Genomic DNA, 57,671 nt, shown 5'->3' on the forward strand with positions numbered 1-57,671 from the left:
GTGTGTACTAAGCTGTTTTCTTTATTAGCCATCAAAATCACTTTTCCTTTCGTTAATTTAGTAGCTTGAACAACTCTATTTTAACGGAAAGGTGACTTTTTGTATAACTTTTTTGACACCACCCGCATAGCAGGTGGTTTATTGTTTTGCATGTTACTCGAGCCCAACAGGCTGAAGTCCATAAAAACAGACCAGGTTAATACCTGACCTGTTGATGACTTAAATTGAAACAGTATCGCATGATATGAAAAATTTTTTTATATGATAAGAAGGATTTTGTAAATAAATATAGAATACCTTATTAAGAAGTAAGTAAAAAGATATGATGAAGTTAATAGATTTGTTCCTTATTATATTCTAAAAGTTGTTTTTTGTGAGCACTTTTTACGAACTTATGAATAAGTGGTGAAAACAATGAAACAGAAAAACAGTTTAAAACAACTAAAAGAAAAAAATAAGCAGGCTATTATAAACGCTATATTTAATAGCAAAGGTATATCAAGAGCAGAATTGTCAGAACAAATAGGATTAAGTCCTACTGCTGTTTCAGACCTTGTTGAGGAATTATTAGATGAAGGCATATTAGAGGAATTTGATTTAGGCATATCCTCTGGTGGGAGAAAGCCAATTTTATTAAAGATAAAACCAGAATGTGGTTATATAATGGTAGTCCACGTAACAGGAGAAAGAATTAATACCAACCTGTATGACCTTGATTTTAAAGTGATAGAAAGTTATGAAAAAGAATTCAGCTATTTTGATGTCCCAAATTTACAGGAAATAATAGTAAAGTATTTTAGAGAGATTGAGTCGAAATATACTTCGAGTAATAAAAGGATATATGGTCTTGGAATATGTCTTGGTGAAGATATTGAGTCATTGAACCCACGCGGAATACTAGACACTTCAATTTCCAGTGAAAGAGTCCGATTATCTCAAGCTATTTCCTTTGAATTGGGCATAGATGTAATTGAAGAAAGTGAAAGAGATATGAAGGCTCTTATTGAAGCTACACAAATTGACGGGGTTCAAAACCTTGCTTATATAAATATCGGTGAGTATATCAATGCTTCAATTGTATTAAATTGTGATATTTTTAAATATCCAGTTAATATAGAGCATATGATTATTGATTTAAACGGACCTAAGTGTGAAGAGGGGCATAGGGGCTGTCTAAAGACCCTGGTCTCCACCAGAGCGGTTATAAAAAAAGCTTTAATAATTATGTTTGAGGAAAAAAATGATAATATCAATGTTAATAATGATTTTTCAAATATCAATATATTTAATATAGAAAAGTATCTGCATAAAGAATCAATGAAGAGACTCGTAGAAGAGATATCAAGCTATCTATGCGCATCAATTTCTAATATAAAAATGATGTTTAATATTGATAGTGTTGTATTGGATGGCGAAATTATAAGTTTACCAGGACTGATATCCAAGATACAGACCTCATTAAAGAATATTATCGTAAGGAGGTGTGATGTTGAACAAAGCGAAGTAATGAAACAGGTGGCCAGGAGGGTTATAAAGAGTATCATTTATGCTTAGGAGGTGCTTAGATTGTATTTATTAGATATGCTAACTAAAAACAAAATGACATTAATTGTTAGTTTGCCAGAAAGCAATATAGAGCTTGCACAGGCAGCTTTGAAGGGAGGGGCAGATGCTCTTAAGGTTCATGCAAACGTTTATCATAAGGCCAGTGGAAAGACCTTTGGGAATTTTGAAGAACAAAAAAATTTTTATAAGGAGCTGTTAAAATCAGGGTTGCCAGTAGGAATTGTACCAGGCACAGATATCACCTGTATGACGCAGGATGAAGTGGCAGAGGCTGAAGATATGGGATTTAGCTTTATATCTATGTTTGCCCATCATATGCCTATCTATATGCTGGAATCAAAAATGGATAAAATGATTGCGATAACTGAGGACTATGATATTGAACACATAAAGGCTTTAAATGATATAAATGCAGATATAATAGAAGCAGATGTCATTACTGATGAACCTGGGAAAAGGATACATGTGTCAGAGCTGATGAAGTACAAAAGAATTATTAATAATGTAAACAAGCCTGTTGTAGTACCAACTCAAAGGATTATTATTCCCGAGGAGGTGAAATACATGTATGACATAGGAGTAAAGGGAATAATGATAGGTGTTATTGTTACTGGAAATACAGTCGATAGTATGGAAAAAACAACTAGGGCATTTAAGGATGCTATAAATAGTTTATAGGAGGTAATGTAAATGCAGGCAATTTTAATATTAATATTATTCTTGATAATAGCTGCTTTGATGGTTACAAGAAAAATACCCACACTAATTGCACTTCCAGCTCTTGCAATAGGTATAGCTATCATAGCGGGCATTCCGTTAAAGCTAGTAAATCCAGAAACTAAAGCCGACACTGGTTTGTTAGCAGGCATAATTGAAGGAGGATCTTTAAGGTTAGCGTCGGCCTATGTGGCTGTAATGTTTGGTGCATGGCTAGGTCAAATAATGAATCAGACTGGGATTTCAAAATCAATAGTTAAGACCGCTGCAGAGCTGGGCGGCGATAGACCTTTCTTTATTACAATATGCATAACAGCAGCTATTGCTATATTATTTACCACTATTAGCGGACTAGGAGCAGTCATTATGATAGGAAGCATTGCTGTCCCGATACTTCTCTCGGTTGGTGTTCCACCTATTGTTGCAGTATCAATGTTTTTATTCGGTATGGGTATAGGTCTTGAAATTAACATGAGCAACTGGTCATTTTATATTACAGCAACAGGAGTTTCCCTGGACCAGGTGAGAAATTTTGCCCTTATATTGATGGCGCTCACGGCAATAGATGCTTTGTTATTTGCTATAATTGAGTTTAGAAAAGAAGGTATAAGATTTACATGGGCACAGAACAATCTGAAGCAAAGTCAAAAGGTTAATGAAAGTCAAAAGGTTAATGTATTTTCTTTACTGACACCTATAGTGCCTATACTTTTTGTCCTTATTTTAAAATGGCCTATAATACCTTCATTCATGATTGGGATTGTATACAGCCTAATTACTACACAGAAGTCGATAAAGAATGCAATAAGTACACTTACAAAGACGGCATATGACGGCATAGCTGATGCAGCTCCGGCAGTTTTATTGATGATAGGCATTGGTATGCTCTTAAATGCGGTTATGCACCCGATGGTCTCGAAGTCACTAGAACCCGTTTTAAAGAGCATAATACCCACTACGCCGGTTGCATATGTACTCTTTTTCGGCATATTAGCTCCATTGGCACTATATAGAGGACCTTTAAATCTCTGGGGTTTAGGTAGTGGTATAGCAGGGCTTTTGATAAGCCTCAATATTTTACCACCAACAGCAGTTATGGGAGCCCTTCTTTCAACAGAGAGAGTGCAGGCAATTGGAGATCCAACCAATACCCATAATGTATGGCTTGCTAATTATGCTGGTATAGATGTAAATAAGCTTTTAATGAAACTGCTTCCATATATTTGGGCTTTAGCTTTTGCAGGAATTATCACAGCTTCAATTTTGTTCTTTTAAAAACAGGAGGAATGTTAATGAAGGTAAGAATTGGCATAGACGTTGGAGGAACTTTTACTGATGCAGTTGCAATAGACAATGAAACCTATGAACTTATTGGTACTTTAAAGGTCCCAACAACCCACAGTGCAGAAGAAGGGGTTGCCAGGGGAATAGTAGAAGTACTGCTTGGCATTATACGGAAATATAACATTAACCCCGAAGATGTTCTATTCATAGCCCATGGAACTACCCAGGCTACCAATGCCCTTCTGGAAGGTGATGTTGTACCTGTAGGTATTATCACTGTCGGGACAGGACTTGAGGGATTAAAGAGCAGAGGGGACACAAATATAGGAGATATAGAACTGGCTCCGGGTAAGATACTGAAGACGTTTAACAGATATATAGATACTAAAGATTTATCTGAAGAAAGTATAGTGGAAAATGTAGAGGAACTACGGGGTGAAGGATGTGGGGCAATTGTGGCAGCCCAGGCCTTCAGTGTTGATGATCCTTCAATAGAAAAATTAATTATGGAGGTGGCTGATGACATGGGTATACCTGCCACAGCCACCCATGAAATAACAAAACTCTATGGATTGAAGATAAGGACAAGAACTGCAGCTATAAATGCATGCATCTTGCCCAAGATGATGGAAACAGCAAATATGACGGAAGAGAGCGTGAAAAAAGCAGGGATAAAAGCTCCATTAATGATTATGAGATGCGACGGCGGGGTAATGGATATAAATGAAGTGAGGAAAAGACCCATACTCACGTTGCTGTCCGGACCAGCTGCTGGTGTTGCAGGGGCACTGATGTATGAGAGGGTATCTGATGGTATATTTCTGGAGGTAGGCGGAACCAGCACCGATATCTCTGTGATAAAAAACGGAAGGGTTATGGTAGAATATGCGGAGATTGGTGGTAACAAGACATACCTTAATTCTCTTGACGTAAGGACAGTAGGTATAGCCGGAGGCAGCATGGTACGCATTGGAAACAATGATATAGAAGACGTAGGCCCAAGGAGTGCCCATATAGCAGGCCTACCCTATGCTGTATTTGCCAATCCAGATGATATCATTGACCCTGAGTTAAAATTTATACAGCCTATGCCAGGCGACCCGTCGGATTATATAGCAATAAAAAGTAAAAATGGAAAAATGTTTGCATTAACTACTACCTGTGCTGCCAACGTCCTTGGTTATGTTAAACCTGGTGACTACGCTTTTGGCAACAGGGAGGCTGCCATAAAGGCCATGGAGCCTGTAGCTAAAAAACTGAATATGACAGTAGAAGATGTGGCCAAACGTATAATGAATAAAGCCTGTGAAAAAGATAGAAAGGTAGTTGAACAGTTGATACAAGACTATAATCTGGATAAAGATAATACCACACTCATAGGGGGAGGTGGCGGCAGTACATCCATAGTTCCATACCTCGCTGAAGTTATGGGGATGTCGTGGAAAATAGCCAAAAATGCAGAGGTTATATCTACAATAGGTGTAGCCATGGCCATGGTAAGGGAAGTCGTTGAAAGAACCATTCCCAACCCTACAGATAAAGATATTATTAAAATAAGGAAAGAAGCAAAAGAAGTAATTATGAGGGCCGGAGCCCTCGAAGATACTATTGAGGTATTTGTTGAGATTGATGCCCAGAAAAATATTTTAAGAGCCATTGCTACAGGGGCAACTGAATTGCGTTCCAAGGATATGGGCAGCAGAATTTTAAAGAAGGATGAGCTTATAGAAATTGCCGCTCAATCAATGAAAATTGATAAAGCTAATATAAAGATTTTAGACAGTACCGAGTTTTTTTATGTTGCACAGGGTGTAATAAAACAAAGAGGGTTCCTGGGACTATTTTCAAAAGAATTGAAGCTTGTCCGGATAATAGATGCCGAAGGGGTTATAAGACTTCAAAGAAACAGCGGTATCATTTATAGCACAGTAAAAGCACAGTTTGACAATGAGCTGAATAGAGCCCTTGATGAAAATATATTTTTTGGCGACGGCGGTGCTGAGATACCGGATTGCTACCTTATATTGCCACACAGAATGGTAGACCTATCAGGGCTTATTGATAAGAATCAGATAGTTACTTTGGCAAATGCTGAAGTAAATGGTCTTGCGGAAAATGAAAAAATTATAATATTAATTAGCAAACGAGGGAATTAAATTGATACCTACAATATTTCTAAAGAAAAATGAGATTATAGAAAGTGAACTTCAAAATGATGTTTTATATGAACGGTTAAAGGATGTTAATATAGATAAATATACTAGCTTTGCCTGGGACAGAGGAGATAGGACGGCTTTAAGAATAAAGGAAATTAATCCAGATATAAATTATCATATAACGAAAAATAATCTATCTGTAATCATTGATGATACAATATTTAATAATGAATATCTTATTTTCAGTGAATATGCAGCAGTTAAAAATACCATCTATATCTATCGGCGCTGTATAAATGAAGAATTTATTCCCGCGATACCTGAAAAATATAAAGAATGGAGAGATTTTGAGAAACTTCGCAATGTTTTTATATGTCATGAGTATTACCATCATTTGGAAATAAATGATATAGGGCTTACTGCAGAACTCAAAAAGATAGAAGTTGCCTTTGGACTTTTTAAAGTAAAACGCAAAATAAAGGCATTGAATGAAATCGCTGCACATGCTTTTACAAAAAGATTTTTGGATATTAATTGAGGTGAGATTATGGAAAGATACGATGTTGTGGTTGTTGGAGGTGGAGTATCTGGAAGCATAGCAGCTATAGCAGCCGCTCTAAATGGGGCAAAAACCCTTCTGATCGAACAGTATGGATTTTTAGGTGGCTCTCTTACTAATATGGGTGTTGGGCCAATGATGACATTTCATGCAGGAAACAGACAGGTTATAAAGGGTCTTCCACAGAAGGTGGTAGATGAACTTGTAAAGCTGGGGGGAAGTCCAGGCCATGTCATTGATACTACGGGTTTTGTAAGAACAATAACACCATTTGACCAGGAGATAATGAAATATGTTTTGGTAAAAATGACTGTAGATAGTGGTGTTAATAATTTATTTCATAGTTTCCTGCAAGGAGTGAAAATGTATGGACCCCACATAGAAAGTATATTTGTCACCAACAAGTCAGGGACAATGGAAATATCGGGTAATATTTATGTCGATGCTACTGGAGACGCCGACTTGGCAGTGAGAAGTGGTGTAGATTTTCTTATGGGCCGTCCTTATGATAACCTGACACAGCCTATGACAATGATGTTTAAAGTGGGGAATGTCAATACTAGTGATATAAAAGAATATATGTTGAAAAATCCTGAAGAGTTTAGAATGATTGCACCAGAGGAGGTCTTGAAGGCAAAAAGGTTATCAGTAAACGGCTTCAAAACAATATTGGAAGAAGGTAAAAAGAGCGGCGACATTCAGTTTGAAAGAGATACAATACTTTTCTTTGAAACCAATAATCCAGGAGAATTTATTATCAATACAACAAGGGTTCAAAGATTAAAAGGTACTGACGTATTTGAACTTACAAAAGCCGAGATAGAAGGCAGACAGCAAGTAATGAAGTTGTTTAACTTTATGAAAATGAATTTACCTGGTTTTAAAGATACAGTGCTATTATCAACCGGTGTACAGATTGGCGTCAGGGAGACCAGGAAAATTATTGGAGAATACATTCTAACTGCAGAAGATTTAATTAACAACAGGCGTTTCGATGACTGTATCGCTAAAGGGAGTTATCCTATTGATATACATTCTCCAGTAGGCGGTGAAATGGTTTATATGTATCTTAAAGAGGGTACAGACTATGATATTCCATACCGTGCCTTATATAGCAAGAGAGTGGATAATCTCCTGATATGCGGCAGGTGTATATCGTCAACTCACGAGGCTAATGCAGCTATAAGGGTTTCACCCATAGCCATGGCCACAGGCCAGGCCGCAGGGACAGCAGCAGCGCTTTCTAAAAAAAGTAATAAACCTCCATACGACATAGATGTTAAATTATTAAGAAATGTATTAATAGAACAAGGGGCATATTTATAATATATACTCTCAGATTGACGACAAACCCCGCTTTTTATGTGCATAAGAAGTGGGGTTTGCTTTATGCTTGGATATAATTGTATATAGCTAAACATTGGATAAAAATCATTAAAAAATGGAGAAGGTAAGAATGTGAAAGTTTTTCTACCAACTTTGGCATTTACTTACTCAAAAGACCACTCTAAGGGTTTAGAAATCGCATGAAATCGAGACCAGCATCTTGAAGATTTTAAAATATAGAAACAGGGGTGGTGGCAAAATTGTTTTTTAAAATAAGAATGCCTATTTTATGAAGGTTTACAGATTCAAAGTGTCAATGTCTGGATAATATATTGCCATTGTAAAGCAATGCTGAACTAAAATAAATGGGCAGATTGGCATGTGCTGGTACCACCCCATAAGGAACAAAAACAGGCCGGAATTTATCCAGCCTGTTCCTCATATCCTATGAACTTTAGTTTATCCTCAAGGCTCGTCCTATTATGGAGTCTTCCAGCATGGACAAAGCATTGGACAGGACAATAACAATTCGAAAACTAACCTGCAAGATTTCCAGCGGCTTTTATTTTTATCCTGGTGGCATTGCCGGGTAGATACGCCAGCGGTATGTCCTCTCTTTCTACTATCTCTTTGAGCGCCTGCTTTTACACATTCCTCTATAGCCATCTCTTCAGCCTGCCTCAATGCCTCGGCCCTGCTCATGCCATCCAAAGAGAATATCCTATCTATCTCTGCACCGACCTGCGCTATGGTAACACCTATGGCGTTGGCAACCTCATAGTGCTGAGGCCTTATTACCTCGCTGCATCCTTTCAATGTCTCCGGCAGTAATACGCTGCCCCCACCTACCAGTATGAGAGGTATGTCACCGGCCGTCGTCTTTATTTTTATCTATGTTGTCTTCAACCATCTCTTTTATTTTACTTAAAGCTCTCTCAACCAGGTCTTTATCCAGTCCTTTTACTTTTTCAGGATTACCCATTGCGGCCAGGCCTCCTGCCACGGCCACATCGGAAGCGGTAAGTGTAGACCCGCCAAATACAAGCCCGCTTTCTTCGTTCATCAGCCATTACCTACCCAAAGGCAGGTCTTACACAGCCTCCACAGGCTATCCCCGTAGTTCTTACGGTTCATTTAAAACTTTTATGCTGCAAGTCTTCCAGGCAGATAATTTGGTTTTCTCTTATCAGTTTGGTTGACTCTTTGTGGAGAAAATCTTTACGTTGATTGGAGACTTTCTCATGAAGTCTGGCTACCTTGACTTTCTGTTTGATGTAGTTCTTGGAACCTTTCTTCATATGGGATAATTTTCGTTGAGCTTTCGCTAGTTGCCTTTCCGGTTTACGGAAGTATTGGGGGTTCTCAACAGGGTCTCCTTCCGAGGGAATCATAAATTGCTTCAATCCCATGTCGCAGCTAACATGTTTTTTACTTCCGGGAGTTCTTCTACTTCGGTCAGGCACAACGCAGAAACAAAGTATTTGCCGCTTGAGGCGTGTCTTATGGTGGCATTGACTATTTTAAATGGAAAAGCGGTCTGTTTTTTATCTTTTCAGAAACTTACCCAGCCAAGCTTCGGCAGTTTGAACCGACAGTTATCCATGTCTATTTCAATGTTGTTGTTGGTGAAGTTGGCCCCGGTAGGATTACTTTGAGCTATGTTTCTTCTTAAACTTCGGATATCCCTGCTTATTATTCCTTTTTCGCCGCTCACGGTAGAAGTTTACAAAAGCGGTGTCCAGGTCTCTCAGGGTATTCTGCAGGGTAAATTTGTCTACTTCATTCAATCAGAGATAATCCTTGCTCCGTTTGAGAATGGTTAATTCTTCAGAACATCTGGTATAACCTAAGGTTTGTCCGGTTTCCTTGTAGTATTGGATGCGCCTTGCCAGGAAGTAGTTATATAGGTCCTTCTTTTTGAGACTCGATATACTTTCTGACTGCATCCTCTGCGGCCAGCCACTCATCAAGATTGACATTGTATGAAAGGACATCACAGAACTGTTCAAGGCTGTCCCTCATCTTCTTTAATATACTCAATGCCTCACCAACTCTATAGCTTGTTTTATAATATTTTAATCATTGCGGCTTAGTGCATCAGGTTATAATTTTAATATATTTATTGAAAAATAGTAATAGACCATATTTAGCACGGCAAAGTAAGGGAATTTATAAAAAACAATTAAAAAGCGTGTTGATATTATTCTCATTAAATGCTAATGTGAAAATGGTGATGATTATGAGCAGAAACTATCAGAGGTTAAATTCTCTCTTTTACTACGTTTTCTATTCCTTAATCCTTTTGTTAATACTTGACACTGTAGAAAAGAGCCACATCGCAGTCTCAGTAGCACTTTTCCTTTTGCTCTTTATTAACCAGGATATAGCCCGATATAAAATATTTGTCCCTGCCATTGACTGAAAGGGAGATGGACATAGCAGGGCTTATAGCAGAGGGGCTTTCTAACAGGGACATCGCCAAAAGGCTGTACATATCTGAAGGTACAGTAAAAAACCATATTTCCAGCATCCTGTCAAAACTTGACCTCAAGGACAGGACCCAAATCGCAGTCTTTGCCATCAGGAATCATATCTGATAATATGACTAAAGTCATATTTATACCTGCACATGCAGGTCAAAATCATGACCTCTTTCACTTTCACTTTATCTACAGCCCTGGTATTATAGAAAAATGGAGGTGGCGTATCAATGGAACCCATAATAAATGTATTGAATGTGTCAAAGAGATACGGCAGTGTAAAAGCCTTAGACGGGGTATCACTTGCCATTGAAAGGGGAAGCATTTTCGGTCTTTTAGGGCCTAATGGTGCTGGCAAATCTACATTAATAAATATCATTTCTACTCTTATTGTCCAAGATGATGGAGATGTAGAGATAGCCGGCCTTTCAGTGCAAAAGGATGCCCAAAAAATAAGAGGAATGCTGGGATTGGTACCCCAGGATATAGCACTGTATCCTACACTCACAGCAAGGGAAAACCTCCTTTTCTGGGGCAGAATGTATGGACTTGGCGGCAAAAAACTTAAAGGACAGATAGATGATGTGCTTGAGTTGAGCGGCCTAAAGGACAGGGCAAATGAAAGGGTTGAGGGCTATTCTGGAGGTATGAAAAGACGGCTTAATATTGCTGTCGCACTCATGCATAGTCCTCAAATACTAATCATGGATGAACCAACTGTCGGGATTGACCCGCAGTCCAGAAATTTTATACTTGAAAGAATCAAATCTTTTAAAGGCAGCAATACAACGGTTATATATACCAGTCACTATATGGAGGAAATTGAAGAGATATGCGATAGTGTAGCTATAATGGACAGGGGAAAAGTTATTGCAAGCGGGACAGTGGAAGAACTACATGGCCTGGCCGGCAGTCTCGATACCATATACATCAAGACAGAAGAGCCTGTTTCTGACCTGAGTTTCTTAAAGCATCTGCAATCAATCGAAAATTCATATGCAGATGGTAACACGACAGTCATCTCCGTGGCACATAGCAAAGAGGCTTTGTCCAGCATTATACTGGCATTCACCAGGGCAGGCCATGATATAAGGTCTGTGGACATGCTAAAACCAAACTTGGAGACTGTATTCTTAAAACTCACAGGCCGGGCCTTAAGGGATTAGGGGGAATTAACATGCGCATCGTCTTTATAGCCGTAAAGGACACTATTGCCTTTTTGAGGGATCGCACCGCACTGCTCCTCACTATTGCCATGCCTCTCATACTCATATTAATCCTCGGCCTGTCCTTGAACCCAGTATTTGAAGGTAATGCTTCCATACCCAAATTTGAGGTGGCACTGGTAGATAAAGACCATGGCTTTTTCTCGGATATATTGGTAAGAGAGGTATTTCAATCCGAATCCATCAGGAATATGATAACCCTGGTACCGCTCGACGAGAGATCTGCAAGGGATAAAACAGAATCAGGCTCATATCCAGCTTCCATAGTTATACCTGAAAATTTCAGTAAAGATATTTATGAGGGCAGGAGCCCACAAATAGTTATGATAAGCGGCACATCGTCAAAACTTCGGGCTGGTATAGTAAAGGAAATCTTAGATCAGTTCCAGGAGTCTGTCTCTATTGTCATGACATCAGCACAAAATTCCCAGTTTAATGTCATCCCCTCAAGTGAACTGTATTACAAATCCCCAGAAATACCAATGAGGATTCTCTCTTCAGGTAAAATACAACTCTCTGCCACGGAATACTACAGCGTTGGTATGATAGTCATGTTTATCCTCTTTATCGGTATGAGAGGTTCCAAGGCAATACTGATAGAGAGGGAGGAGTCTACACTGGCGAGGATGATAAGCCTTAATATCACCCGTGCAGAATACATTCTGGGCAAGACCCTCGGTGTATTTTTCACCGGCACCGTACAGCTCTTTATACTGATGACGCTCAGCCGGATACTCTTTGGCATACGATGGGGTAACTCACCTGCAGGCATCTTTATACTTTCTCTTTCTGTAATATTTGCAACGTCAGGGCTGGCCATTTTGATATCCTCCATAGCTCGCACTGCCTCGGCAGCCGACAGGCTGGCCTCCATACTCGTACAGGTCATGTCTCTTGTTGGCGGCAGCATGTTTCCCATATTTACAATGAACAATTTTATGGACATATTAAGCCGCATCACCATAAACCGCTGGGCTATTGAAGGCTACACATCGCTCATGTCCGGTGGAAATCTGCACACCGTCTTTATGCCATCCATTGTACTCATCATTATGGGCGCAGCATATATGGCCACCGGCCTGAAATTCTTAAAACTGTGAGGTGAGCTGAGATGAAGATACTGGCTATGGTATGGAAACATTTGGTTATAAGTTACAAAGACCCTATGAACCTGTTCCTTACAATAGCTCTACCCATAATCCTGATATTCATCATCGGCTATGGATTTAGCGGGACAGGCACAACATCTAAGGTATTGATTGCCGATAGTGACAATAGTCCAACATCCCGGGCACTGATAGATTACCTGTCCAGCGACAGCAACTTTTCCTTTGAGATAAAGCCACCGCACCAAATAGAAGAGGAGATAAAGAATGGCAAAGCACTGTCCGGGATAAACATAAAAGCTGGTTTTAGCAACAGCATCATGGACGATAAGCCCGCCATAGAACTTATAGCCCAGAGCAAAAGCCCTGAAGTTTACCTGCTGGTTAACAGGATATCAAGTTTTTTAAGAAACGAGAGGCTAAAAAACTCATTCCATATATCGCAGTATGCTGAAATAGCCCCGGTATTTAACGTCTATGAGGAGAGACTTGACAAGGAAGCTGACAACTCCACCCTTACAAACTTTGAAATAATAATCATAGTTGCCATGTTCTCCACCACATATTCAGCCGGTGAGGTCCTTTTAGAAAAAAGAAGGGGAACATGGGGAAGGTTGATGTCCTCGCCCATCAAAAAATATGAAATAATATCAGGCTACCTCACAGGTATAATACTGGAGGGGTTTATTCAGATAGGCCTTCTTATCTCTTTAAGCATTATTCTGTTCAAAACCTCATGGGGGAATTCTTTTTTAGGGCTTGCTATCGTCGTCCTTGCCTTGATGTTCGCCATGACTGGTATAGGGCTCATGTTAACAGGGTCTGTCAAGACATACGGACAGCTCCAGGCTATAGGCCCTTTAGTCATATTCCCGACATCCATGCTCAGCGGCATTTTCTGGCCTGTTGAGATAATGCCAAGCTATCTGCAGAATATAGCAGCCATTATGCCGCAGTATTGGGCCATAGATGGCATGAAAAAACTGCTTCTAAGTAATTTCTCTTTTAATATGCTTATAAAGCCCGTCTCTATACTTGTCATTATCGGACTCATTACCATGGGTGCAGGGATGAGAGCCTTAAAATAGGTAGATTAAAAAGCATAAACAATTTTCCAGCTAATTGAATAAAATCTATAAATGGTATAAAATAAAGTACGTAATATCAAAATCTTAGCGGGTGCTAAATAATGAAGAAAAGACATACATATCTTTTCATGATCTTATTTATACTGTTAACCTATATCTTGGGAATAACAACCTATGCCTTTTCAGCAGTAGATTATTCTTTTATGAGGACAAACTCTGATAATATTTCAAAAGAGCCTGTAAAGCCAGGGAACAGGATTCTTATTGTAGTCCCTCACCCTGATGATGAAACTATAGGCATGGGAGGAGGAATATACAACTGGTTAAAACAGGGCAAAAAAATAAAAGTTGTTATAATGACCAATGGCGATGGATTTAGAAAGGCTGTAATAGAAAACCTTAAAGTCCAGAACCCAGTATCGTCTGATTATATAAAACTTGGTAAAATGAGGCAGAACGAATCCATAGAGGCATTAAAAGAGCTTGGATTATCTCCAAAAGATGTTATTTTTCTCGGGTATGGTGACGGCACTCTGTCCTATTTATGGTGGGCCAACTGGGAAAGTTCAAAACCTCGAAACGCTGCTAACGGCTATGCCTATTCACCTTACTCCAACAGTTATGTTAAACACACAGGATATGCAGGTGAAAATGTACTGGCAAATTTAACTCAGATAATAAAGGACTATGACCCTACAGACATATTTTACCCAGACCCTGATGATATGCACCCTGACCACTGGGCCACAAGCAACTTTGTCAGGCTTGCCGTAGAGAAATCTAACTGTAAAGCGACACTGTATTCTTTTTTGGTACATCACTACCAGTGGCCTGTCCCTTTGCTATATGTTCCTGAAACCGGACTTTATCCACCACTTTCCCTGGAAACAAGCGGCACAAAGTGGCATATAAATCCACTTGACAATGCAACAGTCAGGATAAAACATAAGGCTATGCTTAAATATAAATCCCAGTACAAGGTAATGGCCGGCTTTCTTGATAGCTTTATAAGAAAGAATGAACTCTTTGGGACATATGACGATAGATATTACTTGGTTGGTAAGGATATTAAACCCAATTTTACCCAGAGAGGCCCTCTTCCTTATGCCGTTATTCAGTCGGGGGTAAACGATAATCCTCTTTTAAGGATTGAAGGTAGCGATGACATAAGTGCAGTAGGCCTGGCCTCTGATGGAAATAACTACTATTTTGCTCTTCAGATGAGGGGCAATGCCAATAAGGATACTTCCTATTTCCTGAACGCACTCATACTTTATAAAGATGGTAAGATGGGAAGGTTGAGGATAAATATCAAGGACTTTAAGGCTGAGGAAATAATGGACTCAAAAGATAGCATAGACGTCGGAAACATAAGTGCAGGTCACTATAAAAACAGGATATGGTTTACAGTACCAGCAAATAAAATAGGCTCTCCCACAAAGATATTTTTAAATGCTGAAACATATTTTATAGAGAAGAGAATAGACAAAACAGCCTGGAGGATGGTCATGCCTCAATACGGTCCTTGATGGCCATCACCAGACTGTTTTCTTTTTCTATAATGCCTGCCTGTATCCTTCCTATGCCGCCTCTATACAATATAACCCTCTTGTTCATTTTTTCCATGTTGCAAAAATTGCCCTTGTACAGCTCGCCACCTCTCAAAAAGTCAAATACAACATCCCCTCTCTCAATAGATGTCCCTATAGCAAGCCAGATCAGCAGATTGCCTACGCTCATATTCCTGTATGCCTCATTAAAGCCACCAATATAGTAGTAAGTGGACCTGCCCTTATGAAAACAATAGAGTACAGCCGCCACATCTCCATCAATCATAAGGCGGTGAAGGTCAAGATATCCCTTTTTAAAAAAATCTTTTGCCACATGCAGGTGAAACTGTATAATCCTTTGACTGTAGAAAGCACCGGGCAAAAGTTTTTTATTCCATCTTTTCTGATGAAACTCAATCATTCTTAGCATTGCTGGCTCTATATCTTCCTCACTGTTTACAACGTCATATGTGACGTTATGGTCCCTGTTAAGCCTTCTCCAGTAGTATTCAATATTTTTTCTGAAACGCTTATTAATCACAGCCATGTAATGGTCTATATCTTCAGGCAGGTTTATGTACGGGCAGATATCCTGGTCCAAAATCTTCTTCTCAAACCCATTAATTTGAAATTCAGACAGATACTCCGGTACATTTTCAAGGTCAACCATGTGAACCCCTTCTTTAAGCAGCTCTTCTGACAGGGCCGCATAAAATTCCCTTTCTTTACCCTTTACTATTAAAAAACCCTGATAATCACTGTTATTAAAACCTATAAATCTTAATTTGCCTCTGTATAATATAAAGGGAGCTATGCCAAACTCATTTATATAGACGTGCGGAGCCTTATTCCAGTATCTCAGCCAGTTATAGCCCCATGACCAGGTCGAAAAGGGTGTTATAGCATCCTGAGATTCTATCTCTTCCCATATATCTTTTATTTCCAAGATATCAGTGACCAGCAATTAAACGTCTTCCCTTCTCAAGTTCTTGAAGAATACCCTCCATGCAAAATATATAATTACAGATATCAGGGCCACTGCAGCAAGCTTATATTCGGCAGGCAGGTTTAAAAGCCAATTGATGTTTATGTAGGCATAAACACATAGCAGTGTCCAGAAGATTACCCATACAAGGTCACCTATAAGCGAGAATACAGTATATGAAAGAATATTGATCCTCATAATTCCCGCTGCCCATATAGCCGGAGTCCTTGTTATCCCTATCCATCGGCTTATCATATTCGTAATCCCACCATATTTATTAAACCAACCCTGCAGTTTCTCAAAATCCTCATCCTTGATATGCAAATACCTGTTGAGTTTTTCCACTACAGGCCTCCCTCCATAATATCCAGCAAGATAAGCCAATAAATTACCTGAAAGGTTGCCAAGTGTGGCTGTGATGACAGTGTATATCATAGACATCCTGTGGATGTGTATGAAATATGCCGCAGCCAAGAAAAACAGCTCCACAGGCCCCGGCATACCTGTACCCTCTACGGCCAGGCCTAAATAAAGTCCAATATAACTGTATTTTATCAATAACTCGTAAACATAACTCCAAATGCTTCCCATATATATCACCAGTAACATCATCAATACATGTATAATAAATCTTTTTACAAATAATAGCAACATTATGTGCCTGAAATAACTTGCTTTTATGCCCTACAGCTCCGCAGCTCAATCTCGCATTGTACATCCCCACTTGGCATACATACCTCAGGTAGGCTTATCCATCGCACATGACGGGTAAATCTACTATATTTGCCACCTCTCAAAGGGATCATAGATTTACTTTAAGGTTTTATTTGATGAATGTCATTTATTTTACCACTATATGGTGCTCTCTACACCTGGCCTCATACCTGTCTACACCACCCACAAGAATAGTGGGGTCATCCCATCGGGCGGGCTCTCCGTTTATTATCCTCTGCGTCATGATTGCAGGCTGTCCACATACAGAGCATATGGCATACAGCCTCTCATCTTCATCTGCTATGGCTAAAAGATCCCCCATCGGTCCAAAAGGCTCTCCTCTAAAGTCAGTATCAAGACCTGCCAATATCACTCTGTAACCCTTATGTATCAATGTTTTAGAAACTTCTACAATCCCCCTATCCAAAAACTGGACCTCATCAACCCCTATCACATCAAAATGATTCCCTTCTGCCTCCTGCCTCAATACATCTTCCAGTATATCCCTTGAGCCCTCCACAGGTATTGCTTGAAGTTTAAAACCGTTATGCGAAACCACATGGGCCTCTTCATACCTGTTATCTATCGCCGGCTTGTACAAGATATAGGTCTGTTTGGCATATTTTAACCGATGAAGCCTCCTTATGAGCTCCTCCGTCTTTCCTGAAAACATGCATCCCCTTATAACCTCCAATTTACCTACCATTCACATACCCTCCCATTATTTCTAACGATATCATACCACATCTGACGTGCAAGAAGATTACGAAAAAAGACTGGAACATGTATCTTATTTTTGTAAAACAAAAGTCCCAGATAAGCCATACTTACCTGGAACATATAAATCTATTATAGATATATCAAATTATTCCTTTCTTTAGCTCACCGCTGTATATCATCATCTTGAATTGCTCTATTATATCTTTATATACCTTCTGTCTCTTAATTGGCGTAAAATCCATATATTCGTCTCCTCATGAAGTTATTCTTCTATAAATTCTCTGTATGTCTCATATGCCATTCTATAGAGTCCAAGGTCTATCTCCCGCAGCTTCTTGCCGGGGACAAGCATAGTCACCTTGACAACCCCGGGCAGTCTTCCAATATCCACAGAACCCATTATAGTGGCCCTGTTTTTAACCTCACCTGCTGGCATGTGCAGGAAATTTGAGATACGCATTTGGGGAATATTATACCATTAATACAGGTAAAATCATCAATTATTTTTAACCTCAGAGCCGACAATCTTCTCATAAAACTGGACTAAAGCTGCATGATCCATCTCATCCTTACCATCTGCCTTGAGGTTTTGCATCATCTCCATCACCATAGATGTTATAGGTAAAAATGCCGCTATATCATGGGCTTCATCCAGTGCATTCTTAAGGTCCTTTATATGAAGTTTAAGCTTGAAGCCAGGTGTGAAGTTGCGCTTTAATATAGCAGGAAGCTTGGCATCCAGCACACGGCTTCCGGCCAGGCCGCCCTTTATAGCCTCATATATTCTTTCAGGATCAGCCCCGGCCTTTACCCCCATTGCAAAGGCCTCAGACATAACTGCAATATTCCCTGCCACGATTATTTGGTTTACCAGCTTTGCCGTATTGCCGCTGCCTATATCACCCACCCTTACTATACTCTTCCCTACAGCCCTGAGTACTGGCAGACATTCCTCAAAGTCTGATTCACTACCACCCACCATTATGGCCAGTGTCCCATCAATTGCCCCCTGTTCACCTCCGCTTACAGGAGCGTCCATCATCCTTATTCCCTTCTTAGCAAGCTCATTACTTATCTCTTTAGATGCCGCCGGTGAGATTGAACTCATATCAATAAGGATGGAGCCAGGCCTCATACCATTTATAAGGCCATCTTCTCCCAGGACCACTTCCCTTACCTCCGGCGAGTCAGGCAGCATCGTTATAACCAGGTCAGAAAGTTTGCCAACATCTCCAGGAGTTTTGGCTTCCTCTGCCCCAAGGGATACAAGTTCCTCAACAGGTGTCCTGTTTCTATGACCCATTACAACGAGAGAATAACCCGCTTTGATAAGATTTTTAGCCATAGGCCTGCCCATTATACCCAGCCCTATAAAACCTACCTTCATTTAAATCATCCTCCTATAGAAAACAAACCCGGAGTATCCCGGGCTAAATTTATTTTTCATATACCTCTTTATTTACTATATTTTGCGGTTTCTTACCATTAAGTACGGCAAGACAGTCCTCCACAACCATCTCAGCCATCCTCTCCCTGGCCTCATATGTGGCACTGCCTATATGTGGTTCTAATACCACATTGTCAAGTTCCAAAAGCTCAGGCGTAACTGCAGGTTCATTCTCATAAACGTCCAGCCCTGCACCTGCTATCCACCCCTCTTTTAATGCCTTTGCCAGAGCCTTTTCATCTATTATCGGACCACGGGCAGTATTTACCAGTATGCAGTTCTTCTTCATCTTTTTAAACTGCTCTTCACCCAGCATATTTTTGGTATCCTCAGTCAGCGGTGTGTGGATCGATATGAAATCCGACCTGGATAGGAGTTCGTCTAAGCTCACATACTCAGCCCCTATTTCCCTTTCTTCTTCCTCTGAGAGCCTGCGCCTCTTATAGTATATGACATGCATGTCAAACCCCTTTGCCCTCTTTGCAACGGCACTGCCTATCCTTCCCATACCAATTATCCCAAGGGTCTTTCCTGCAAACTCATAACCAAGCATGAGCTTTGGCCCCCAGCAATGGAACTTACCAGCCCTGAGGTATTTATCCCCCTCAACTATCCTCCTCGAGACAGCCATGAGAAGTGCCCACGCCAGATCTGCTGTAGCATTGGTTAGCACCCCGGGCGTATTTGTGACAACTATGCCCTTCTTTGTAGCCGTCTTTATGTCTATATTATTAAAACCAACCGCATAGTTGGAAATAACCTTGAGGTTTGGTGAGGCATTTATCACATCTGCATCGATTGGGTCATCCAGCATTGATATTATGCCGTCCTTGCCTTTTATCTTTTCCACAATCTCCTCTTTCGTAAGCTTGGTCTCCCCGGACACATACTCCAAGTCAACCTCTCTTTTTAGTTTTTCCATAGCAACTCCTGGTATCTCACGGGTTAAAAGTACCTTAAACATACCAATCCCTCCTGTTACTGTATTCTAAGTATAATTATAGCAAAAAAACTTGAAAAAGGTTAAAAAAATAATAAGAATTTTTGTCGTGTAACGTACACACCCATGTAAAACCTCTCAAGCTGTACATTCATAAAAATTTTTATGTAAATTATGATGCAATAATCTCCGCAAAAGAATATAATAAAAAACAGATATCAATAAGGTTTTACCCATGCAACAGCTGTTATTATATTACAATTTTGCGGGTGATTAATAGTGGGAAGACTTAAAGAACTGGACGTTTTGAAGGGCCTGGCCATAACAGCCGTTATAGCAATACACACCACCAGTGATGGCTTAATAAAATTCGATGTATCTTCATACTCATATATGGTATACCTTTTTATCAACAGGTTATCTCAGTTTGCAGTACCCGCTTTTATCTTCGCAAGCAGCCTCCTGCTCTCCTATGTCTACAGAGAAAGGTTTCGCACAATAACCATCCGCCATCTCAAGGATTTCTATCTGAAGCGTCTTATGAGAATAATCCCGCCATATATGTCGTGGACATTTATATACCTGTTAACCAAATACGTAATCACAGGAGGTGCAACACCTCTCACAATACATAATTATCTTAAATATATAATCACCGGGAATGGCTATTATCACCTTTACTTTGTGATAATAATACTGCAGCTCTACCTTTTTATGCCATTCATAGTATTTCTTATATCTCATGTAAAAATTAAATTTTGTCATATGCTGTTAATTTCGGCACTCATACAGATACTCTTTTATTATGTGTATCAGTCCTACATTGTGCACTATTTCCAGCGAAGCGCAGTCCTCGTGGCATGGTATATACTTCTTGTATTTACAGGCTCGTGGATCGGCATAAATTATGAGGCATACACTCGAAAGGAAAAGTATATTGCCACATGTCTCCCTGTAGCTATTGTCTCAGGTGTATCTTATATATACCTCTATCATCTTTTAAACCTTAGCATATATGTACCTTTGTCGGTATTCAATCTGGTATGGTATATATATGTAACATCTGCAGCTTTATCACTCCTTTATATTTCCAAAAGACTAAGGATACGGTCCCTCGAGAGTGCAGGCAGGCTCTCATTTGGCATATACCTGATACATCCACTCCTGCTTTCCATTATGAATGGCATATATAATACCGGTAACATCATGATGTATCACCTATACACCTTATTTGAGTTCCTGACTATATATGCTGTATCTTATATCATTACAGCAGCCCTTGAAAATACTGCTTGGAGCAAATATATCGTTGGATAAAAGGACCTGTCACATGACAGGTCCTTTTATCAGACTTCCGTTATATCTTCACTGCTACCCTTGCAGCCTCTTCTATGGCCTCCAAAGCCTTTCTGGCCTTTACAGCATCGCCAATTACATATACCTCAGGTATCTTTCCCTTTATCTTCTCTTCCAGCGGGTTATATGCCTTGGCACCCATGGCCAGGACTATCGTATCAAATCCTGTGAGCTTTTCTTCTTTTCCGTCTTTCTCATATACCACACCGTCATCAAGGAACTCCTTTACTGTGGCACCGGTAATAGCTTTGACACCGTATTTATTCAGCCTCTCCATGAGGAAGTATTTGACTGCTGCCTGTTCATCCCTTGCTATTTCCGGCAGCATCTCTACTATCGTAACATTATGATAGTGCGCACCTAAGAAGTCTGCTGTCTCAACACCCACCATACCGCCACCGACTATGAGGACATTCATGCCGGCTTCTTTCTTTCCGTCCAGCACATCAACTGCTTTGACAAATTTGGGGTTGTCTATACCTTTTATATTAGATTCATTGTTGAGTAAAATTTCAGGTTTTCTGTTTTCCTGACTCCGACACTTTGAATTTGTAAATCCGCATAAAATTGGCATTCCTGTTTTAAAAAGTCACTGCCGCTTTGATCAACATACAAATCACCACTTTTATTTTATTATTAGGTATACATAATCCTGCTTAATTAGTATAGTAACCGATTATCATCCACCCGAAAGAATGGCAAGCATCAGTACCTGATCCCCATCATTCAAGACAGACTCCCTAACTGCAGCCTTTTGATTAATAATAAACAGGGCTTTTTCCGCTTCTGGGAATAATTGTGGAAACAACTCCTTTAAGGTATCAAGCAGATCGCCCAAAGTACTGTGGTCAGGCATCTGAACCTGAATACTTTCTTTGCCGGCAAGGTTCTGATAAAATGAATAAAACTTCACAGTTATAACCATTATAATTTCTCCCTTAATTGATGGGCAGTTCAATTATACAGGTCAGCTATTACGTCGTCCATGCCACCTAGTCGTTCAAGCACCTCGCGGTAAGGTTTCCCCGTAGTACGGTCCCATCCGACAGCAGCAAAAAAGTTATCACCCAACTTCTCATTATCAACTGTGCAGTTTGCGGTGGGCCCTTTCTCCAGAGGAGGTTTGCCTACAGAGCGGAGGGGTATATTAAAATCTGATGGTCTCAAGCCCTCTCGAACATTGAAAGCTTGCCGCATATTAAGTACCCTTGCTCCAGCAGCCATAGCCTCTTGCGGCTCAATCCCCGTTACCGCCTCCAGGAGCTTAGGAATCGCTTCTGCCTGTCCCGTAAGAGTGATGAACAAACATAATCCGGCACAGTCAAGCACCTCTGAAAAAACCGTAGCACTATAGTCAGCTTCACCTGTGTTTTCATAATTATATTTGGCCGGATCAGGATTTGACATCTGCACCATGCCCAAGCCGCCTTTAACATGGCGACCTGGTGGGGGATCATACTGGTAGGTTCTAGCATACCCCGGGGCAAGCCTTGGGTCATGCATAGGCAGTTCAATGTTGCGTGCAGTTTGCAGATACTCTGAGCCCTTGCCTAGTTTCTCCGCAGCAATGGTTTGCAGACGCTTCAATATTATCCATTCAATCTAAGTTTGGGGGTGACAATGCTATGATAGTAAAAAAATTTATTGTCGAATAAAGTAAAATATATTAAGCGCAGTCGGTTTTGATGTTGATGACATCCGGGGGATTGATAACAGTTCCAGGACAAGCTCAATGGGACATCAAACTCTCTCAAAACAATCCACAATCTATCAACACGGCCTTACGCAGGATTTACTCACCTTTATCAGTTAGTGGGGAGTGTCTGAAAATGATAAAAGTCAAAGACAATGGCTACAAAAAAGCCTAAAATTTTATCCTCTTACTCGGGGAAGAATTCCTGCACCAACGTCACTATATCTAATTATTCATTTAAACTTGTCCCATTTATCGTCCCTGCAGTGTCAGATACAGTGGAAACGATTTATGCTGTATATATTACCCCTAATCCATCGGTGGAAAAGATTAGTTGCAGCGAGGCGGCACAGTACTTTGGCCTAACTCCAAGGGAACTGGAGATAGCCAAGCTGATAGAAAGAGGGTTTAGCAACCAGGAGATTGCCGATGAGCTCTCTATAAGTATCCATACTGTAAAAGCTCATACAGAAAACATATTCAAAAAAATGAATGTGAACAGCAGAACAGCAGTGATCTATAAGATGAAAGAAATGATGTGTCTTAATAGAGAGTAGAGACTAAACAAGGGCCTATACAGCCCTTATTTTTTCTATGCCCTCTCCAGCATGGTAAGAACTTCTTACCAGCGGTCCGGACGCTATATATTTAAAACCCATCTGATAACCAATCTCTCTGTATCTTTTGAACTGTTCGGGTGTGATATATTCTGCCACCTCTATGTGCTTTCCCGATGGCCTTAAATACTGGCCTATGGTCATCATGTCGCAGTCTATATCCCGAAGGTCCTGCATTACCTCTATGACCTCATCCTCCAATTCACCTAAGCCAACCATGATACCGGACTTGGTAAGTATATTGTCATCCAGCTCTTTAACCCTTTTTAGGAGGTTTAAGGACCGCTGATAATCCGCTCTGGGCCTTACCATGGAGTACAGTCTCGGTACTGTCTCTATATTGTGGTTTATGACATCCGGCCTGGCCATGACCACAGTCTTTATGGATTCTTCATTGCCCATAAAATCTGATACAAGCACCTCCACAGTGAGGCTGGGTATCTTCCTGAGCTCATTTATTGTCTTTGCAAAGTGCTGCGCCCCACCGTCAGGTATATCATCCCTGGTAACACAGGTGACAACTGCATGTCTAAGTCCCAGTTTTCTTGCAGCTTCCGCCACTCTCCTGGGTTCATCCTCATCCAACGGGAGAGGGTGACCCTTATCCACAGCGCAGAATCTGCAACCTCTGGTGCAGATATTCCCCATAATCATAAATGTAGCTGTCCTCTTAGCAAAACATTCTCCTATATTTGGACAGTCTGCACTTTGACAGACGGTATTAAGTGACATGTTGCTCAAAAAAACCTGCATTTTTTCAAGTTCTTCCGATGATACCCTGACCTTGAGCCAATCAGGCTTTTTCATCTTCATTCGCCACCAATCTGCTTAAGGATATCTCCTCAAACCCTATATCAAACACATCTTTAAACCTGCCAATCATTCTCTCTCTTACACTTAATATATCTTCATCTATGCCAAGCTTGTTCAAGGATGTAACTCCAAAATCTGTTATGCCGCAGGGATTTATCAGGTTGAAATATGAAAGGTCTGTATTTACATTAAAGGCCAGGCCATGCCATGTTATCCAGTGCCTTACGGCCACACCTATGGCGCATATCTTCTCGTCGTCCATCCATACGCCGGTGTATTTGGCCTTTCTCCCTGCTTTTATACCATATTCCGCCAAGAGCCTTATGATGACCTCCTCCAGCTTATCCACATAGAGGTGTACATCCTTACCCCATTTAGTAAGGTCAAACACGGGATAGGCCACAATCTGGCCAGGCCCATGAAAGGTGATATTGCCACCCCTCTCCACCTTATAGATCTCAGCCCTTTTCTCAAGTTCCTCCATCGGGATTAAAATATTATCAAAACCCCCGGCACTGCCAATGGTATACACCGGCGGATGCTGGAGGATAATAAGCACCCCATCTGTCTCTCCGCTTTTTACCCTTTCCATGGCGGCAAGCTGAATCTCTTTACCTTTGAGATAGGGTATCAAACCCAGTTTTAAGACCTCTCCTCTCCTCACTTCAATCAGCCCCTTTTAAAAATGCCTCTAGACACAGCACTCTTCAATGTCGCAGAAACATTTAAAACCTTTGGTCCATCAAGGCCCAGGATAACCTTTGTGCCATCTCCATTTTTAACTATTATATCTCTTTCTCCATCAAGGGCAAGCATAAAATCGCCATAATCAATCACGTACTCTCTATCCGGCTCCATCCTCTCATACAGGTCTATACCTATGCTGTCCACAGTCCCAGGCGCATATGGCACCTTTACTGTATATTTTGAACCGAGAATAACATGGGCCCCACAGGGAGAATCAAAATCAACTATATCCAGATATCCTGCAATAGACGAAAGACCAATGAACTCCGGCCTGGCCACAGTGGAAAATACCTCTTTCACCCTTTTGGTATCCCATACTGCCCGGCTGCCTTTAAAAAGCTCGTCTACAATGCCAACATCAATCAGGGCAATATCCTCAAAATCTCCCCTGCATATCCTTAAAAATTTCCTTCTTTGAATCGCATTATCACCTGCATATCCATAGATATAGACTCCTGCTGCTATCCCTGCTGTAGTGGTCTCAATCAAATAGGGAAAGACATTGTTCGTCCCTGTGGATATTGGTAAAATCGGCGTTGCCCTGTTTGATTTAAAAACCAGCCTGTTGGTACCATCCCCACCCATAACAACAATAATGCCAACATCAAGCTCCCCAAAAGCTTCAGCCGCCCTCATAGTGTCAACAGGTTTTCCTGTAAGAGGGATATCTATAACAGAAATATCCATTTCAAGCTTGCCTCTGGCTTTTAACGTATCAGCGGTCTTCTGGCCCATCGAAAAGCTATCAGGCATTACATAGGCCCTCTCTACACCCATGGACTGCAAACTCATGACCAGTCTTTCCAGCATATTCAATTTTTGATTATTATCAAAAGTGGAGGCCATTGTGGTCAGCCTCCGTATATCCCTCCCGGACTCCGGGTTTACAATTATCCCAACACTATTTTTCATCTTTCTTATCTTCCTTAAGCACTTCTTTTACTTCTTTTAATACCCTGTATGGCTTTGTCAAGATCCTTATGGGCATGGAACAGAGAAAACCCGTCAGGTCTTTCTCCAGTTCTTTTGTCATCCTGGTGGGTTTGGTCATAATCCTGTCTATAAAATCACCAGCATAATCCTTAACCAGAGCTTCCCTCTTAAGCTCTATCTCAGTACCGCATTCCTCGCATCTTATGCTCTTTATCACATTGCCTACATATGTTATTGTATGTTCTGTCTCCCTATTGCAGTGGAGGCAGAAAAGCACAGCCTTCATTTGAGTAGACATATAATCACTTCCCTTAGCCCTTATTTATCGGCATACCCAGGACGTCCTCCGCAGCTTCTTTTATGCCCTCCGACAGGGTTGGATGGGCATGGATAGTGTCGGCAATCTCCTCGGCCGTAAACTCCTCTTTTATTGCAAGAGCACCTTCATGAATAATCTCCGTGGCGTCCCTGCCTATTATCTCCATCCCAACTACCTGGTTGTACTTTGCCTCTGCTATTATCTTTACAAGGCCGTCGTTTTCTCCCATGGTCATGGCCCTGCCCAGAGCGGAATACGGGAATGTGCCTATCCTTACCTCGCCGTATTTCTCCCTGGCCTGGCCCTCATTTAAGCCTACCCATGCAACCTCCGGTTCAGTATACAGACAGCTTGGCACCACACTGTAATCTGCTTCTCTTTCTTCACCAGCTATATTGTGTGCCGCTACAATCCCCTGGTATGCAGCAACATGAGCAAGCTGTATACCTCCTGTCACATCACCTACGGCATATATGTTATCCAAACTTGTCCTCATGTGGGAGTCAACCCTTATACCCTTTCTGTCAGTTTCAAGGTTAAGTCTCTCTACCCCGTTTATATTAGCTACCCTGCCCACAGCGACAAGCACTGTATCACATTCTATACTGTTTGTATTCCCATTCTCTGCGTATACTACCTTAGGCCCGGCCTCTATTCTCTCCACCTTGCTGTTAAGGTGTAGATCTATCCTTTTACTCCTCAACGATTTGAGCATTATTTCTACTATGTCCCTGTCAATCATGGGCAACAGCTCAGGAAGCATTTCTATGACGGTTACCCTGCTGCCAAGGGCATTATATATATTGGCAAACTCCAATCCGATTATCCCTGCCCCGATGATGACAATCTTTTCAGGTACATTTTCCAGTTCCAGGGCTTTGTCGCTGGTTATTACACCGGAATTCTCCACACCCGGTATGGGTGGTATAAAGGTCTTGGATCCTGTAGCTATTATGAAGTTATTAGCAGTATACCTCTTATCCACCTGTATGGTATTTTTGTCTATAAATGAGGCCTTGCCATTGATGACATCGATATTATGGGCCTTCATAAGATAGCCCACACCGCCAACAAGCCTCTTTACTACCCTTTCCTTCTTTTTTCGCATCTTATCCGTATCTACCGTATACTGTGCCACTATGCCGAAGTCATCGGCAGCCTTTATGCCATTTATCAGTTCAGAGGCATGGGCATATACCTTGGTGGGTATACAGCCTCTGTTGAGGCATGTGCCCCCCAGTGAGTCCTCTTCCACTATTGCCACTTTTTTGCCAAGTTCAGCCAGCCTTATAGCCGCAGTATAGCCTCCAGGCCCACCGCCTACAACTATTACATCATAGTCCACTATTGAACCCTCCTCTACACAATCATCTGAATGGGATCCTCCAGAATTTCCTTTATTCTCTTTAAGAATCTTGCAGCTACAGCACCATCAATTACACGATGATCAGATGACAGGGTCGCCTCCATGATGGGTCTTATGACTATCTCTCCATTTACTACCACCGGCACCTCCCTAACCATCCCAACAGCTAAAATTGCAACCTCAGGCTGGTTAATTATAGCGGTAAACCTGGTGACATCAAACATGCCAAGATTGGATATGGTAAAGCTGCCTCCTGAGTACTCATCCGGCATAAGTTTACCATTTCGTGCTTTCTCCACAAGAGCACGCTCCTCCCTGGCAATTTCACTCAAACCCTTCTTATCAGCGTCTTTAACCACAGGCACTATAAGACCATCTTCCAGCGCTACCGCCAATCCGATGTTTATTCCTTCTTTCATTACTATGGAGTTTTCCTCCACATAGGCGTTGACTATGGGGAATCCCTTTATTGCCGTAGCTGATGCCTTTATAAGGATTGTATTCAGGCTGATCTTAACATCTTTAAGTTTGCCATTCAATCTTTCTCTGAGCGTGAGGACCTCACTCATATCTATTTCCATTGTAACATAAAAATGGGGTGCCGTGTTCATACTTTTTTGCATCTTATCTGCAATTATGCCCCTCATGCCGGTTAATGGGACTCTGCCTGAAATCTCCTCAGGCTTTGCAGTAATAGCGGGTTTGACTTCTATTTCCTTTAGGTATTTTTCCACATCAGCCCTCTGTATTCTTCCCTTAGGCCCACTTCCAACCACTTCCTTAAGGTCCAATTTATTCTCCTTTGCTATCTTTCTTGCTACCGGTGTAGCCCTTGGCTTATCCGTTTGAACGTGCCTTTCTTCACGTACAGATTCTTTTATACCCTTGAGCTCCGCTCCTTTAACCTCTGCTTTTTCCGTTTCTCTATTTTCACTCTCTAACTGTCCACTCTGACTGGACTTCCCAATCCCACTCAATATCTTTTCTACATCTTCCCCTTCTTCTCCGATAATAGCTATAGGCTCATTTATGGGTACCGTAGCACCCTCCGGAGCCAGTATCTTCAATAGCACTCCGCTATAAGATGATTCCTCCTCTATATTGACCTTATCTGTTTGAATCTCTAAGAGCGGTTCTCCCTGCTCTACCCTGTCCCCTTCTTTTTTTATCCATCTCAGTATTACTCCCTCTGCCATTGTCATGCCCAGTTTTGGCATCAATTCCACATTGGCCATGCTATCACCTCTTATCAAATATTTCTTTTACTCCCTCAATTATGTCCTCTATCTGTGGTACTGCCGCCCTCTCCAGTTCAGGCGCATATGGAATTGGTATATCCTTGCCAGCCAGCCTCTTTATCGGCTCGTCCAGATAGTCAAAGGCGTCGCTCTCTATGAGTTTTGATACAACCTCTGAGCCCCAGCCGTTATTTTTATTATCGTCTTCTACTATTATAGCTTTTCCCGTTTTGGATACAGATTCCACTATAGTCTCCACATCCATTGGCACAAGACTCCTGATATCTATTACCTCGGCATCTATTCCATATTCCTTTAACTTCTCTGCAGCCTCCATTGACCTCGGTACCATGATAGAACCAGCAATAATTGTTATGTCTTTACCTTCTCTTTTTACTGCCGCCTTTCCGATAGGCACTGTATAGTCGCCTTCAGGCACATCCCCCTTTGTCCAGTATAAGAGCTTATGCTCAAAGAATATTACGGGGTTATCATCCCTGACAGCAGCCTTCAGCATACCTTTGACATCATAAGGTGTAGCCGGCATAACCACCTTGAGCCCCGGGATATGGGCAAACAATGCAGGTAGGCTCTGCGAATGCTGTGCCGCAGCTCCTGTGCCGCAGCCCATGGGCGCTCTTATCACCATAGGTACCTTAAGCTGACCACCGGTCATATACCTGAGCTTTGCGGCCTGATTTACTATCCATTCCATGGCATCCATCATAAAATCAGAAAACATTATCTCTACAATGGGCCTCATACCGACAAGGGCGCATCCTACCCCTGCACCAACTATGCTGGCCTCGGATATCGGTGTATCCAATAGTTTATCCTTATACTTAGGGTACATGCCCTTGGTGACACCAAAAGCACCTCCATATATCCCTATATCCTCTCCCATCATAAACACATTCTCATCCCGGTCAAACTCTTCTCTCAATGCCTCAGCCAACGCATCTATATATGTCTTTTCACTCATATCATTCCCTCCCTATGCATAAACGTACTCTGTTATGTCTTCAACCCTGGCTTTTGGACTGTTTACTGCAAATTCATAGGCCTCTTCAATCTCTTCGTCCACCTGTTCATCTATCTTCTTTAGCTCATCCTCTGTAGCTATATTTCTATCCATGAGCTGCGATGCAAAAAGCTTGATAGGGTCTCTCTCTTTCCACTCCTGTTCCTCTTCTCTTGTCCTGTAGGCTCTCGGGTCGCTCTTTGAATGACCCATCCATCTGTATGTCTTGCTCTCTATGAGGGTAGCCCCTTCTCCTCTTCTGGCCCTGCCCACAGCTTCTTTCACCGTCTCATATACAGCCAGTACGTCATTGCCGTCAACTATCACTCCTGGTATATTATAGGCCTGGCCCCTTACAGCAATATCCTCAACAGCCGTTGAATTTTTCACGGGATTGGACATGCCATAGAGGTTATTTTCGCATAGATACACTATGGGCAATTTCCATATCCCGGCCATATTTAGTGACTCATGGAAAGCACCCTCATTGCCCGCTCCATCTCCAAAGAAGCATATTGTAACCTTTCCATCACCTCTTCTCTTCGACGCCAGAGCCGCACCTGTGGCTATGGGTATGCCTCCTGCCACAACCCCATTGGCACCAAGGTTTCCAGTAGATACATCTACTATATGCATTGACCCTCCTCTGCCTTTGCAATACCCGGTCTCTCTCCCCAAGAGCTCAGCCATCATCCTCTTCATCTCTGCACCTTTTGCGATGCAGTGCCCATGCCCTCTGTGCGTGCTTGTGATGTAGTCATCCCTGTTGAGTGCGGCACAGGCGCCTACCGCAGTTGCCTCCTCACCAATATACAGGTGGCATGTACCCCATATCATGTTTTTCTTAAAAAGCTCATCCACCTTGAGTTCAAATTTCCTTATTTCCACCATCTTTTGGTACATCCACAGCATTTTTTCCTTTGAAAGTTCCATCTTTTACAACCTCCTTTATAGTGTTACCTATATTACCTCTTTGTATCGCCCTCTTCAGGTACTATACAAATAAGCTCTAATGTTTCCTCTCCCGTATTTGTGAACTGATGAGTCTTATTAGAGGGAACATATGCAAATGACCCTTCTTTTATACATAATCTGTATCATCAATATGAAGTCTCCCCTTTCCTTTTACTACATAGTTGATGTGCGGCCATATTCCCTACTATCATCTCTTTCACCCCTCATCTCATTTCACCATCCATTTCACAAATTTGTGTGCATTCAAATTCCCTTATTCCAATCATCTTTTGATACATCCGCACCATTTTTCCCTTAAAAGTCACAAATACATCCCGTCCATAAGACAATAACGCATATTTCATGCCATATCGCTTAAAACCTGAGTGGGAGCAAACATGCCCCCACCTTTTGTACCGCAAATCTATCCAATAAGCTGATCCTGCAACTTTCTCAACTGGGTTATTATAGATTGGTCATCAAGCTCAACGTCCTCATATGTTATTACCTCCCCCTCCTTAATATCCCTTAACACCATCGTCTTTTTGTTTACCAGGCCTATCGGCAGAGCATTCATCTCTTTTGCCTTCTCATGGGTTTCTATCATTCCATATATTGTATACATGCCAATCCCGTCCAAGTACTCTCCAGCCTTTAAATCTCTTTTTGCCACTGCTACCGTATCAGAATATGGTTTTCCAGCAGGTGCTATTGTAGGCTCATGATATACGCAGGCCCTCACTGCAGAAATCGGAGTCTCAATGCTTGTCAGATGATACGGCCTGTATAGAAGGTAGTTTGGCCCGTCACCCATCTTCAGATACTTAAGTTCGTCATTTATAGCCTTCAGCGGAGCCCTTACTATAACAAACACGCCGGGAGCCACACCGTTTACATATTCAACCACATGGTAGTTATTTAATACTCCACCTTCTTCTTTCAGTCTTAATACCTCTGTAAGATTATCCCAGTTGCCCGATGCCCCGTGCATACCAGGTATGTCAGGCAGAAAACCAGTAGCGTTGGACACGGCCGTCATTTCAACCATTGTCTTTGTGCCATCCACAAAGGATGCAAGCATCTTCGGATTTGCACCCTCTATCTTTGCCCTTTCTACCTGAGAATCCGGGGTTGCGTGCCTGTTTACGGGATTGTTTTTACCCTTGCCAACCACGAGGACCTCAAAACCAAGTCCATCAACAAAGTCGTACAGTTCTTTTACAGCTCCCGGTTCATCGCCTGCAGATACCGTATAGACAACACCTGCGCTGTCTGCCATTTTCTTTAGAAGAGGCCCTACGGTGACGTCAGTCTCTACATTCAACATTACAATGTGTTTTCTGTTCATAATGGAGTCATAGGCCAGGCGTGCCCCCACCTCAGGTACACCAGTGGCGTCTATGACAACATCAACGGCAGGTGTCCCCGTTACGATTGTGCTGTCGGCAGTTGCCACATAATAGCCACTCTCTATTGCCTCCTGCGCCTCTTTAACACTCTCAACAACTTTAATATCTTCATCCTTCACTCCTGCCAGCCTGTAGGCATTTATCACATTTTCCAGTGCAATATCAGATACCAGGCAAGCCCGTATACCCTTCATCAAAAACATCTGGCTTACCATTCCCCTGCCCATCTGTCCGGCGCCAACCAGGCCTATTTTAATGTACTTTCCTTCTTCTTCCATTTTCCTTAAGTGATAATTCAGGTTTAACAATTTATATCCTCTCCTTGTCATATATTTTTATCCGGCTTCCCACCTTAATATCAGGTATTTCTCCATCAACCCTGACATCACCCGGCAGGAGTCCGGTGTTGTTATCGAATTTTAAACAGCAGTGCCCAAGTAAAGCAAGATTTTTATTAACCTCGTCTCCAACATCCAAAATCACATAATCACACTCATCAATCCTTAAGATGTCCCCTGGCCTGACCTCGGCATTTAACTCTTCCTTAGTGTGCAAAACAGATATCTCTGCCAGTTCTTTGGGGGCATCTTCATTAAAGATTATCAATATATTGGCTTCCTTTAATTCACTTACCTGTTCCCCAACTGCAGTTACTGTAGTCAGATACTTTACCATCTTGCCCCTCCTATAAAATATTTTGGGAGAGCGTTTTCGCTCCCCCTCATGTGCTATCTAAAACAGACCAAAACTGAATGCATATGCAATGAGAACAGCAATCGGACCTGTAAACTGCCTTGAAATCAAAACGGCACTGACACCTATGCTGGTGGTCTCCGGTTTGGCTTCACCAAGAGATAAACCTACAGGTACAAAGTCGCAACCAACCTGAGGGTCAATGGCAAACAGGGCAGGCAGTGCAAACTGCGGTGGTATATGGCCTCTACCTATCTCTACACCAACCAGCACCCCTATAACCTGGGCTATGACTGCCCCAGGCCCAAGCAACGGCGACAGTAAAGGAAATGCACATATCACAGAAATTACAAGCAGCCCGACCAGCGTACCGGCAAGAGGTGCTATAAGGTTTGCCAGTGCGTTGCCGACGCCTGTGGCCGTGATTATACCTATTATTGTAGCAACAAAAGCCATAAACGGTATTATATTTCTTATCAACTGATCTATGGTCTGCCTTCCCGCCTGGTACAGGGTACCAACAAAGCCGCCCATGGTTCTGCCGAACTTCTCAATTATATTTCCCTGGGGTACTTGATTTGCCGGCCTGGCCTGTGATGTGGCTGCCTCGAAAACAGACTTTTCTGATTTTCCCTCTCCAGCTACCTCTTCAGGGGTTTCATCCACAGATATAATATTTTCCTCTTTGACACCGGATACATATACATCCTCCTTAATGTATTCAGCAAGAGGTCCTACCTGTCCTACAGGCGTGAGATTAACTGTTGGAATCCTTTTCTTTGGGTATACTCCACACCTGGCAGTCCCCCCGCAGTCTATCACCACACAGCATATTTCGTTTTCTGGAACAGCACCCTTAAAACCATCTACTGCAGTGCCACCTGTCAGTTCTGCAATTTTCTTTGCAACAGGGTGTATCCCACCACCTGTAACAGATACAATCCTATCCTTGCCAACGGACGGCATTATAACAAGGGGGCCGCCCCATCCTCCATTCCCCTTTTCAATACGGACTGCTCTATACACAATTCTCCTCCTCTCTATATTTCAATCCCTTGCTGTCTCATCATCCTCAAAGTAAGTCTTTCTGTCACAACACCACGTATGAATATTACTATTATGCCTACTATAAAGTATCTTACGGCCAGGCCACCTATAGAAAGCCCCAGTTGCTGTATCCCCTGGGCGATTCCCATGTAGACAAAGAGCTCAGCAGGATTGGCATGGGGAAACAGACCGGTTATAGGGTGACAGAAAGAAACTGCAGCATCATAGAATGCAGGCTTGTACTTTTCAGGTAGGAACCTTCCAAAGGTATAAGCCATGGGGTTGGTTAAAAAGAACATGGCCATAATAGGCATTACTGTATACCTCAATATGGTATATCTGCCGGCAGCCTCTCCCCACCTGTTAACCCTTTCCTCACCAACAAACTTGACCAGGGCATTGACAGCAGTCATCAGGGTTACCAGGGTCGGAACTATCCCACTTAAAAATCCAACAAATGTCTTTCCACCTTCCTGAAATACACCAATAAAACCCTGTGCAAAATTTGCCAACACATCCATTAAAAACCCTCCCTTATAATAAAATTAGCCGGGGTAAAATTATCCCGGCCCGTGGCCCTACACTGTATTCTGTCTTTTCCTTGCAGTCTTTTCTTTTTTCTCGATAGTAATTATGAAGTCATCATTCTTCCCCTCTACCACCACCTTTTTATAATCGAAAAGCTGATATATTTTACTCCCTGGAGTCAACCTGGGTAATTTCTCCATAAGCACATTCTCCTTTATTGAGAGATAAACTGGATAGCGCTTTTTCAAAGGCCCTGCCAACAGCCCCCTTTAATCCGTCTTTACACTCCTCATCAAAAATATTTTTGCCAATCAAGGATTCAAACTTTTTGAACCTGGCCATTACTGTAATTCCATTTAATAACCTGCAATCAGAAATATTAAATTTCTCGTCTATCGACATTACCAGTATTGCTCCCTTTGAGAGATAGCCCCTCTGGGCTCCGATAAGGAGTCTACCTTGTTTAGCCAGTTCCATACTTGTCCTCTGATAGTCTTTAATCTGAAAATACGTTAGAATAGACTGTATAAGCCATACAACTCCTATGACCAAAAGCAATTTAATCCACATCAGGATACCCCCTTTATTAATTCCCCGGCTGTCAAATTATCTGTAACAATAATATCTATATATCCACCCTTCAATGCCCCTAAAATTGACAGTACCTTTTCCTTTCCACCTGCCACGCCCACCACTGTATTAATATCCTTCAGTATATGAAGTGGTATCCCAATAACCCTGTCATTTATATCCACATCGCACGGATTCCCATCTCTATCAAAGAACCTTGAGCAGAGGTCCCCTATTGCTCCTGCTTCCTTTAAAAGTTTTATTTCACTCTCGCCAAAATACCCACTGGCAAGCATTGTCGAAGATTCTATAGGCGCACCAATTCCCACAACAGCTATATCCGCATTAGCTGCTGTGTCCAGCACTCTTTTAACGTTAGTATCTGACAGAATACTTTTCTTGACATCCATCCTATCCACGAAAGCCGGCGCATGGAGGAGCTGCCATTTGCCCCCAAATGCTTTTGCAAACTCTGTTGTAATATTATTGCTATGCACATCATAGTTCACCTGACCTATCCCTCCAACCATAGGCACAAAAAGTGCATCAGGCGTATATTTCTGCTTTATAAATGGTGGAATTGATGCAAGCGTTGTCCCCCATGACAGGCCAACGATATCTTTATTCTTTATTATCCGCATCAGGAGTGCTGCTGCTGCTTTGCCCAGCTCTCTTTTCAATATGCCCTGTTCTTCATTTTGATATTCTATAACAATTGCCTCTTTTAAACCAAAGCGTTTTTCAAGCGCTTCTTCCAGATTAGAATAGCCATAACTGCTATTTATCTTAATCTCAACGATCCCCTCTTCTCTTGCTTTTTTTAGCAACCTGGAAACCGCTGGCCTTGATATATTTAACTTCTTAGAAATCTCATCCTGCGTAAGATTATCGCCATAATAAAGTGTAGATATTTTAATAAGTAGTCTGAGGTTGTCCTCCAAAAACAACCATCCCCTTTTGAACATTTGTTCAGTATGATTTCATTTGTTAAGTAAATTATAGTATGATATAATTTATTTGTCAACATAGAGTTTTAAAAAAATTTTTATAATATGTTAATTATTTAACGTGGTCTTTTTTGTGGAAAAATATCTTTAAGACCATTATAAAACCTTTTGAAAAAGTAATTGGCATGATTATTGCTAAGAAAAGAGAGGGGATGATTATGGAACAAAAACTTTTAGAACTCATTAAAAATGAAGACAAGAAAAACCCTATGACCGATGAAGAACTGTCAGCAAAGTTAAAAATGAGGAGGGACGAGGTAACAGAGTTAAGATTAAAATTAAACATTCCAGACTCAAGAGAAAGAAGAAAGCCATATATCCTTACTGAAATGAGAAAGATTATAAATCAAAACCCTTCAGTATCCGACAGGGAATTAACAAGGATTCTAAATGTAGAAGGTTACAACGTTTCCCGTACAGCAGTGACAAAACTGCGGTCATTAATAGATTCAGAGGAAACGGTTAAACCCGAAAAAACAGCATCTCCAAATTTAGATCCTTTTTCATCAATAATCGGATATGATGGCAGTTTGAAAATGCAGGTGCAGCAGGCAAGGGCTGCTGTTATGTACCCGCCGCACGGGCTTCATACATTGATAGTAGGGCCAACAGGTGTAGGTAAAAGCCATCTGGCCGAAGCTATGTACAGATTTGCCTTAGAATCAGGCAAGTTTCAAAAAAATGCGCCCTTTATAGTATTCAATTGTGCCGACTATGCAGACAATCCACAGCTGTTACTATCACAGCTCTTTGGACATGTGAAGGGTGCTTTTACTGGTGCAGACACAAACAAGGATGGGCTTATAGAACGAGCTAACGGCGGCATATTATTTCTCGATGAGGTGCACAGGCTTCCACCCGAAGGTCAGGAAATATTGTTTTCTATATTGGATTACGGCAGATATCGCCGATTAGGTGAGGTTGATAATTTAAGGAGTGTTGACGTGCTTATAATAGCAGCCACGACGCAGGATATAGAGTCTTCCCTTCTTCTTACATTCAGAAGAAGGATACCAATGGTAATAGAGATGCCCCCACTGGATGTAAGGCCAATATCAGAGAGACTGCAGATTATAAAAAGTTTCCTGGCCAAGGAGGCCACAAGGATTGGTAAAACCCTCAAACTCAAACCGGAACCTTTAACAGCCATGCTCCTTTATGACTGTCCCGGTAACATAGGACAGCTTAGGAGCGATATACAGGTTGCCTGCGCCAAGGCCTTCATAGCGAACCTGAACTCAAAACACGGTGATATAACCATAGGGCTTGAGGACCTTCCGGCACATGTGAGAAAGGGTATGCTCAAAAAGCGCATTAAGGAAGATCAGATAGGCATCCTAAACCACGAACTGAAGTTTACGCCAAAAGACGAGGTGATAGACAAACTTCCTAAGGAAGAGGAGTATACACTCCCCGATGACATATACCTTTATATTGAGGACAGATATGCCGAATTGAGCAACAAAGGCTTGGAACAAAACGATATTAACGAGATAATATCGGGCGAGCTTCAGGTAAGATTTCAAAACTTTTCTAACAGCTTTTCCAGAGGGTATGCAATAAACAAACAGGACCTCGCCCAAATGGTTGGCGAAAAAATGGTCCATACAGTGGAAGAGATGTTAAAGGTAGCTGACGCTATGGGATACAAATACAAGGAGGGGCTTATCTATTGTCTTGCAATACACCTTGCGGCAACTGTATCCCGGATAAAAGCTGGCAAGACCATAGTAAACCCTCAGATGGAAAAGATAAAAAAAGAGTTTGAAAAGGAACTGGCAATATCAGAGGAAATGAGCAAGATAATTGAAAAAGAATATGAAATTCATGTGCCTCTTGAAGAGATTGGATATATAGCCCTTTACCTGAAGATGATGTCAAAGAATGACAGCTATGAAGAGCCATCCATAGCAGTAATAATTGTCACACACGGGCATGTAGCCAAAGCCATGGCCGACGTTGCTAACGGACTCATGGGTGTAAACCATGCTGTAGGCATAGACATGCCTCTCGACAGATCTCCTGAAGAAGCCTTGGAAGAAACATTAGCCGCAGTAAAACGCATGGATGAGGGCAAGGGAGCTTTGCTTCTTGTGGACATGGGTTCTCTCGTAACCTTTGGCGAGATAATTATGCAGAGGGCAGGAATCCCTACCCGGACTATAGACCGTGTTGATACTGTGATGGCTATAGAAGCTGTCCGTAAGTCTCTCCTTCCTGATATTACACTGGAAGACCTGGCCGAGTCATTGTCAGAGCCAAAACACAGCACAAGGTACGCAAAATCCGACCCCTTTATTGTAAAGGATAAAGCCATTGTAACCCTGTGTCTTACAGGTGAGGGCAGCGCCCAAACCATAGAGAGGTTTATATGCAGCTCTATCCCGGATATAAGGGATCATTATGAGGTTATACCCCTCGGTTTAACAAAGGAAGGTAATATCGGCAAAATAATAGGAGACCTTCAAAGGCAGTATGAAATTAAAGCTATTATAGGAACTATTTCTCCTGGGGAGGATTACAATATTCCTTTTATATCATTGGAAGAAATAATCAATGGGAATGGCATAAAATACTTGAAGAAAATATTAGGCATAAAGTCCCAAGATAATCCACTATCTGATTTAATAAAAAAAGAACTGATTACTATCGCCAATGAAGAAACAACAAAAGCATCAATAGTAGATGAAATGGTGGATATGCTGAAAAAACACGGATACGTAAACAATGACTTCTTACTTGATGTTTACAAACGGGAACTGATGGGCGCTACCTGCATGGAGGAGGGATGTGCCATACCTCACGGCTTACCTCAGAATGTAATTAAACCATGTATTTCCGTATGCGTCTTGAAAAAACCTGTAAAGTGGCTGGAAGGCAATGAGGTCAAAGTGGTTTTCCTTCTAGCGCTGAAAGAGGATAATCAAGAAGCTTTTGCAGCTTTATATAAAAAAATAAGATCCAAGGGTTTTATTGATAGAATATTCACGGCTGATAATGTAGAAACTATAAGGGAGGTAATCATTGATGATTAAAGACTTCATTAGAGAGGACCTTATACTAAATCCACTGGTTGCGAATAGCTCCGATGAGGCATTGAAGATAATCTCTGATTTGCTATACAGTAAAAAATATGTAAAAGATAGTTTTTATACGGCCTTGATTGAAAGAGAAAAACATTTCCCTACTGGCCTTTTGATCGACGGCATTAATGTGGCAATCCCTCATACAGATTGCGTCCATGTAATAAATCCATGCATAGGTGTAGGTGTATTGCAAAAACCTATTAATTTCAAAAACATGGGCAATCCAACTGAGGATGTGGCAGTGGATATAATCTTTGTCCTTGCACTCAACGAGCCCCATGGGCAAATAGAACTGCTGCGGCAGTTGATGACTCTATTTCAAGACAGGGAACTTCTTGAATCAATAAAGTCCGCAAAAAACTCCACAGAGACATATAACGTCATTACCTCATTTGAATCTGTCATTTGACTGTGTTGCACAAAATATGTAATCTGTGGCATGAAACTTGCTTGTAATTCTTGCAGGAGGTGAGTAAATGAATACAAAAAGAATAATTGTAGCATGCGGTACAGGCATAGCTACATCAACCGTTGTTGCCACCAAGATTGAGGAGGCAGCAAAGGCAAACGGTATCAGTGTCGATATAAGACAGTGCAAGGTAACTGAACTGGACAGCATGGCCGGTGATGCAGACCTTATAGTCACCACAACAATTACACAAAAGAAGTACCCGGTACCTGTTATAAATGGCCTGGCCTTCATAACCGGCATAGGTGCAGATAAGGTACTTGACGAGATAATACAAAAATTAAAAGGTTAAGGGGGATAGAACATGAGTGTAATCAATTTTATTCTAAGCCTCGGGGCAAGCGTTATGCTCCCAATAATAATCTTTATATTAGGGCTTGTATTTGGTCAAAAACCAGGAAAGGCATTTAGATCTGCCCTGACTATAGGTATTGGTTTCATCGGCATCAACCTTGTTATAGGACTTTTAACAGGTAACTTAGGCCCTGCAGCTCAGGAAATGGTCCAGCGTATGGGCATAAAGCTTGATGTCATTGACGTTGGTTGGCCCGCTGCTTCTGCAATAGCCTTTGCTTCTCGTATAGGTGCCCTTATAATTCCTATAGGTCTACTTGTAAACATTATTATGCTTGTCACTAAAACCACCAAAACTGTGGACGTAGACTTTTGGAACTACTGGCATTTCGCTTTCACAGGCGCCTTAATTGTAGCTGCCACCGGCAACATGACCCTGGGTATAATCGGAGCCATTATAAATGTTATCATTGTCTTAAAAATAGCAGACTGGACAGCTCCACTTATCCAGGACTTCTATCAGCTTCCGGGTATTTCACTGCCTCATGGTTTTTCAGCGGCCTATGTACCCATCGCCATCCCATTAAATAAATTGATAGATCATATACCAGGCCTAAACAAGCTGGATGCCAGCACAGAAAATATAGAAAAGCGCTTTGGTATATTCGGCGAACCCATGGTCATAGGGCTCATTCTTGGTATCATAATAGGTTTTGCCGCAGGCTACAGCATTCAGCAGGTGTTGCAGCTTGGTATGTCTATGGCAGGAGTTATGTTCCTGATGCCAAGAATGGTAAAAATCCTGATGGAGGGCCTCATACCTCTTTCAGAGTCTGCAAGGGAATTCATGCAGAAAAGATTTGCTGGCAGAGAATTCTACATTGGATTGGACTCTGCAGTATCTATAGGTCACCCTGCAGCCATATCCACTGCCCTAATCCTTGTACCTGTTACAATACTCCTGGCCTTAATAATACCGGGCAACAGGGTATTGCCTTTTGGCGACTTAGCTACTATACCATTCATGGTAGCAATGATCGCACCGGTAACCAAGGGAAATGTTGTAAGATCAGTTTTAATCGGCAGTGTGGTCATTGGTGTAGGCCTTTTAATAGCAACCAATGTCGCCCCTCTTCACACAACTGCAGCTATAGATGCGGCCTTTAAGTTCCCAGCAGGTGCGACCACGATTTCCAGCATTTGTGACGGTGCCAATCCGCTTACGTGGATAATCCTTCAGGTTATGAAGATATTTGGTTAAATAAATGAATAAAGGGCGGTACAAACCGCCCTTTATTCATTTATGAAATACATTTTAATTGACCTCCCGACTTTGATTATTTGAACAAATTTCACCTTTATATCTCATTAGCTTCATACCATTTAGTGCCACTATTATCACACTCATCTCATAGAAGAACATCCCCAGAATCATTAATACCTCTCCCATGATTACTTCAACAAGCAGAGCCATGACATTCGTGTCAAGTATTTGTCAAAATTGATATTGTCTTTTATTAAGCCTCTATCGTATCTATTAAAGATTTTAAAAACTTTACCTAAAAATATCCATAATTATCTAAATAATGTTATAAACGACTTAAATAAAGTTCTAACATCGTATTGGTATTGCTTTATAGGTTCAACTTGTTTATCTATCCCAAAAAGTTTATATACTGCAATTCTTGCAGATCTGACTGAATATTCTTCTGTAAATACTACATCTTCAGGTATCTCGCAGAACTGACCAATAAATGCTAAGTTTGTCGAACCTTCCGGTACAACTTGAGGCCTATCCCCTATCGACCTCGGCATAAATTGTGCTGTAATAAATGGCATCATACAGGGAATACAATTTGCAGATTTTATTATATCATCCATATCCTTCTCAAACTTGAGATGATGTAAAAGTTCAATTAATATCTCTTCTCCTGTACATTCAGACATCTTCTTTTTGACATAGTCACCTATATTATCACAATGTAACCCATAACCCCAAAATACTTTAATATTATCAGGTTGGTTTCTAAAATGTGGTTGATGTGCTAAAACAATTGACATCAACCAGCTTGAATCTTTAAATGTTACAAGTGCTCCTGTACCTGCCTTATTGCGCGAGAATTTTTCCATTAAATCAAAGAATTTTGAATCATGGCATGTTACCGTAAATGACTCCCATTTCGATCCATCTATATGATCGTCAAATGAAGAGGGATTCCCTAAACCAGGTCTCTTTTTGGATATTTTATCCCATAGATTCCAAGATGCGCCCTTGCTGTTTAAAGTGGGGGCTTTTGTCATTGAACCTAGACTATACCCTTCTGTCATTGAACCATTTGTAACAATTACAATGTCACTTTCATTTAACTCAATTATTTTTTCAACGCCTTCCTCCTTGTAGTGTATCTTAGTTACGGTAATTTCCTTAGAATCTTTAAAATCTAGATCTGTTATAGTACATTTCATCTTGAAATCAACATTGTAATTATCTAAATATCTTTTTATGGGAAGTATTATTGAATCGTATTGATTATAAGGGGTTCTTGTTACACCCTCCAGAGTATGAATTCTCGGAAATTCATGCATAAATCTTATCATATATCTTCTCAACTCTGCTAAGCTATGCCAAGGTTGAAATGCAAAAGTTGTAGCCCACATATACCAGAAGTTTGTTTCGAAAAAATGAGGTCCAAACCAATCATTAATTTTTAACTTATCTAACTTTTCTTCTGATGTTGCAATAAGTTTTGCCAAAGCAATTCTGTCATCATTGTCAAATCCCATTGACATTACATCGACGACTTCACCGTTCTTATTTACAAGTCTTGCATTAGAGTGTGTGGGGTGTGCAGTATCAAATTCAATTATTTCTTCTCTTACCGATTTATCCGGATTGTCTATTGATGGTATCGACATTAATAGTTCCCAAGTGTTCTCGTAGGTCTCGTCATTTAACATTCTTCCGCCTCTGATAACATATCCTTTCTCAGGATCGCCAGCACCATCATTACTTCCACCTAACACATTCGCCTCTTCAAAAATATGAATGTTTTTTCCTGGAAAATTGCAATCTCTAACCAGATAACATGCCCCTGCAAGTGATGCTATTCCACCACCCACAAAATAAACCTGTCTGCTTCTATATTCTTCTCTCATTTTAATCAGCCTCCTTAAATATTTACATATTGTTTTTATAAAATAAGTATAGTCCCGTAACGTCATTATTAAAATAAACAAAAACCAGAGGCTGTAAAAATTTCTATCGTTTATTTTAATTTGTATATATTCTTCCAAATTTATTAAAGCATTAAAGACAAATTAAAATAATTATTAAATTACTGGCTATCATCTTCATTTTCATATTTTTGTAATGCTTTAATAAAATTGCCTTCAATAAGTTCACTTAAATCTTCAATAATAATTTTAGGGTCTTCCTTCATACCATTTTTCATCCATTGGATGATTAATCCAATAAACGCAAGCGTATAAAAATTAGCAATAAATTTCTTATGTTCTTCCTTTACCTTCATATTATTTGAAAGTTCATATACAACACCTAAAACAAGATCATATGTAACAGAATAAAGATAATTATCCAAATGCTCCCTTCCTAATGAATTTAAAGTATTCATGCAAAAAGATTTATTATCCTCAATATATTTAAAAACATGATAAAATCCTTCTGTCCAGTGCTTATAGCTTTTATATTGGGCAATTTTTTCAACGGCTTCTTTTTCGTAAATCCAACCAAGTAAATCGTAAATATCATGAAAGTGATAATAAAAGGTTTGTCTGTTAAGCCCACATTCATCCACAATGTTCTGAATTGAAATTTTATTTAACGGCTTACTTCTCATTAATTCTTTTAGTGCATCTCCAAGAACTTTTTTTGTTATTTGCGAGCTTGACACACAACTCACCCTTTCTTTAATCTATAAGTAGATTAACCCACTCATTACATGTATTATTTTCACGAGACAGGCATATATCCAACTGCACTACTACCCTTCCAAAATAACAATAGTCGCTTTCAAGCAAAAGGTCACTGAGTTAACCTTCAAAAACAGTGCTGGCTTTTATATTTTTTCCTCCTACTGCTTTTTTTGCCTGGCTCTTCTATTGAACTAAACCGCCCAATTAATAACTCCGTCAAACTTTCAGTGTCCAGGCTTCTATCACTAATTTTCAGTTTACCTCTCTATGCCTCCAGCGTGTTCCTTAAAGCGGTTGGTTAAATATACCCAGTTGCTTTAAATCTTTACTGCAAAGATTATGGAAATTTACAAACGGAAGACTAAAGTGACCAGGCCTATACCACTATATTTTCATTTTCTCCATTACGGAAATCAACAAATATAAAGCAATCAGCACCACCCGTCTAACGAGTGGTTTGTTCTGGGACTATAAGCCTCTGTTACCGGCCAGTGCCTAAAGGTGCTGGCTTTCACTTTGTTCAAGCCACTATACCTTTGCCTCTTTTGCCACCCCTAAAAGGACGAACGTATTACCGGCTACCCATTAAATGGGTCCTCATATTCTTTTACACCTAATTTATCCAACATGATGTCATATTTCTCCTGCTCTTGTATATACTTTCTGAGAGTTGCCTCATTAAGCCCTACCGTGCTTACCTAATATCCTTCTGCCCAAAAATGTCTGTTCCCAAATTTGTACTTCAAGTTTGCATGTTTGTCAAATATCATCAATGCACTCTTCCCTTTTAAGTATCCCATAAAGCTAGACACACTAATTTTGGGTGGTACGCTCACCAGCAGGTGTACATGATCCGGCATTAAATGTCCTTCTATAATTTTCACTCCTTTATATTGACATAATTCTTTTAATATATCCCTTATACTTTCTTTGTATTGATTATATATTATTTTTCGTCTATACTCAGGAGTGAACACAATGTGGTATTTGCACATCCATTTTGTGCCTGCCATTTCATCTCGTTTATTAGCCATTAAATCACCTTTCCTTTTGTTATATATAGTAGCTTGAACAACTCTATTATAACGGAAAGGTGATTTTTTGTATAACTTCTGTCGCACACCCGCATAGCGGGTGGTTTTTTGTTTCGCTTGCTATGCGAGCTCAACAGGCTAAAGCCCATAATAAAAAAGGTACAGCGATCGCTGTACCTTATTTTTATTTAACCATCATTTATAGGCTTATTGGCTGGAATTTTGCCCCTAATAACGTTAAATTAAAGAACTCCTTGGCATTTTCCTCTACGTATATAAGCTTAATAATAGCATCTTCTGCGTTCTCCCCCACAGTAACTACACCGTGACTCTTTAACAAGCAACAATCGTATCCTTGTAAAGCTTTTACTACATTATCTGCCAGTTCCTCTGTTCCCGGTTTTGCATAATCTGCTACAGGAATTGTTATTGCTCCATAGTGCACAGCCTCTCTACTGACCGGTGGGATCTCCATGCCGGCAATTGCAAATGTTGTGGCATAGAGGGAATGAGAATGGCAAATAGCATATACATCGTCCCTCTTCTGATAGATTTTAACATGCATCAAATATTCAACTGAAGGCTTGTATGGTGATGAAAGAATTTTCCCATTTTGATCTAATACCGAAATCATTTCTGGTAAAAGATTCCTTCTTGCAATTCCAGAAGGAGTAATGTAAATGTATCCGCTATATTTATCACGCACACTAAAATTGCCAGATTTATACTTGATCAACCCCTGCCTTTCTGCCTCTTGTGCCATTTCCACTACTTCTGCTCTGATATCCATTTTAAAATTTACCCCCTTTATATATTAAAAAATTATTAATAATCTTTAAATATCAAGGGTTTATGAACCTATTTGCGAAGTACATAAGATGTTTTTAACACATTGCTCAAAAATTACATCAAAATTATCTTGATTCATTAATCCAACATATGCCGTTGGTATAACTAATACTTGGGATTTTAACTTGGTGCTAATCGGGCTTGGGCTTATCACTATAGAAGAAGCCGAATCCCAGTTGTTTACATCAAAATAATTTATTTCCAAAATGTCTGCGCTAAAAATATTTAATTTTTCTAAACTATTATTTACTAAGTTTATTATTCTGGTATTATTGACATTGCACGAAGTCTGCAGCACAAGTACCCTAATCTTATCCAATGGTATAACCCCCGTCCACCGGTAACACAACGCCAGTTATAAAAGATGCTTTATCCGATGCCAAAAAAAGCACTGCTTCAGCTATTTCTTCTGGTAATGCATATCTTTTTAAAGGTATCTTATCCATACGCTCTTGTTCTTGCTGCAATAGACCTTGAACATCAAACCTACTTCTAACTCTTTCTGTCAGCGTAGGTCCCGGTGCCACCGCATTTACACGTATACCGTATTTTGCTAAATCCAATGCCAATATTTTGGTCATAGTATGGACACCAGATTTTGTTATCGTATATTGCATTTTATCGCTCTTAATTTGAAGCGCACTGGAAGATCCAATATTAACTACCGAACCTTTGATAGAATTCTCTCTCATATATTGGGTAAAAATTTTTGTACAATGAAACACGCTCAAAAGATTAGTCTTGATTGACATGTCCCACATTTCTTCTGTGATTTCTTCCCATTGAGTTTTATTTGTAAATCCGCCTGCATTATTAACCAAAATTTCAGGAGTGCCTATATCAGTTACAATATTGTGGCTGATATTCTCAATATCTTTATAATCACTTATATCGCAAAGATATCCGCAAACCCTCCCCTTTGTTTCGTCTTTTATTTTCTTAACTGCGGCATCCAACTTTTCAGCGTTTCTGGCTATTACAACGACGCTGGCATTCTCTTCTGCAAATTTTTTAGCTATTGCAAAACCTATACCACTACTTCCACCTGTCACAATCACATTTTTGCCATCAAACATATTCAACTCCAATCACCGCCGTATAAAAATATTTTTAATAAAATAAATTTACTTTTCCTCCAGCAGTTCATTCAATTGATTCATAATACTTACTGGTATCGGGATACCATCTTTTAGACGAATCTCTTTTGTCATGTGTTCTATCTCTCCTGGTAATAGGACAGCCCCTGTTTCTTCAGCAGTTGGGCAAGATTTTATCTTCACTGTAAGTTCCTTTATTGACTCATAAAATTTATCTATATCGAAAATCACAGATGGATTAAGGCTCATGAGCAAGAAACCTACATTTTGAGGTCTATCTATTTGATTATGCAATGACAAAACTTTATCCAAAAAGCCTGATCCTGATAACAAACCAGCTAAAATATCTACTATGAGCGATAAGCCATATCCTTTATGGCCCCCCAGTGGCAACAGGACCCCATTTAATGCCTCCTTCGGATCATCAGTGGGTCTTCCTTCTCTGTCTAAAGCCCACCCAACTGGAATTTTTTCTCCCTTTTCTAATGCTAAATAGATCTTAGATTTTGCAACCGCACTTGTGGCCATGTCCAGAATAATTGGTTTACTGTCCTTTACAGGGACAGCTACTGATATTGGGTTTGTTCCTATGAGTGGTTTTTTACCTCCCCATGGGGGCATACTCGGTGGTGCATTACATATTGCTATTCCAATCATCCCTTTTTCTGCTGCTAAGGCACTATAATAAAAGGCTGGTCCAAATGTATTGCTGTTTCTACAAAAAGACGCAAACAATCCCTTGCTTTTTGATTCCTCTATGGCTTTCTCCATCGCCTTTCTTGCAACCACAGCACCCAATGCATTATCTCCATTGAATACAGAAAAAGAAATACCTTCCTTTTCAATTTTCACATTTGGGATGGGGTTAGCCCCACCATTTCTCAGTCTCTTTAAGTAGGTAGGCAATATTGCAACACCATGAGTATCTACTCCTCTTAAGTTTGCTTCCACGATTGTGTCAGCAATTATTTCCGCATCGTCTTTTGGTACAGACTCTTTCATAAGTAATGTCACACATATTTTACGCAGTTCACTTTCTTTGATCAAAACAGTCTCCATATTTTATTTCACCACCATAACCATATTTAAGCTGATCACACTCAAGAGTGTGACCAGCTTATTAGATCCCATACTCTTATAAATTAGTTGATTTTGATTCAGTAACTTCCCCTGAGTAGTATTTTTTAAGTAAGTAAAAGCTAATAATCCCCAATATGACTATTACTGAGACAACTACTATATTTTTCTTCACAATCTCTACTCCAGCCCAAATTATCGGTGTTGTCTTCAACCAGGTAATTTGCGATACATTCTCGGGCATTTTTACCCCGACCTCTTTTGCAAGCATTGTGAACGAAGGCGCTACTGCACTTGCTCCCCATAAACTAATAGCCAGTACAAATACACCTATAATCAATGTCCTGACCAGGTCACCGCTGGTTATGGCAACTATTGGCGCCATTAAGCATCCAAAATTCCCCAGATCACCAAATGGCAAGGTAGTGTTACCTGGCAAAATTACAGATAAAACCACCAATACAGGAATCAATAATATTGCTGACGTAATAGTTGTGGGATGTCCTGCTAAAATCGGCCAATCAAGGCCAATATAGAATTCTCGGCCTGGGTATCTGCTTTTCATAAAGTCCGACGCTGCTTCTGAGATTGGCATAAGTGCTTCCATAAATATTCCTACAATTCGCGGTAACATTACCATTACAGTTGCGGTTACAACACCCAGTTTCAATATATTATCAAATGAATATCCAGCCAAAGCTCCAATCAAAAGCCCCATTATTAATCCAATTATCAAATTTTCGCCCAAAAAACCGAGTTTCTTTTGTATTGTAGCTGGATCTGCCTTTAGTTTATTTAAACCAGGTATCTTATCAAGAAGATATGCTGCTGGCGTCACCATTACCAACCATGTTGCACACGGATGTGGAACCGATATCCCTGGTACTCCGCTGACTTCCTGTACCTTCTTAGCAGTTAAATCGCCTAATTTCAATTCAATTATTATCATCGCCACTGCCAGAGCATATGACCAGAGTAGATTCCCCGTAATGCCATATATTATTGCACCTGCAAAAACTTTTTGCCAAACATTCCAAAGGTCTACATTTAATGTCTTTGTAAAGCCAACCCACAAAAGCAATAAATTAAGTAAAATCTGCAAAGGAAACATGCTTGCTGCGTACGGCCAGGCCCAACTTATTGTGGAAGCTGCTGGCCAACCTATATCCATTGCAGTTAACTTTAAACCAGTCCGATTAATCATTGCCTGTGCAGCTGGCGCTATCTGTCCAACCAATAGCTGGGAAATAAATAGATTTATGGCTGTAAAAGCGACACCTAATGTCAAACCTGCTCGTAACGCTTTCCCTGGTTTCAATCCAAAAATTAATCCCAGAAAGAACATTATAAGTGGAAGAAATACATTGGCACCTAAACCCACTATATACTGAACAATTCCAAGAAGATTCATTTCTTTCCCTCCTCTAAAATCTTAAAAATTTCATCCAGGACATTTTTCTCGCCCACTCCTGTGAGGAATGACACGCCATTCACAACGGGAACATTGTCCACTTTTAACCCCGGTGTTATACTTATAATTAAGTCAGCATGTAGTATCTCACCTTGTAACTCACGAAAGGCAATTGGTTTAACATCTACATCAATGCCCTTCTCTTCACAAGCTTTCTTCACTTTTTGAGCAACAATTGTTGAACTTGCAATACCAGATCCACACAGGGTAATTATCCTTTTCTTGGCCATATAAAAGCCCCCCTTAATTGACTATAGTTATTGAATCAATTACAAAGTCTATCTTTTAATATCGAAGCCACATATGAACTATCATTAGCTAACAATATCTCCTCTATTACTTTAGAATCACAGATGAACTGAGAAAATTTTGACAGAAATATTGCTTGCTCTTCCTTTTTGTTTAATGCCAAAAGAAAAATTATTCTAACATCTACTGTTTCCTTATCATCTCCCATTAGGCCAAATCTTACTGGTTCTGTTAATGTTGCAACTGCTATTGCCGAGCTATTGCAATGCTCAGCATCTGTGTGCGGTATAGCAATTTTTACTGGTTCTGTCGGCAAACCAGTCGGAAACCTTTTTTCTCTTTCTAATACACTCCTCAAAAAAGAGTCTTTCACCACCCCTTCCTGTAACAAAATATTTGCAAGTTTCATTATCACCTCTTCCTTATTTTTTGCCTCATAATTATTTAAAACAAATTTCTCATCAATTTTAACATCCATAATTTCAGCTCCCAGAATCAGATTGTGATATGCAAACTCATGTAATTACTCCATAAAGATTTTAATTTTTTCTACAAATTTTTTTGCTGTCTCAGTTATAGATTTAAAATCTCCAGATTTAGCTCCCGCTGTTAAAGAACCACCAACACCAACTGCTACGGCTCCAGCTTTAAACCACTCAGTGACATTATCCAGATTTACACCACCTGTGGGCATAAGCGGCGCATACGGAAGTGGACCTCTTACAGCCTTCAAAAACGTAGGCCCAAGAGACTCTCCCGGAAATATTTTTACAATGTCTGTCCCACATTCCATGGCTTCGATTATATCCTTTACTGTCATGGCTCCTGCCATAATAGGTATTTGATACCTATTGCACAGTTTTACTGTACCTATATTCAAAGAAGGTGTGACAATATACTGGGCTCCAGATAAGATAGCAATTCTTGCAGTTTCTGAATCCAGAACAGTCCCCGCTCCAACTAAAAGGGTATCTCTATCGTATTCCCCACTAAGAGTTTCTATTACTTTATCTGCGTGTGGTACTGTAAACGTTATTTCTATCGAATGTATCCCTCCTTCCAAACAGGCATCTGCTATCTTTCGAGCTTCTTCAGGATTTTCGGCTCGCACTATAGCCACTATACGATCTTTTAATATTCGATTTAAAACAGCTATTTTATTTATCATATATGTTGCCTCCATTCTAACTTTAGTAAATTACATGTTTGGATGAATAACCACCTTAAGAGCACTCGCTGTTTGAACAATTTCAAAACCCTTTAATGCATTCTCAATTGACAACTCTGTAGATATAATATCCGAAATATTAATCCTCCCCGAACCTAAGAAATCTATGGTCGCTTCATATTCATTGGGCCCAGACCCGTTGGCCCCAAATACCCCAATCTGCTTATAATGTATGAGGTTTGTGTCCAGTTGTATTATGGAATTATTATGTGGTAAGCCGGCAAAAAAGCTCACCCTGCCATTTTTCCTAACCATTTGAAGTGCTTGCAATTGTGCGATGCCTGATCCGCAGCTTACAATAACAACGTCAAATCCACGTCCGTTTGTTATTTTATCTGCTTCTTCAATAGGATCTTTAGTACCTGAATTAACAATAAAATCAATATCAAATCTCTCGGCCATTTTACATCTATCTTCTGACAGGTCAAAGAGTGCAATTTTACTTGCTCCTCTATATCTTGCCTGGAGTGAATGCATTAAACCTATCGGCCCACCGCCAATTATTGCTACTGAACTCCCTATAGATATATTTAACAGGTTTTGCCCATTGTAAATTGCAGTAAATGGTTCAATCAGACATGCATTCCTCAAACTTAAGCTGTCGGGGATTCGCTTGACATTACCCATTTCAATGGCAATGGCAGGTACTTTTACATATTCAGCAAATGCGCCATCAAAATCAAAGCCAATTATCTTTCTGTTATCACAGAGGTTCTGCATACCATGCTGGCAGTAATAACATTTTCCACATGGTATCCCTGGTACTACTATCACTCTGTCTCCTATGTTATAACCACTTATATCTTTACCCACTTCTGCAACTGTACCAGAAAACTCATGCCCCAGTATTCTTTCCCCTTTAATCCTTGTATGGCCGGATTTATACGTCCTTACATCAGTACCACAAATTGAACAGGAATCTACTTTAATCAGGATTTCATTTTCAGCGATTTCTGGTTTTGGTACGTCCATTACACTCATCTCATTAATCCCTTTAAAGACCAATGCCTTCATATCTTCACTCCTCTTTATGGTCCCTTTGACCATATTTAGTCAAATATTTTTTTCTGATATTCAAAATTTCATTATCGTCAAGCCTTAGAGGCGTTCCAATGCTGTTTGATATTACATATATCTTTGCAGCATTTTCGACGATTTCAGCCGTAGTATACGCATCATCCAAATTATTCCCCACAGCAACAACACCATGATTGGCTAAAAGTACCGCTGTCTTGTCTCCCATAGCATCCAATGCATTTCGGCCAAATTCTTCTGTACCGGACGACATATAGGGAGCAATCGGAACATCCCCACCAACTTTACTTGCAAGGGTAGCTATCACAACAGGTATTGATTTCCCCGCACATGCAAATGCAGTTGCAAATATTGAATGAGTATGAACAATCCCTCCTATCCACGGTCTTTCTCTATAAAATAGGAGATGCAGAGGTGTTTCTGTACTTGGCTTCCATTTACCCTCTACCATTTTCCCCTCATTATCTACAACACATATATCTTCTGGATGCAGTTCATTATAATCCATTCCACTGGGAGTTATAAAAATATATCCTGTCTCTGAGTCCCTTGCACTTACATTACCCCATGTCGCTGGTGCCATTCCAGACCTTGACATTTTAAGCGCAATATCTATAACTTTATTCCTAAGCTCCAAACCATTTTCCATCAGCATCACCTCCAAATACAGTTTAATTTATCGATTAAAGCTTTTTATGATAGCCTTTCGACATTTATATATAGCAAATTTCATGCCATATATTTGTATATCCTATTAACTGTACCTGTAGGTTATATGTTTAACAATATAAACACATATTTAAACACAAAGAACCCCATGTGGGATTCCATATGGAGTTCTTCATGTTTAAATATATACACTACAGCACTTCTTAAATATCTCTATTATATAACAAATCTCATCATCACTAAATTTTATGTCAAATTCTTCTTCCAAATATTTGATACTCTCTCTTATGGTCTGAAAAAGTAATTTCTCTTCATTTATCAAGCTACTTTTTGCTTCATACACAACAAAATTGTTTGTTATTATTCTTTCAATGGCACAACCAATATGAAGACCAAGTTTCAAAACAAATTCATCCTCTAAATCACATCCCAACTCTTGTTGTATATCTCTAACAAATATCTTATAAAACTGCACAAATTTACTTGGATTTACATATAATAAAAGTTCCTCAAGATCATTTTTAATTTCATCGTATACATTGCTATATGCTACATCATAGTTTCTGTTTATTTTTTTAAACACATTTCTTTTATCTTTAAAAAATTCATCAACATAAACAAATGGTACACCGGGTAGATTAGGATTAATTGAACCAATTATGAGTTTCACATCATAATTTTTAGTTATTTTTTCTATATCGTCATGATTGTTAATATCTAATGCAAATATATCATATTGGGTAAGTTCCGGGAAATTTTCATTTATATATTTTTTAATTTTACTTGCTGTCCCAACCCCCGTGCTACAAATGGTAATAATAGCCCCATTCTTTACCTTTTTCTCTGACTCAAAATCAGTAAAGGAATAATAAATTGTATCCAAATCCTCTTTAAGGAAATAAGCCTTTCTTGCCGCTTCTAAAACCAGCGGCATATTAACCTTTTCTATAGTTCTGGTCGGTATACCTGTCAACTTAGTTATCGAAGCCCCAAAATTTTTTAGTGAACCCATATCAGCCAGAATTAATATTCCCTTTCCCTGATTTATCTTCTTACATAGGTTTTTTACATCATTAAATGCCTCTAATACATCCATATTTAAACTAACGTCAAATCCATATATTTTGTTAATATTTAGCAACTTATTGGCGCACTCTGCCATACTTTTTGCCGTTGAATTTCCATGTGTTAAAATTAAAATAACTACAGTTTCATCACCCATATTCTTGATAGTATTTGAAGCTATAAATAAAGTAATAAAACTTATCTCTTCCTTGGGTATCCTGGCAGCAAAATTAACTTCCATTTCTTTTACTATCTTTTTTGCAATGCCATACTCTCTCGGATAATTCTTTTCCATTTGATTAAGTGAGATATTTTGAGCATATACACCCTTTTTCGTTCTTTCTAAAAGACTTTGTATATGCAACGACAATGCATATATAAAATTATCAGGAAATTTTTTGCCGAGTTCTAATTCTAACCTTGTTTTAAGATCGACTACATATTGAATTACATTATCACTTACTAGCTTCTTTAAGTCAGTAAACGTTTGCTCATGAACAGGTTTGTTTTCTTTTGAAAAATAATTATCAATTATCTTGTTTATATTCTTAACCATTTCATCATTATCATAACCAAGGTCCTGCAGTTCTTTTATCTTACTGATAATAAAATCATAAAAATCAAATTGTGCCTCATTTTTTATACCACAATAAGATGAAATTTTTATTATATCATCAAATCCCTCAAATTCAAATGAATCGTCACTATCAGGTATAAAGGTGTTATCTTTGATAAAATCCGGTAGTAAGGAAAAATCTATTTTCAATACTCTTTCCTCAGACGTATATGTTCTTAATAGGGCCTTCGCACATGCCATTTGTACTACAGACGTCATTTCGCCAATATTTCCACTATAATTATGCTTTGATAATAATTTGAATACATCCCCGTCAATATAAAGATCCCGATTCAATTTTTTAGCTTCCTCTTCAAACTTTTTCCTTAGAATTTCTATCTTCTCATTAAATGCTCTTTTATCCAAACTGGGTATCTTGATTACAACGGGAATACGCCTCATAAACGTCCTCAATAAAGCCGAATCAGGGTCTTCTGTAGTGGCAGCTATTATCATCAAATGTGCACTTCTCGTCTTAGAATCACCAAGCCTGTGATATTCGCCCCTATCTATCAGATAGAAAAACATTTCCTGGCCTTCAGGCGGAAGCCTGTGAACCTCATCTAAAAACAAAATGCCATTTTCGGCGCTTTCTACTATCCCTGCCTTATCCGAATCGGCACCGGTAAATGCTCCCTTTACGTATCCAAAGAGATAGGCCATTAGAAGCTGTGGGTTGTTATAATAATCAGCACAATTAAATGTAATAAACTTTTCATGTCTGCCCATAAGCTTTGAAAATTCAAACATAAGTTCGGCAAGCCGTGTCTTCCCTGTACCTGGTGGACCAATTATTAGGGTATGAAGACCTAAAGGCGGATATAGTACAGCAGCCTTGGCCTGCTCTATCTGAGTTTTCAGGCTACCATCATAACCCACGAGTTCCTCAAATGGATCTCTTTTTGGTGGATCATTTGTACTGTTAATGAGTCGCTTAAACTCCTCAATGTTAATGATATTTGAAGATAATGAAACGTTCAGAGATTCCTCAAATGTATGCTTATCGATATAGTATACGGGTTTGCTCTTTATCTTTATAAGTTTTTTGTCCCTTACCAGCTGATTCAATATTGCACTTACATTTGCCCTTGAGATATTGGTACTTTTAGAAATAAAAGAAGCTGTTAGGTTGGTTATCTTAAGATTTTTGTAATCGTCAATTGATATCCTTGATGTAGACTCCCTCACAAAATTCAATATTTTTTCTTTATTGCTCATAGGCATCCCCCCAAATATAACAAAACCTATGAATATTTTAACATATCCATAGGTTTTAGATAAGCGGTCATACGTCTGTTTGAGCTTATTAAAACTGTTTATTTTTTCAATAGCCACCATAAATTGCAGTGAAAGCATCAATTAGGCACATCTTTTATTATCTTATTCTACAGCTATGGACCTATAAATTAATTATATTGTTTAATTATATAATCATTATGGCCTTAGTTTTTTAATATAGTGACCCTGCAGATAATACGAGCAAGACTATAATCAGGATACTTAATCTCCTCATTTTCTCCCCTCCTCTATAATCTTGCCCAGGCCTCATTAAGGGTCCTTTTGGCATTGGCAATGACCAGCTCTGGCTTCTCACCGGGCTGCGGTTTTACCTCAAAGCTGACTATTGGCGGCTTTTCTGTGTTCAAAAAGCCCATCTCTAAAAGCACCTTTAAAAATTCCTTTACCTCTTCTACGTCGTTTTCCCCTCCCTTTATGCCAAACCTTGGATGTGCATCTCCGTATGCCGGATGGTTTTTGTCCCTAACTACACAGTTCCCTAAATGTGCATGGGTGAGATAGTCTTTTATAGGCAGCAGTGCTTCTTCTGGTGTCTCACCCAGTAAGGGCAGGTGGCTTAAGTCATGCAAAAGGCCAAAGTTTTTGTGTTTCCTCCTTACCTCCCTGGCTATAGCTACAGCATCACTAACCTGGCCAATAATAGACTTCTTATCTATCTCAGTGTCAAACACCTCCAGCTCCACCATCAGGTCTCCCTTAGATGCTGCGTAATCGCATATTTCACCTATAGAGTCTGCTAAGAGCTGCATTTCCTTATCCTTATTCTCTTTCTCAAACTTGCCGCTTAAAAAGGCTATGCCCTCAGCCCCCAGATAATGTGCCTCATCCACGCCCTCTTTTACGGTGTCTATGGCCTTTCTCCTCAAGTCTTCATCCATGGAGTTCAAGTTATATCCTGTGGTCAGGATCCTGGGCTGTGCCCCATAGGCAATGCTCACATGGGATACCTCAAGCATTTTCCTAACGTTTTCCCTGACCTTATCGTCTTTTATCCATGACAGTTCCACAGCATTGAAATACTCATCTGTGAGTATCTTTTCAATGGTCTCTTCTATCGGGCCCTCTCCCTTCATGCACTCAGGGAAGGCCATAAAGTGTATAATACCTACCCTCATATACTCATACATGTTCCCTCTCATAGAACATCTCTCCTTTCACATTTTCGTGAGTTTATTAAATATGGGCTCTACCAAACTGTAGAGTTCCTCATAGACATTGTAATACTTCTTGTATTTCTCATGGGCAGCTTCATCAGGGGTTATATATTCCACTGCGCTGTTTATTTCCCTTGCTTTCGTCACAGGGTCATTTATTATACCCAGGCCTTTAAGGGTCAGAAGATAAGCTCCCAGCGATGCAGCCTCCTGCGTCCTGGTCTTTTTAACCCTCTTCCCTGTAACATCAGCCTTTATCTGACTCCAGACCCTGCCCTTGCTGCCTCCACCCATGCCTATCATTTCACTTATCTCTATGCCATTTTCCTCTAATACACCAATACAGGCATTTATCTCATAGGCAACACCCTCCAGTATTGCACGGGCGATATCCCACCTGTCTGTGCCAAGGGTGAAGCCAAGTATAGTCCCTCTCGCATTTGGATTCCATCTGGTGGCCTTTGCCCCCATAAAGAAAGGAAGAAGTATAAGGCCACCAGAACCTACAGGTTTTTTCTCAATTTTTTCATCTATCAGGTCATATACATCTAAATCAAATTGTTCTGCTGTTTCCCGCTCACTCTTGCAAAACTCATCCCTGAACCATCTGTATATGGTGCCGGATGTGGTCATGCCCTGTTCCATAAGGTACTTATCTCTCAGGCTGTGTATGCTTACTGTAACCCTTTTGTCAATATTTTTAGGCACACTGTCCAAAGACACGGAGAGGTTTGTGGTGGTACCTGTAGACTCCATGGCCGTATCCCTGTCTATGCCCACACCCAGCGCCTCGCACTGCCTGTCTCCTGCACCTGCCACTACCGGTATACCATCTCTTAAACCAAGTACTGCAGCGGCTTCCCTGGTTAAC

At 40.2% G+C, this 57,671-nt stretch carries 61 protein-coding genes and 1 pseudogene (1 of these 62 running past the window's edge); 17 read left to right on the forward strand and 45 right to left on the reverse strand.

What is annotated here, in order from left to right; translation table 11 throughout:
• Positions 1–414: 414 nt before the first annotated feature.
• From FWJ32_RS08895 to FWJ32_RS08920, 6 genes are read left to right on the forward strand one after another with little or no spacing between them, the layout of a single operon-like run.
• Positions 415–1,554 carry an ROK family transcriptional regulator gene (locus tag FWJ32_RS08895; RefSeq protein ID WP_149545608.1) on the forward strand — a complete coding sequence of 380 codons (1,140 nt, stop codon included), beginning with the start codon at positions 415–417 and terminating at the stop codon, positions 1,552–1,554.
• Between the two features lie 3 nt (positions 1,555–1,557).
• Entirely contained in the window at positions 1,558–2,244 is a 687-nt protein-coding gene (locus tag FWJ32_RS08900) for a beta/alpha barrel domain-containing protein (RefSeq protein WP_238988842.1), read from the forward strand.
• A gap of 12 nt (positions 2,245–2,256) precedes the next feature.
• Positions 2,257–3,558 (forward strand): C4-dicarboxylate ABC transporter, encoded by a 1,302-nt coding sequence (locus FWJ32_RS08905; protein WP_149545610.1) that lies wholly within the window; start codon positions 2,257–2,259, stop codon positions 3,556–3,558.
• A 17-nt stretch (positions 3,559–3,575) separates the two neighbouring features.
• Positions 3,576–5,723 (forward strand): hydantoinase/oxoprolinase family protein, encoded by a 2,148-nt coding sequence (locus FWJ32_RS08910; protein WP_149545611.1) that lies wholly within the window; start codon positions 3,576–3,578, stop codon positions 5,721–5,723.
• Between the two features lies 1 nt (position 5,724).
• Positions 5,725–6,261, forward strand: coding sequence for a hypothetical protein (locus FWJ32_RS08915; RefSeq protein WP_149545612.1), 537 nt, complete (start codon positions 5,725–5,727; stop codon positions 6,259–6,261).
• A 9-nt stretch (positions 6,262–6,270) separates the two neighbouring features.
• Positions 6,271–7,608, forward strand: coding sequence for an FAD-dependent oxidoreductase (locus FWJ32_RS08920; protein ID WP_149545613.1), 1,338 nt, complete (start codon positions 6,271–6,273; stop codon positions 7,606–7,608).
• 480 nt (positions 7,609–8,088) lie between these two features.
• Here FWJ32_RS08920 and FWJ32_RS08925 read toward each other — a convergent pair whose 3' ends face one another.
• The 4 genes from FWJ32_RS08925 to FWJ32_RS13335 all read right to left on the reverse strand — a co-directional run bounded on the left by FWJ32_RS08925 (position 8,089) and on the right by FWJ32_RS13335 (position 9,648).
• Positions 8,089–8,424: a hypothetical protein gene (locus tag FWJ32_RS08925; protein WP_149545614.1), complete on the reverse strand. Its 336-nt coding sequence runs from the start codon at positions 8,422–8,424 to the stop codon at positions 8,089–8,091.
• A gap of 49 nt (positions 8,425–8,473) precedes the next feature.
• The gene (locus FWJ32_RS08930; protein ID WP_149545615.1) at positions 8,474–8,671 is read right to left on the reverse strand and encodes a hypothetical protein; all 198 of its coding nucleotides are present in this window, start codon (positions 8,669–8,671) and stop codon (positions 8,474–8,476) included.
• Between the two features lie 67 nt (positions 8,672–8,738).
• A complete protein-coding gene (locus FWJ32_RS13885) occupies positions 8,739–9,089 on the reverse strand; it encodes an RNA-guided endonuclease TnpB family protein (protein ID WP_149545682.1) in 351 nt (116 codons plus the stop codon).
• Positions 9,090–9,507: 418 nt separating this feature from the next.
• Positions 9,508–9,648, reverse strand: coding sequence for a hypothetical protein (locus FWJ32_RS13335; RefSeq protein ID WP_162523578.1), 141 nt, complete (start codon positions 9,646–9,648; stop codon positions 9,508–9,510).
• A gap of 362 nt (positions 9,649–10,010) precedes the next feature.
• Between FWJ32_RS13335 and FWJ32_RS08940 the strand changes: the two genes are divergently transcribed.
• The 5 genes from FWJ32_RS08940 to FWJ32_RS08960 all read left to right on the forward strand — a co-directional run bounded on the left by FWJ32_RS08940 (position 10,011) and on the right by FWJ32_RS08960 (position 15,037).
• Positions 10,011–10,205, forward strand: a complete 195-nt coding sequence (locus FWJ32_RS08940; RefSeq protein WP_238988843.1) for a response regulator transcription factor — start codon at positions 10,011–10,013, stop codon at positions 10,203–10,205.
• Positions 10,206–10,318: 113 nt separating this feature from the next.
• Positions 10,319–11,254 carry an ABC transporter ATP-binding protein gene (locus FWJ32_RS08945; protein WP_149545616.1) on the forward strand — a complete coding sequence of 312 codons (936 nt, stop codon included), beginning with the start codon at positions 10,319–10,321 and terminating at the stop codon, positions 11,252–11,254.
• A gap of 11 nt (positions 11,255–11,265) precedes the next feature.
• Positions 11,266–12,414, forward strand: a complete 1,149-nt coding sequence (locus FWJ32_RS08950; protein ID WP_149545617.1) for an ABC transporter permease — start codon at positions 11,266–11,268, stop codon at positions 12,412–12,414.
• Positions 12,415–12,425: 11 nt separating this feature from the next.
• Positions 12,426–13,508: an ABC transporter permease gene (locus tag FWJ32_RS08955; RefSeq protein WP_149545618.1), complete on the forward strand. Its 1,083-nt coding sequence runs from the start codon at positions 12,426–12,428 to the stop codon at positions 13,506–13,508.
• 101 nt (positions 13,509–13,609) lie between these two features.
• Positions 13,610–15,037: a PIG-L deacetylase family protein gene (locus FWJ32_RS08960; protein ID WP_149545619.1), complete on the forward strand. Its 1,428-nt coding sequence runs from the start codon at positions 13,610–13,612 to the stop codon at positions 15,035–15,037.
• Here the strand turns inward: FWJ32_RS08960 and FWJ32_RS08965 are convergent.
• From FWJ32_RS08965 to FWJ32_RS08990, 6 genes are all read right to left on the reverse strand, one after another.
• Positions 15,015–16,022: a GNAT family N-acetyltransferase gene (locus FWJ32_RS08965; RefSeq protein WP_149545620.1), complete on the reverse strand. Its 1,008-nt coding sequence runs from the start codon at positions 16,020–16,022 to the stop codon at positions 15,015–15,017. The genes FWJ32_RS08960 and FWJ32_RS08965 overlap by 23 nt on opposite strands.
• The gene (locus FWJ32_RS08970) at positions 16,023–16,634 is read right to left on the reverse strand and encodes a DedA family protein (RefSeq protein ID WP_162523579.1); all 612 of its coding nucleotides are present in this window, start codon (positions 16,632–16,634) and stop codon (positions 16,023–16,025) included.
• Positions 16,635–16,884: 250 nt separating this feature from the next.
• Positions 16,885–17,463 (reverse strand): thymidine kinase, encoded by a 579-nt coding sequence (locus tag FWJ32_RS08975; RefSeq protein WP_149545622.1) that lies wholly within the window; start codon positions 17,461–17,463, stop codon positions 16,885–16,887.
• Positions 17,464–17,739: 276 nt separating this feature from the next.
• Positions 17,740–17,877 carry a hypothetical protein gene (locus tag FWJ32_RS13340; RefSeq protein ID WP_203227648.1) on the reverse strand — a complete coding sequence of 46 codons (138 nt, stop codon included), beginning with the start codon at positions 17,875–17,877 and terminating at the stop codon, positions 17,740–17,742.
• 96 nt (positions 17,878–17,973) lie between these two features.
• Positions 17,974–18,864, reverse strand: a complete 891-nt coding sequence (gene garR, locus FWJ32_RS08985; RefSeq protein WP_149545623.1) for a 2-hydroxy-3-oxopropionate reductase — start codon at positions 18,862–18,864, stop codon at positions 17,974–17,976.
• Between the two features lie 49 nt (positions 18,865–18,913).
• A complete protein-coding gene (locus FWJ32_RS08990; RefSeq protein WP_149545624.1) occupies positions 18,914–19,888 on the reverse strand; it encodes a 2-hydroxyacid dehydrogenase in 975 nt (324 codons plus the stop codon).
• A gap of 255 nt (positions 19,889–20,143) precedes the next feature.
• On the opposite strand from FWJ32_RS08990, the gene FWJ32_RS08995 reads away from it, so the two are divergent.
• Positions 20,144–21,181 (forward strand): acyltransferase, encoded by a 1,038-nt coding sequence (locus FWJ32_RS08995; RefSeq protein WP_149545625.1) that lies wholly within the window; start codon positions 20,144–20,146, stop codon positions 21,179–21,181.
• A gap of 40 nt (positions 21,182–21,221) precedes the next feature.
• Here the strand turns inward: FWJ32_RS08995 and FWJ32_RS09000 are convergent, their stop codons facing one another.
• From FWJ32_RS09000 to FWJ32_RS09010, 3 genes are all read right to left on the reverse strand, one after another.
• On the reverse strand, positions 21,222–21,794 hold the full coding sequence (locus FWJ32_RS09000) for an FAD-dependent oxidoreductase (protein WP_149545626.1): 573 nt from the start codon (positions 21,792–21,794) through the stop codon (positions 21,222–21,224).
• A 105-nt stretch (positions 21,795–21,899) separates the two neighbouring features.
• Complete coding sequence (locus FWJ32_RS09005) at positions 21,900–22,145, reverse strand: MoaD/ThiS family protein (protein WP_149545627.1); 246 nt, start codon at positions 22,143–22,145, stop codon at positions 21,900–21,902.
• A 29-nt stretch (positions 22,146–22,174) separates the two neighbouring features.
• A complete protein-coding gene (locus tag FWJ32_RS09010; protein ID WP_162523581.1) occupies positions 22,175–22,807 on the reverse strand; it encodes an aldehyde ferredoxin oxidoreductase C-terminal domain-containing protein in 633 nt (210 codons plus the stop codon).
• A gap of 261 nt (positions 22,808–23,068) precedes the next feature.
• On the opposite strand from FWJ32_RS09010, the gene FWJ32_RS09015 reads away from it, so the two are divergent.
• Positions 23,069–23,470, forward strand: coding sequence for a response regulator transcription factor (locus tag FWJ32_RS09015; protein WP_149545629.1), 402 nt, complete (start codon positions 23,069–23,071; stop codon positions 23,468–23,470).
• A gap of 15 nt (positions 23,471–23,485) precedes the next feature.
• Here the strand turns inward: FWJ32_RS09015 and lipA are convergent, their stop codons facing one another.
• The 16 genes from lipA to FWJ32_RS09085 form a co-directional block, all read right to left on the reverse strand.
• The gene (gene lipA, locus FWJ32_RS09020) at positions 23,486–24,337 is read right to left on the reverse strand and encodes a lipoyl synthase (RefSeq protein WP_149545630.1); all 852 of its coding nucleotides are present in this window, start codon (positions 24,335–24,337) and stop codon (positions 23,486–23,488) included.
• Positions 24,324–25,007, reverse strand: coding sequence for a lipoyl(octanoyl) transferase LipB (gene lipB / locus FWJ32_RS09025; RefSeq protein WP_149545631.1), 684 nt, complete (start codon positions 25,005–25,007; stop codon positions 24,324–24,326). Before lipB ends, lipA begins: the two co-directional genes overlap by 14 nt.
• Before the next feature lie 5 nt (positions 25,008–25,012).
• Positions 25,013–26,002, reverse strand: a complete 990-nt coding sequence (locus FWJ32_RS09030) for an NAD(+)/NADH kinase (protein ID WP_149545632.1) — start codon at positions 26,000–26,002, stop codon at positions 25,013–25,015.
• Positions 25,992–26,321 (reverse strand): bh protein, encoded by a 330-nt coding sequence (locus FWJ32_RS09035; protein ID WP_149545633.1) that lies wholly within the window; start codon positions 26,319–26,321, stop codon positions 25,992–25,994. The genes FWJ32_RS09030 and FWJ32_RS09035 overlap by 11 nt, the downstream gene beginning before the upstream one ends.
• Positions 26,322–26,334: 13 nt before the next feature.
• Positions 26,335–27,687: a dihydrolipoyl dehydrogenase gene (gene lpdA, locus FWJ32_RS09040; RefSeq protein WP_149545634.1), complete on the reverse strand. Its 1,353-nt coding sequence runs from the start codon at positions 27,685–27,687 to the stop codon at positions 26,335–26,337.
• A 14-nt stretch (positions 27,688–27,701) separates the two neighbouring features.
• Entirely contained in the window at positions 27,702–28,943 is a 1,242-nt protein-coding gene (locus FWJ32_RS09045; protein WP_149545635.1) for a dihydrolipoamide acetyltransferase family protein, read from the reverse strand.
• A 4-nt stretch (positions 28,944–28,947) separates the two neighbouring features.
• Positions 28,948–29,928 (reverse strand): alpha-ketoacid dehydrogenase subunit beta, encoded by a 981-nt coding sequence (locus FWJ32_RS13505; RefSeq protein ID WP_203227649.1) that lies wholly within the window; start codon positions 29,926–29,928, stop codon positions 28,948–28,950.
• Between the two features lie 12 nt (positions 29,929–29,940).
• Positions 29,941–30,900: a pyruvate dehydrogenase (acetyl-transferring) E1 component subunit alpha gene (gene pdhA / locus FWJ32_RS13510; RefSeq protein ID WP_203227650.1), complete on the reverse strand. Its 960-nt coding sequence runs from the start codon at positions 30,898–30,900 to the stop codon at positions 29,941–29,943.
• Positions 30,901–30,932: 32 nt separating this feature from the next.
• Complete coding sequence (locus tag FWJ32_RS13890) at positions 30,933–31,052, reverse strand: cupin domain-containing protein (RefSeq protein ID WP_203227654.1); 120 nt, start codon at positions 31,050–31,052, stop codon at positions 30,933–30,935.
• A gap of 293 nt (positions 31,053–31,345) precedes the next feature.
• Complete coding sequence (locus FWJ32_RS09060; RefSeq protein ID WP_149545636.1) at positions 31,346–32,638, reverse strand: NAD(P)H-dependent oxidoreductase; 1,293 nt, start codon at positions 32,636–32,638, stop codon at positions 31,346–31,348.
• A 1-nt stretch (position 32,639) separates the two neighbouring features.
• Complete coding sequence (locus FWJ32_RS09065) at positions 32,640–33,005, reverse strand: PTS glucitol/sorbitol transporter subunit IIA (RefSeq protein ID WP_149545637.1); 366 nt, start codon at positions 33,003–33,005, stop codon at positions 32,640–32,642.
• Between the two features lie 57 nt (positions 33,006–33,062).
• Positions 33,063–34,049 (reverse strand): PTS glucitol/sorbitol transporter subunit IIB, encoded by a 987-nt coding sequence (gene srlE / locus FWJ32_RS09070; protein ID WP_275266287.1) that lies wholly within the window; start codon positions 34,047–34,049, stop codon positions 33,063–33,065.
• Positions 34,050–34,063: 14 nt separating this feature from the next.
• Complete coding sequence (gene srlA / locus FWJ32_RS09075) at positions 34,064–34,591, reverse strand: PTS glucitol/sorbitol transporter subunit IIC (protein ID WP_149545639.1); 528 nt, start codon at positions 34,589–34,591, stop codon at positions 34,064–34,066.
• Between the two features lie 57 nt (positions 34,592–34,648).
• Complete coding sequence (locus FWJ32_RS13520) at positions 34,649–34,798, reverse strand: hypothetical protein (RefSeq protein WP_203227651.1); 150 nt, start codon at positions 34,796–34,798, stop codon at positions 34,649–34,651.
• Entirely contained in the window at positions 34,764–35,168 is a 405-nt protein-coding gene (locus tag FWJ32_RS09080; RefSeq protein WP_149545640.1) for a transcriptional regulator GutM, read from the reverse strand. Before FWJ32_RS09080 ends, FWJ32_RS13520 begins: the two co-directional genes overlap by 35 nt.
• Complete coding sequence (locus tag FWJ32_RS09085) at positions 35,168–36,109, reverse strand: sugar-binding transcriptional regulator (protein ID WP_203227652.1); 942 nt, start codon at positions 36,107–36,109, stop codon at positions 35,168–35,170. Before FWJ32_RS09085 ends, FWJ32_RS09080 begins: the two co-directional genes overlap by 1 nt.
• Before the next feature lie 224 nt (positions 36,110–36,333).
• On the opposite strand from FWJ32_RS09085, the gene FWJ32_RS09090 reads away from it, so the two are divergent.
• From FWJ32_RS09090 to FWJ32_RS09105, 4 genes are all read left to right on the forward strand, one after another.
• Positions 36,334–39,210 carry a sigma 54-interacting transcriptional regulator gene (locus tag FWJ32_RS09090; protein WP_149545684.1) on the forward strand — a complete coding sequence of 959 codons (2,877 nt, stop codon included), beginning with the start codon at positions 36,334–36,336 and terminating at the stop codon, positions 39,208–39,210.
• Positions 39,203–39,670 carry a PTS sugar transporter subunit IIA gene (locus tag FWJ32_RS09095; protein ID WP_238988844.1) on the forward strand — a complete coding sequence of 156 codons (468 nt, stop codon included), beginning with the start codon at positions 39,203–39,205 and terminating at the stop codon, positions 39,668–39,670. The genes FWJ32_RS09090 and FWJ32_RS09095 overlap by 8 nt, the downstream gene beginning before the upstream one ends.
• Positions 39,671–39,737: 67 nt before the next feature.
• Positions 39,738–40,022 carry a PTS sugar transporter subunit IIB gene (locus tag FWJ32_RS09100; protein WP_149545643.1) on the forward strand — a complete coding sequence of 95 codons (285 nt, stop codon included), beginning with the start codon at positions 39,738–39,740 and terminating at the stop codon, positions 40,020–40,022.
• 12 nt (positions 40,023–40,034) lie between these two features.
• Positions 40,035–41,285, forward strand: a complete 1,251-nt coding sequence (locus FWJ32_RS09105) for a PTS galactitol transporter subunit IIC (RefSeq protein ID WP_149545644.1) — start codon at positions 40,035–40,037, stop codon at positions 41,283–41,285.
• Positions 41,286–41,599: 314 nt separating this feature from the next.
• Here FWJ32_RS09105 and FWJ32_RS09110 read toward each other — a convergent pair whose 3' ends face one another.
• The 16 genes and pseudogenes from FWJ32_RS09110 to FWJ32_RS09185 form a co-directional block, all read right to left on the reverse strand.
• On the reverse strand, positions 41,600–43,180 hold the full coding sequence (locus tag FWJ32_RS09110) for an oleate hydratase (RefSeq protein ID WP_149545645.1): 1,581 nt from the start codon (positions 43,178–43,180) through the stop codon (positions 41,600–41,602).
• A 179-nt stretch (positions 43,181–43,359) separates the two neighbouring features.
• Positions 43,360–43,935 (reverse strand): dihydroxyacetone kinase transcriptional activator DhaS, encoded by a 576-nt coding sequence (dhaS, locus tag FWJ32_RS09115; RefSeq protein ID WP_149545646.1) that lies wholly within the window; start codon positions 43,933–43,935, stop codon positions 43,360–43,362.
• Positions 43,936–44,535: 600 nt separating this feature from the next.
• Positions 44,536–44,991 (reverse strand): annotated as a pseudogene (gene tnpA, locus FWJ32_RS09120) (IS200/IS605 family transposase).
• Between the two features lie 199 nt (positions 44,992–45,190).
• Positions 45,191–45,781, reverse strand: a complete 591-nt coding sequence (locus FWJ32_RS09125) for a class II aldolase/adducin family protein (protein WP_149545647.1) — start codon at positions 45,779–45,781, stop codon at positions 45,191–45,193.
• Between the two features lie 60 nt (positions 45,782–45,841).
• The gene (locus FWJ32_RS09130; RefSeq protein WP_149545648.1) at positions 45,842–46,159 is read right to left on the reverse strand and encodes a hypothetical protein; all 318 of its coding nucleotides are present in this window, start codon (positions 46,157–46,159) and stop codon (positions 45,842–45,844) included.
• Positions 46,152–46,916 carry an SDR family NAD(P)-dependent oxidoreductase gene (locus FWJ32_RS09135; RefSeq protein WP_149545649.1) on the reverse strand — a complete coding sequence of 255 codons (765 nt, stop codon included), beginning with the start codon at positions 46,914–46,916 and terminating at the stop codon, positions 46,152–46,154. Before FWJ32_RS09135 ends, FWJ32_RS09130 begins: the two co-directional genes overlap by 8 nt.
• A 48-nt stretch (positions 46,917–46,964) precedes the next feature.
• Positions 46,965–47,996 carry an Ldh family oxidoreductase gene (locus FWJ32_RS09140; RefSeq protein ID WP_149545650.1) on the reverse strand — a complete coding sequence of 344 codons (1,032 nt, stop codon included), beginning with the start codon at positions 47,994–47,996 and terminating at the stop codon, positions 46,965–46,967.
• A gap of 76 nt (positions 47,997–48,072) precedes the next feature.
• Complete coding sequence (locus FWJ32_RS09145) at positions 48,073–49,425, reverse strand: PTS galactitol transporter subunit IIC (RefSeq protein WP_149545651.1); 1,353 nt, start codon at positions 49,423–49,425, stop codon at positions 48,073–48,075.
• Positions 49,422–49,715, reverse strand: coding sequence for a PTS sugar transporter subunit IIB (locus tag FWJ32_RS09150; protein WP_149545652.1), 294 nt, complete (start codon positions 49,713–49,715; stop codon positions 49,422–49,424). The genes FWJ32_RS09145 and FWJ32_RS09150 overlap by 4 nt, the downstream gene beginning before the upstream one ends.
• 35 nt (positions 49,716–49,750) lie before the next feature.
• Entirely contained in the window at positions 49,751–50,212 is a 462-nt protein-coding gene (locus tag FWJ32_RS09155) for a PTS sugar transporter subunit IIA (RefSeq protein WP_149545653.1), read from the reverse strand.
• 45 nt (positions 50,213–50,257) lie between these two features.
• On the reverse strand, positions 50,258–50,902 hold the full coding sequence (locus FWJ32_RS09160) for a bifunctional 2-keto-4-hydroxyglutarate aldolase/2-keto-3-deoxy-6-phosphogluconate aldolase (RefSeq protein WP_149545654.1): 645 nt from the start codon (positions 50,900–50,902) through the stop codon (positions 50,258–50,260).
• Between the two features lie 30 nt (positions 50,903–50,932).
• Complete coding sequence (locus FWJ32_RS09165) at positions 50,933–51,976, reverse strand: zinc-dependent dehydrogenase (protein ID WP_162523582.1); 1,044 nt, start codon at positions 51,974–51,976, stop codon at positions 50,933–50,935.
• A gap of 4 nt (positions 51,977–51,980) precedes the next feature.
• Positions 51,981–52,646, reverse strand: coding sequence for a class II aldolase/adducin family protein (locus FWJ32_RS09170; RefSeq protein ID WP_162523583.1), 666 nt, complete (start codon positions 52,644–52,646; stop codon positions 51,981–51,983).
• 198 nt (positions 52,647–52,844) lie between these two features.
• Complete coding sequence (locus FWJ32_RS09175) at positions 52,845–55,565, reverse strand: sigma-54-dependent transcriptional regulator (RefSeq protein ID WP_162523584.1); 2,721 nt, start codon at positions 55,563–55,565, stop codon at positions 52,845–52,847.
• A 308-nt stretch (positions 55,566–55,873) separates the two neighbouring features.
• The gene (locus FWJ32_RS09180; RefSeq protein WP_149545658.1) at positions 55,874–56,785 is read right to left on the reverse strand and encodes a sugar phosphate isomerase/epimerase family protein; all 912 of its coding nucleotides are present in this window, start codon (positions 56,783–56,785) and stop codon (positions 55,874–55,876) included.
• 15 nt (positions 56,786–56,800) lie between these two features.
• A protein-coding gene (locus FWJ32_RS09185) for a xylulokinase (protein WP_149545659.1) crosses the window boundary here: on the reverse strand, positions 56,801–57,671 show its 3' portion. It continues 641 nt past the right edge of the window; 871 of the gene's 1,512 nt are visible here — the last part of the coding sequence; its start codon lies off the right edge, out of view — the gene reads right to left on this strand; its stop codon occupies positions 56,801–56,803.

Origin of the sequence: Calorimonas adulescens, from assembly GCF_008274215.1 — a bacterium.
Classification (GTDB): domain Bacteria; phylum Bacillota; class Thermoanaerobacteria; order Thermoanaerobacterales; family UBA4877; genus Calorimonas; species Calorimonas adulescens.

Excerpts from the sequence above, each read along its gene's own strand:
- FWJ32_RS08895 (WP_149545608.1), top strand. The coding sequence starts at position 415 with ATGAAACAGAAAAACAGTTTAAAACAACTAAAAGAAAAAAATAAGCAG.
- FWJ32_RS08905 (WP_149545610.1), top strand. The coding sequence starts at position 2,257 with ATGCAGGCAATTTTAATATTAATATTATTCTTGATAATAGCTGCTTTG.
- FWJ32_RS08910 (WP_149545611.1), top strand. The coding sequence starts at position 3,576 with ATGAAGGTAAGAATTGGCATAGACGTTGGAGGAACTTTTACTGATGCA.
- FWJ32_RS08920 (WP_149545613.1), top strand. The coding sequence starts at position 6,271 with ATGGAAAGATACGATGTTGTGGTTGTTGGAGGTGGAGTATCTGGAAGC.
- FWJ32_RS08930 (WP_149545615.1), bottom strand. The coding sequence starts at position 8,671 with ATGAACGAAGAAAGCGGGCTTGTATTTGGCGGGTCTACACTTACCGCT.
- FWJ32_RS08945 (WP_149545616.1), top strand. The coding sequence starts at position 10,319 with ATGGAACCCATAATAAATGTATTGAATGTGTCAAAGAGATACGGCAGT.
- FWJ32_RS08950 (WP_149545617.1), top strand. The coding sequence starts at position 11,266 with ATGCGCATCGTCTTTATAGCCGTAAAGGACACTATTGCCTTTTTGAGG.
- FWJ32_RS08955 (WP_149545618.1), top strand. The coding sequence starts at position 12,426 with ATGAAGATACTGGCTATGGTATGGAAACATTTGGTTATAAGTTACAAA.
- FWJ32_RS08960 (WP_149545619.1), top strand. The coding sequence starts at position 13,610 with ATGAAGAAAAGACATACATATCTTTTCATGATCTTATTTATACTGTTA.
- FWJ32_RS08970 (WP_162523579.1), bottom strand. The coding sequence starts at position 16,634 with ATGGGAAGCATTTGGAGTTATGTTTACGAGTTATTGATAAAATACAGT.
- FWJ32_RS08975 (WP_149545622.1), bottom strand. The coding sequence starts at position 17,463 with ATGGTAGGTAAATTGGAGGTTATAAGGGGATGCATGTTTTCAGGAAAG.
- FWJ32_RS13340 (WP_203227648.1), bottom strand. The coding sequence starts at position 17,877 with ATGGGTTCTGTGGATATTGGAAGACTGCCCGGGGTTGTCAAGGTGACT.
- garR (WP_149545623.1), bottom strand. The coding sequence starts at position 18,864 with ATGAAGGTAGGTTTTATAGGGCTGGGTATAATGGGCAGGCCTATGGCT.
- FWJ32_RS08990 (WP_149545624.1), bottom strand. The coding sequence starts at position 19,888 with ATGTTTAAGGTACTTTTAACCCGTGAGATACCAGGAGTTGCTATGGAA.
- FWJ32_RS09000 (WP_149545626.1), bottom strand. The coding sequence starts at position 21,794 with ATGCCAATTTTATGCGGATTTACAAATTCAAAGTGTCGGAGTCAGGAA.
- FWJ32_RS09005 (WP_149545627.1), bottom strand. The coding sequence starts at position 22,145 with ATGGTTATAACTGTGAAGTTTTATTCATTTTATCAGAACCTTGCCGGC.
- FWJ32_RS09015 (WP_149545629.1), top strand. The coding sequence starts at position 23,069 with ATGGCTACAAAAAAGCCTAAAATTTTATCCTCTTACTCGGGGAAGAAT.
- lipA (WP_149545630.1), bottom strand. The coding sequence starts at position 24,337 with ATGAAAAAGCCTGATTGGCTCAAGGTCAGGGTATCATCGGAAGAACTT.
- FWJ32_RS09030 (WP_149545632.1), bottom strand. The coding sequence starts at position 26,002 with ATGAAAAATAGTGTTGGGATAATTGTAAACCCGGAGTCCGGGAGGGAT.
- FWJ32_RS09035 (WP_149545633.1), bottom strand. The coding sequence starts at position 26,321 with ATGTCTACTCAAATGAAGGCTGTGCTTTTCTGCCTCCACTGCAATAGG.
- FWJ32_RS09045 (WP_149545635.1), bottom strand. The coding sequence starts at position 28,943 with ATGGCCAATGTGGAATTGATGCCAAAACTGGGCATGACAATGGCAGAG.
- FWJ32_RS13505 (WP_203227649.1), bottom strand. The coding sequence starts at position 29,928 with ATGAGTGAAAAGACATATATAGATGCGTTGGCTGAGGCATTGAGAGAA.
- pdhA (WP_203227650.1), bottom strand. The coding sequence starts at position 30,900 with ATGGAACTTTCAAAGGAAAAAATGCTGTGGATGTACCAAAAGATGGTG.
- FWJ32_RS09065 (WP_149545637.1), bottom strand. The coding sequence starts at position 33,005 with ATGGTAAAGTATCTGACTACAGTAACTGCAGTTGGGGAACAGGTAAGT.
- srlA (WP_149545639.1), bottom strand. The coding sequence starts at position 34,591 with ATGGATGTGTTGGCAAATTTTGCACAGGGTTTTATTGGTGTATTTCAG.
- FWJ32_RS13520 (WP_203227651.1), bottom strand. The coding sequence starts at position 34,798 with ATGGAGAAATTACCCAGGTTGACTCCAGGGAGTAAAATATATCAGCTT.
- FWJ32_RS09080 (WP_149545640.1), bottom strand. The coding sequence starts at position 35,168 with ATGTGGATTAAATTGCTTTTGGTCATAGGAGTTGTATGGCTTATACAG.
- FWJ32_RS09090 (WP_149545684.1), top strand. The coding sequence starts at position 36,334 with ATGGAACAAAAACTTTTAGAACTCATTAAAAATGAAGACAAGAAAAAC.
- FWJ32_RS09095 (WP_238988844.1), top strand. The coding sequence starts at position 39,203 with ATGATTAAAGACTTCATTAGAGAGGACCTTATACTAAATCCACTGGTT.
- FWJ32_RS09100 (WP_149545643.1), top strand. The coding sequence starts at position 39,738 with ATGAATACAAAAAGAATAATTGTAGCATGCGGTACAGGCATAGCTACA.
- FWJ32_RS09105 (WP_149545644.1), top strand. The coding sequence starts at position 40,035 with ATGAGTGTAATCAATTTTATTCTAAGCCTCGGGGCAAGCGTTATGCTC.
- FWJ32_RS09110 (WP_149545645.1), bottom strand. The coding sequence starts at position 43,180 with ATGAGAGAAGAATATAGAAGCAGACAGGTTTATTTTGTGGGTGGTGGA.
- FWJ32_RS09125 (WP_149545647.1), bottom strand. The coding sequence starts at position 45,781 with ATGGATATCAGAGCAGAAGTAGTGGAAATGGCACAAGAGGCAGAAAGG.
- FWJ32_RS09135 (WP_149545649.1), bottom strand. The coding sequence starts at position 46,916 with ATGTTTGATGGCAAAAATGTGATTGTGACAGGTGGAAGTAGTGGTATA.
- FWJ32_RS09140 (WP_149545650.1), bottom strand. The coding sequence starts at position 47,996 with ATGGAGACTGTTTTGATCAAAGAAAGTGAACTGCGTAAAATATGTGTG.
- FWJ32_RS09145 (WP_149545651.1), bottom strand. The coding sequence starts at position 49,425 with ATGAATCTTCTTGGAATTGTTCAGTATATAGTGGGTTTAGGTGCCAAT.
- FWJ32_RS09150 (WP_149545652.1), bottom strand. The coding sequence starts at position 49,715 with ATGGCCAAGAAAAGGATAATTACCCTGTGTGGATCTGGTATTGCAAGT.
- FWJ32_RS09155 (WP_149545653.1), bottom strand. The coding sequence starts at position 50,212 with ATGGATGTTAAAATTGATGAGAAATTTGTTTTAAATAATTATGAGGCA.
- FWJ32_RS09160 (WP_149545654.1), bottom strand. The coding sequence starts at position 50,902 with ATGATAAATAAAATAGCTGTTTTAAATCGAATATTAAAAGATCGTATA.
- FWJ32_RS09165 (WP_162523582.1), bottom strand. The coding sequence starts at position 51,976 with ATGAAGGCATTGGTCTTTAAAGGGATTAATGAGATGAGTGTAATGGAC.
- FWJ32_RS09170 (WP_162523583.1), bottom strand. The coding sequence starts at position 52,646 with ATGGAAAATGGTTTGGAGCTTAGGAATAAAGTTATAGATATTGCGCTT.
- FWJ32_RS09175 (WP_162523584.1), bottom strand. The coding sequence starts at position 55,565 with ATGAGCAATAAAGAAAAAATATTGAATTTTGTGAGGGAGTCTACATCA.
- FWJ32_RS09180 (WP_149545658.1), bottom strand. The coding sequence starts at position 56,785 with ATGAGAGGGAACATGTATGAGTATATGAGGGTAGGTATTATACACTTT.